The sequence below is a fragment of the Vibrio crassostreae 9ZC13 genome (genome assembly GCF_000272045.2).
In the GTDB taxonomy this organism is placed as follows: domain Bacteria; phylum Pseudomonadota; class Gammaproteobacteria; order Enterobacterales; family Vibrionaceae; genus Vibrio; species Vibrio crassostreae_C.
Genome location: NZ_AJYZ02000019.1, coordinates 1,482,117 through 1,539,787, shown reverse-complemented (window position 1 = coordinate 1,539,787; position 57,671 = coordinate 1,482,117). Strand labels below are relative to the sequence as shown.

Sequence of the window (57,671 nt, the reverse complement as noted above, 5' to 3'; positions counted from 1 at the left end):
TCTGACTCAGCCTTAGTCACCCAGTGTTCGCCAGAAGCCGGAGCAGAATCCAACGTGAAGATATAGAAGTCGATTCCTTTGTCTCCCATTACCTTTTTAAAGTAGGTCGCTTGCTTGCGATGGCTTTCGTTCGTGTATGGGAAGTCTTTGGCTGTTTTATCATCCTCAGCCCAACTGTGCACACCAACCTGCTTATTAAGCTCAATGGCTTTAGTGGTATCTGCTCGTTGCAAAACTCGTGGGTTACCCGCAGCGAAAAGATCCGTGCCGCCAGAGAACACCGACCCCGTAGGCGTTACGATCGTCGTCATGTTGTTACTGTGGATCATGCGCCCGGTGTACATATTGATATCATCGTCAGCGCTGCCACCAATATGGTTGGTAAACTTCAACGTCATCTCACTGCCTTGATACAATTTCACGATATCAAAAAGCTGAGAATAGGTTGATGCGCCTAGAGTGGAAGTAATGCGATCAACAGCGCCAGTCTCGTTGAGCACATCACGGTAAAAAGCGTTGAAAGCAAACGAGGTGGTTATCGTTACCTTGTTCCCACTTTTAGTGTTACTCAGAATGGTAGACCCAAGGCTAGTCACGTATTGAACCAGTTCATTGTGATACTCAAGCTCGACGGGCTTATGAGTATTCGTCGTCGTGTTAATTAACGTGGTGTCATTGCCGATTGAGCGTTGAGCCGCACCACAATCAAACACGTCCAAACCCTTGCTCTCTGTGTAGATACCGCAGCTATCAAATCCTGCATCAGGGAGGTACAGATCCACACTTTGACCTAAACTATCCGCAAGCCTAACCACTTTTTGCTTATCACTAATATCTTCCGCAAACAGAACGATTTCATACTGCACACCGTTGTAATCAAGTTTTATGGATTCTTGGACCTCTTGTCGCTCTTTATACAACTCACCCAGTTTCGCTGATGAAAATACGTAATCCGCTTGAGGTTTTGCTTGCACTTTGGTGGCAGCTTTACCTGAGTTAGAGCTTGAATTACAGCCCGCTAACAGAATCAAAGGTAACGCCAGTAATGCATTTCTATAGTCGTTCATACCGTTATTCCCAAAATGTTTGATGAGAAAATTCTATTGTTTAGCGATGAATTTATCTGTCGTGGAAATGTATGAGAATGTCGAGCCTATTTGAACGATGTTTTTTATTTTCCTATAAATGCCAATTCATCATTGAACTAACTTATAAAGTGTTTAATCATTCGCTTTAGGTATTTGGCGAAGCATCTGAACTTATATGCAATAGCGTATAATCGTAATGGTTCATCACGACGAAGACTCGCTCACCTAATCTCAATAAGTTAAACGCACGACAAGGCTGATAATGGAATGACAAAACCTAAAATGATCATCGTGGAAGACGATTTGAAACTTCAGAAAATGTTGCAGGACTACTTCGTCGCGCAAGATTTTGATGTCACGGTGTTGGACGATGGCAGTGATGCCGCACACACCATCCTCACGGAGCAACCTGACATCGTACTGCTGGATTTGATGCTTCCTGTAACTGATGGACTTACAATCTGCCGACAGACGCGTACGCACTATAAAGGTAAAATCTTGATGCTCACTGCTAGCGATGACGACTTTGACCACGTCGCTGGTTTAGAGACAGGGGCTGATGACTATGTCACCAAGCCAATCAAACCAAGAGTTCTGCTGGCCAGAGTTCGTTCGCTATTACGCCGCCAAGACACCAATACCGCTTCAGTCGATGACTCAGACACCCTTCAGTTCGATCAACTCGTTCTGAAAAACACTTATAAGAAGTGTGAACTTTATGGTGCGGTTTTATCACTCACTGACAGCGAGTTTGACCTACTTTGGTTATTGGCAAGCAACCCAGACACGCCGTTATCTCGTGACTACTTGACGCAAACATTGCGCGGGATTGAGTACGACGGAATAGACCGGACGATTGACAACAAGGTTGTACGTCTAAGGAAGATTTTGGGCGACGACCACACACCAGCAGAGAAAATTCAGACCATTCGCGGTAAAGGCTACTTATTTGTTTCGACCGCCTGGCGTTAACCTCGCTCAATACGAGCGTAATAGAGAGAGCGATTATGCGACGTATCTTTTTGGAGTCCCTATTAGGGCTGTTAGTTTGCTTCATGGCCGGCCTTGTCGCCTACGAGATTAGCGTCTATCAGCTCAATACCGACTACGAATATGTACTGGAAGATTACGAAGCGACTGCCCACCAGCAATTGATCGAAAATATCGCTAAAAATCAGGGTCTTGAAGCTGCTCATCAAGCGATAAACCAATTTGTAGAAACCACACGAAATAAACTGGTTACGTTCAGCCCAGACGATGAAATACCCAGCCCCGTTTCAGAGTTCTTCAGCACGAATCCGAATACCTTTGTTTTTCACGATGATGAACGGGACCTATGGTTTCGCTTAGCAAGCAGTGACAATACCTATCACTACCTCCCCAACAGTGAAGCGTTCGTTAGGCAAAAAATAGAGTTGGAGGATGACCTCATTTGGTTGTTCTTTTTAGCGAGCTTTATCTTATATGGGTTATGTCATCTATTTATTATCTTCCGCCGAGTTAAAAAGCTTGAGGCTGCCACTCTGCGTTTTGCGGAGGGCGATCTCTCGACACGAGCCGAGACTTCAAGTGGTATTGCGATTGGTTCACTGAACAAATCCTTCAACCTAATGGCCGACCGAATTCATCGCTTGGTAGAAAGTAATCGCTCACTCACTAATGCTGTCGCTCATGAACTGCGCACGCCAATATTCCGTATTCAGTGGCAAGCTGAAATGTTGAAAGACACCCAGCTAAACGCAGAGCAAGAAAGCACGATTGAGAGTATTGTCGAAGACACGGAAGAGATGGAAAAGATGGTCGATGAACTATTGTATTACGCCAAACTCGATAGCACTGACCTAGAAAACTTAAAAAAGCCATTAGAGATTCGAGACTTTCTCGACCACGCAATGGCGCGTTGGAACAAAGACACTCAGCTCAACATCGACCTATCGCTACCAGAGCAACCTAGCTCAATAATGGCGGATGAAACGCTATTTAACCGAGCACTAGATAACCTAGTGCGTAACGCAATGAAATTCGCACGCTCACAAGTGTCGATTGCAGCGACCGTGCATCAAGATCAGCTACAGATTGCGGTACACGATGACGGTGATGGTGTGGCTCAAGAACATCAAGCTCGCCTGTTCGATCCCTTTTATGTTGGCGACAAAGCACGTAATAAAGCTAAGAGCGGCCATGGGTTAGGGTTATCTATCGTCGAGAAGATCTGTGCTCAACATAACGCAACTGTGGAAGTGGGTCAGAGCCAAGCCTTAAAGGGTGCAGTATTCACCATAACCATTCAGCTATGTAATGATTCAGCTGACAAACCCATACAGTAACGACAAAACACCTCTGGAATAATGTTCAACATCGGTCGGGAGATGCTGTCTCCCATGAACTTATTAAATCTAGATAATCATGCCACTGCCTTTGTGCCTTGCCATCTAGGTTCCAATCATTCTTAAGGTATTTTTATGAAAAAGTTATTAGTTGTTTTAGGCATTGTTTCTCTAGCGGGTTGTTCTGGTATCAGCCACAACGAAGAAGTGTACACAGCGCACGCAGAGAGCTTCAACATTGTCGGTTTCCAAGTGCCAGGTAACACTCAAGACCGCGCAATGGAATTAGTACCTGAAGGTGCAACGGTTGATACGATTCGCTCAACAAACTCTGATACGAGCTCTGTTCTGGGTATCATCAACCGTATTATCGGTATCGACTACGTACAAGTTGGCGGTAAAAAGCAGTAATTCGCTATAGTGACGTTAGCCACGTACCATAATTAAGTGTCGCAGTTGCCTACCTATATTCAGTAGCCTGCACAAACTAAGTTAATCTAAGCCAGTGACCCGTCGCTGGCTTTTTTCATCCAGCAGATTTTGTGCTCTGTGCCAAACAAGTGCCCGATTCCCCTTCCCTCTTTTAACTAACAATTCGAAAAATAAGCCGAAAAGTCTTCGATTTCTTATCAAAATTGCCCCTAAATTCGCTAAATGGCCTTCTGTTTAAAGTGACACTTTCAAATCGTTGATCCTTCTATCAACCCAGAATCCGTTAATTGAGGCACAGATCAATTTACTCGAAAATCTTAATTTCCAAGAGAAATAAACACTTAATAAAAGTGTCATGATTTTATAAATAAACATATAGGTGCGTTCAAAAATAAACAGAAATGATAACTATCTGTAAATACGAGAAATATAAGTTTCATGAATAAAAGAGATCATTACCATGCTACTAATTAATCAGATCGAATGATGTAAATTCGCTGTGATTAATTTGTTACGTTTTCTTGGATTTTACATGGAAAGAGAAAACAACAATGAAAATAAGAAAACGTTTAGTTGCCGTTGCTATAGCCAGTGCTATGTCTTTGTCAGTGCATGCAAGTGAATCCGTTCAAATCGATCAACCGATCAACTTTACTAGCTTCTCTGGGTTAAACGCTCAGTTAGGAGTCAGTAACGCCTCTAGCTTCAAGATGGTGAAAGAAGTAAACCTGAAAAAGCGTGGTATCTATAAAGTTAAGATCCAGCAGAACATCTGGGGAACACCGGTATGGGGACATTACCTAAATGCCACCCAAAGTGTCCAAGGTGGCGCACTTAAGTCCGTTCAAGGTCGCTACCTTAAAACAACGACCTTAGAGCGATCTTTTGTTAAGCCATCAATCAACAGCGCTCAAGCGGTTGAACTCGCAAGTAAAGATCTAAAGACTCAAGGCTTAACCAGCAAATCTCTAGACAACGTTCAACATCAGCTATTTATCTATCAAGGCTCTGTGAAGCAAGGCATCGGACAGCAAAGCGTAGATAAAACACGACTAGTGTACGTTGTCTCTTACCTAGTAGAAGGCAGTGAACTGCCGACTCGACCGTTCACCATGCTAGACGCGCACACAGGCGAAGTCATCGACCGCTGGGAAGGTATTGCCCATGCTCAGATCGGCACTGGCCCTGGCGGCAACGAAAAAACCGGCATGTACGAATACGGCACCGACTACCACTACCTTGATGTTCAAGAAGTGGGCACAGAGTGTGTAATGGAGTCTGAAAATGTCGTTACCGTTGACCTTAATGGCGCGACCGACGGCGACACCACTTACAGCTATGAATGTCCTCGTAACGAATATAAAGCCGTGAACGGCGCATTCTCACCACTCAACGATGCCCATTACTTTGGCAACATCGTGTTCGATATGTATAAAAACTGGTTCGACACAGCGCCACTCTCCTTCAAGCTCATGATGCGTGTTCACTACGGTGAAAACTACGAGAATGCATTTTGGGACGGCAGAGCCATGACCTTTGGTGATGGGGAGAGCTTCTTTTACCCGCTTGTTAGCCTAGATGTATCAGCCCATGAAGTGAGCCACGGTTTCACTGAGCAAAACTCAGGTTTGATATACGCAAACCAATCCGGCGGTATGAACGAAGCCTTCTCTGACATGGCCGGTGAAGCCGCAGAATACTATATGAAAGGCACCAACGACTGGATGGTCGGACGCAATATCTTTAAAGGCGAAGGTGCGCTGCGTTACATGGACGATCCATCACGCGATGGCTCTTCAATCAACAACGCATCCGAGTACTACGATGGCTTAAACGTGCACTACAGCTCTGGCGTGTTCAACAAGGCGTTCTACCATCTTGCAACCACACAAGGTTGGGACACCAAAAAAGCGTTCGAACTGTTCGTGCTAGCCAACCAGATCTACTGGTCTGAAAACAGTGACTTTTGGCAGGGCGCCTGTGGCGTGAAAAACTCAGCAACCGACCTTGGCTACAGTGCCGATGATGTTGTTTCTGCGTTTAACTTAGTGGGTGTATCACCGTGTGGCGAACCACCACTTCCACCAGAACCGGAATATCAACGCCTTGAAAACGGTGTTGAAGCCGCAGTTGCTGGTGAAACAGGCTCAAAAACTTACTTCGATATCGAAGTACCAGAAGGCCAAGACAAGCTAACGATTGATCTTGCTGTGTCTACGGGTGACCCAGATATTTATGTCGGCCTAGATTATGCGCCAAGCTCTCAGGAGAATATCTGTAAGAGCGAAACCGTGACCGATGAAGTGTGTGTGATTGAAAACCCAACCGCAGGTCGTTACACGGTTAACGTTCTAGGTTACTCAGATTACGCAGGTGCAAATCTGAAAGCGTCGTACGAATCAGGCAGCGCTAACGTGCCGCCCGTCTCTTCTTTCGAACACACGATTGTCGGTAAAGAAGTAGAGCTGCGTAGCACAAGTTCGGACAGCGATGGCCAGATCGTCTCTTACCAATGGAACCTAGGCGATGGCAACACGCAAACCGGTGAAGTAACTCGTTATACCTACGCTGAAGCTGGCGACTACGTGGTAACTCTAACCGTGACTGACGATGCAGGCGTTGCAACATCAACCAGCAAGTCGATCACGATTGAAGGTGACTCAGCAGAAGGCTTCCCGCTAAAACTGAAGTTTGGTAACAAAAACCCGAACGGCAAAGCTCGCGTTAAGCTGGCATGGGATTACGACACCAACGACTACTTCGTGATTAAGCGCAATGGCAAGAATGTTGGTGCAACAGACTTCAACTCATACGTCGACAAGTTCCGTCATAACGGAACAGTAGATGTGGAGTACCAAGTGTGTACCTCAAGCGATATCTGTTCAGAAACCAAGCATTACCGTTTCATTAAAACACAATAATCGATAGTAAATTCAGGGCTCCGAAAGGGGCCCTTTTCGCGGTTAACTGTTCAGAAAATGAAACATCTACACAAAAACATCCACGTATTACACAAAAATCACCCCCATCAACATAACAATACTCACCATAAAAAGGACGATAAATGGCTATTCAAAAAAGCATGCTAGCTTTGGCTGTGCTCGGAGGCTCTTTAGCCTTAATCAACAGTACTTCGGCTTACGCATCCCTAGGTATCACACCACCAGCGAACGAAGAAGTTTGGATCACCACCGATGCTGACGCACAGCATATAATGACTCAGCATGGCGCAACGGTTTATCCAAGCGTGACCGGAAACAAGCATTCCATCGTCGCGAAAATCAACCAGAAAGAGCTGGCGAAACTATCTAGCCACATGCACGAAGAAACCCACCGTTGTGGTGGCTACATGGTGCACGAAGACAAAGCAAGCGCACTCAAAGCGGCAGCTATGCCACTGACCATGAGCAACTTCGAAAAGCCAGTTATCAGCCATCAAGATACGGTGAACGACCTACTCGCTCAGGTCGAGCCGAACAACATGGTCACGACCATCGAAAATCTAACCAACTTCACCAACCGTTTTTATACTACTTCTACTGGTGTCGCTGCTTCAGATTGGCTTTTAGAACGTTGGGAGACGGAAATTAAAGATGTGCCGTATGCGTCTGCACGCCAGATCACGCATGCCGAATACCCACAGAAATCCGTTGAAGTGACACTGCTTGGCGCTAAATATCCTGAAGAGATCGTCGTGGTTGGTGGACACCTTGATTCGACCGTTGGATCTTGGACAAGCGAAGGCACCATCTCACCGGGAGCCGATGATGATGCGTCTGGCATTGCAACGGTAACAGAGTCGCTTCGCCTGATGATCGCCAGTGGCATTCAACCAGACAAAACCATTAAGTTCTATGGTTATGCTGCTGAAGAAGTAGGGCTACGTGGCTCACAAGATGTCGCCAACGCTTTAAGAGATGAGCAAGCCAACGTTGTATCGGTATTGCAATTAGACATGACCAACTACAACGGTTCAGCGCACGATATCACCTTCATCACAGACTACACCGACAGCAACCTCACCGCCTATTTAAGCGAGCTGATCGACACTTACGCGAGCGACATCAGTTACGGTTTCGATGATTGTGGCTATGCCTGTTCTGACCACGCCTCTTGGCACAATGTTGGCTACCCAGCTGCCATGCCATTCGAAAGCATGTTCAATGATTACAACCCAAGTATGCACACTGAGCACGACACGCTTGAGAACTCCGATCCTACGGCGACACACGCGACCAAGTTCGCCAAACTAGCCATTGCTTACCTTGTCGAAACCAGCCTTGATTCACCCGTTGCAGGCCCTAAAGAGCTGCAAAATGGCGTGCCTGTTAAAGGACTTACTGCAGGATATGGTGAAGAGCAGTTCTTCACATTTACGACTCAAAGTGCAGGTCAGTTAACGGTAACATTAACCGGCCCTCGAAGTGGCGATGCCGACTTATATGTGAAACACAACGGCACCGTATCGAAAGCGAACTACGACTGCCGCCCATACCAGAACAGCAGCAACGAACAGTGTGTATTGAACAAGCCAGCGGGTGAATTCAGCATCATGGTGCGCGGTTACCGTAACTTTAGTGATGTCACCATCGTCGCTAACTTCGTTCCTGATTGGCTTTAAGGTTGGTTAATTGACTAACAATTAAACCTAGCAAACACGGCTAAAACTAAAAATCCGCAAGCCCACGATCATAAATAGATTGGAGCTTGCGGATTTTTTATTGTCTTCGGAGAGCATCTCAACTTAATAACCTTTAGTTATCATCAAGCCGTCTTTTTCATTACCTTGCCACAGATGTACTCACCAATCGGCATTGCCGAAGTCGCAGCCGGTGATGGCGCGTTACATACATGTAAGCTTCTTGGGCTTTCGGCAAACAGGAAATCATGGACCAAGGTGCCATCCTTCAGTACCGCTTGAGCACGAATCCCAGCAGGATAAGGCTTAAAATCATCAACCGTAATACTCGGGCAGTATTTGTTCACTAGCTTTAGATATCCCGGTTTCCACCACGAGTTCTTAAACTCGACCAAACCCGTTTTCAAGTGATTCGCAGTCACTTTCCAAAAACCCGCAAAGCTCAGCATCTGCCAAGTGTCCTTGAAGCTAAAGTTAAGCTTGCCATAACCTTCTCGCTTCCAGCCTTGAACTGCATTTGGCCCTACTGTTACGGAGCCATCAATCATGCGTGTTAAATGCACGCCCAAGAAAGGCAGTTCTGGGTCAGGGATCGGATAGATAAGATGATTCACCACTTGGTTGTGCTTAGCGTCTAACTGATAATACTCACCGCGATAAGGCACGATTTGGAAGTCGGTTTCGATGTCTAACATCTTGGTCATTCTATCGGCCATCAAGCCAGAACACGTGATCAAGAATCGACTGTTCAGTTGAAGAGTCTGACCATCTACTTTGCACGTTAACTGCACTTCATCTTCTTGCTCATCGGCCATGATCACTTCCGTACCAAGGCTAAGCTTACCACCCGCCTCAACAAACTCTTGAGCCATCACTTCGGTGACTTTTTTGTAGTCGACGATACTGGTGGTTTTGACATAAATCGCACCCAAACCCGTGATATTTGGCTCGGCAAGTTTGAGCTGAGCTTGATCCAACAAATCAACATCAATATCGTTATCGTGGCAACGCTGATAGAGCGCATTCATTCGCTCCACTTCTTGCTCATTGGTCGCGACCAACAACTTACCGCAGTTTTCGACGGGGATATCGTGTTGGCTACAAAAGGCGATGGTGCGCTCTACGCCGCGTTTACAAAAATCCGCCTTTAAACTGCCCGGAGCGTAGTAAACACCAGCATGAATCACCCCGCTATTATGGCCAGTTTGGTGCTGCGCGAAACCACGTTCCTTCTCGACTAAAAGGATACTTTTATCAGGGTGAGCTTGCTGTAATTGCCAAGCCGTCGACACGCCAACAATGCCGCCACCAACGATAATATAGTCGTATATTGAGTTCATAATATTCCTACATTCAATCCTTTTAATTATAGGGAAGACGCGACAGTGTTAGACCCGGTTTGAGGTAACTTTTTTTCCTCACTTTCTGATTCCATTTTCACTTGATTAGCATCGTATTTACGACCGCTGTAGATAAAGATGCCAACAAAAATGGCAACACATACCAAACGGATCACGACTGAAACATCAGGCCATACTAGAGCTATACCTACCGCAACCAACACTACTCTAGTAATAATATTAACTTCGCTCTCTAGATAACCTTCAATCGCCGCGATAAACGCGTAAGTACCAATAACAGCAAAGCCACCCGTGACTAACACGGAGATCACATCCCAACTTACCAAGTTAGTGTAGGCAATCAACAATGGTACTAAATACAAGCCTTTGGCTATCTTCCATGCCATTAATCCCGTTCTCATCGGGGGTGTTTTAGCAATGGTTGCAGCCGCAAATGCAGTTAAACAAACAGGCGGAGTCACGTTGCTGTCTTGCGATAGCCAGAAAATGATCAAGTGGGCAGAAAGCAGTGCAAGGCTGATCGCTTCTAAGCCAAGGCTCTGTTCAAGCAGAGTTTCCACAAAATCAGCAGGGACTAACGCAATCATCTCTTTGGCTGTTTCAAGTGCCATTGGCGCGTTCAGCAAATCAAGCTTATCTGGCGCAGCCAACATGAAGATAGCTTTCGCCTGTTCCGGTAACTGTCCCGAAACCAACAGGTCGAGCAACTGACTTTCAGCAATCAGTTTATACAAAGCTGGTGCAGACAGAGTACCCAACACGATATAAGCCGCGGTTACTGGTAAGCCCATGCCCAGAATCAAAGACGCCAGTGCAATTAAGGCGATCATCACCAGTAACTCGCCATTCGCCCAGCTGTTGATCATCAAAGAGAAGGTGTTACCAATTCCCGTAGTGCTAATGACATTAACAACTAGACCAATGCCCACTAGCAACACAGCCGTGGTCGCCATGTTTTTTGCGCCTTGAGAAAGCGCTTCGATGATCGCCTTTGGACCCATTTTGTGATTTTTAGAGAACCATGAAGCCACCACGACAGACAGAATCGAGATGCCCGCAGCGTAAGTCGGCGTAAAGCCCTTCACCAACAGAGTCACTAACACCGCTAATGGGATCAGGTTGTGCCAACCCGACAGCAATACTTTCAATAGAGGCTCACAGCCAGAGGTCACCTTTTGTACACCACTACGCTTCGCTTCAATACGCACGAAAAAGGCCACAGACAAAAAGTAGATAAGCGCAGGAACGAAGGAAACCGCAATAATATCGACATAAGGAATTTGCGTGTAAGAGGCCATGATGAACGCGCCCGCACCCATCACAGGTGGCATCAGCTGCCCGCCAGTAGATGCAGCCGCTTCAACACCTGCCGCGAAGCGCGAAGGGAAACCTGCCTTTTGCATCAAGGGAATACTGATCACGCCCGTCGATACTGTGTTTGCTACGCTCGACCCGGAGACTGAGCCCATCAAGCCGGAGCCAATAACGGCAATGAAACCAGGGCCACCAATCACTTTGCCCGCCGCGGCACGAGATACATCAATAATGTAGTCGCCGACACCAGATCGAACTAAAAATGCGCCAAATAAGATGAACATGAACACGAAGGTCCAACTGATTCTTGAGATCGAACCAAACATCCCTTCTGATGAATAAAAGCTTCGATAAAGTAACGTCTCAAGGCTTAAACCCGGAAAATGAAAAATACCGCTGGTCCATTGTCCCCAAAGCACTACATAACTTAAACACACTAAGATAAGCACTGGAATGAACCAGCCCATAGTGCGTCTAATCAGCTCGATGACGATGGCAATCGCCAAGATAGAGAAAAACCAATCACTGGCGATAAATTTTACGCCTCGGTCATAAAGGGCGTCTTCTGCGAAGGGGATATAGATAAGACAAGCCAGAGCCGCCAAGGCAATTCCGATGTCGACAGCCAGCGCTATCTTGCTATTTTTCAGCGAGATATGAGCGGGATACCAGAGTGCACAAATGATCGCAAAGCCAGCGAAGTGGGTCGCCGAGATCCAAAGCTCAGGCAAGGTAGATAAGGTGTTAAACCAAATGTGTAACAACGAGAGGAGCACTCCCATTGTCGTTATTGCTTTGCCCACCCACGGAAAATCCGTTCGGGTCGGCAGTTCAAATTTTTTCAGTTCCTGCTGCAGCGAATCGCTCATAGAAAACTCCTGCTCTCCGCAGCAAACACGAAGAGAAAATCCATAAAGTGAGGAGGTGCACGAACACATTCTTGAGCGAACGTGCACCAAGCAATTAAGTCACGAAGGGGTTAGTTGATGACAAACAGCTAGTTCGCGACAAATCATTAGCTCACGAACCAATAGTTACCTGACAAAAGATAAGCTAGTTAACGATCAACTCAGAAGGGATCTCGATGCCCATCTCTCGATAATAACGTGCAGCGCCTGGGTGAAGAGGAACAGGCAGACCTGCGATCCCTTTCTCAAGTGCCATTGCTTTGGTTGCTTTATGGATACCTTGTAGGAAAGGTAGGTTTTCATAGATAGCTTTGGTCAGTTGATACACATCGTCTTCAGAAATGTCTTCGCGAACTGCTAGGAAGTTAGGTTGGGCAATCGTAGTAATTGGTTTGTCGACACCTGGATAAGTGTTTGCTGGGATCTCGTACTTGGTCCAGATATTGTAATCGCCATTCGCTTGTTTGATCTGCGCATCGGTAAACGACAGGATTTGAATATCTTCACCCAAGGCAGCAAAGGCTTGTGTTACCGCACCAACAGGCACACCAGCAGGCGTATTCATGCCATCAATCGTGCCGTTTTGTAGTGCACTAGCACTGCCACCGTAACCCATAAAGGCGAGTTTAAATTGTTCTGGGTTAACCGATAGGCCCTGCATGATCTGGCGTCCTGAATTCTCAGTGCCTGAGTTCTTCTTACCGATAGAGAATTTCTTACCGTTTAGGTTCTCTAGATCGCTTACCGTACCTGTTTTTGCTAGATCTGAACGCACAATAAAGTGTTCTACATTTTGCCATAACATGGAAACTGAACGCAGTTGAGTTTGTCTGCCAGATTTCTCATATGGCCCCAAACCCTGCCAAGCCCAAGCACCATACAAACCTTGTAGAATTGCGAACTGAGCTTCGTTCTCGTTCAACAACTTTACGTTCTCACCCGAGCCCGCAGAGCTGATAGCCGCTAAAGAAAAATGCTGCTTAGGCGCAAGCTTAACTTTACTCAATGTCGCTAAGGCCACACCCACTGGATAATAGGTACCACCCGTTGAAGCCGTCGCTAAAATATAGCTGCGATCTTCTTCAGCTGACGCATTACTGATAAGGCCAAGAGAAGCCATTGCTAGCGCTAAAGTTTTAACCAGCTTGTTGTATTTCATTGTTACTCTCCATGTAGGGTTATTCACGTTATATTTTTGTTAACAACAATCACTAGATAGCAAGCACAATGCCAGTTTTTAACCATTTGTTTTAATTTACTTTTATTTTAAAACCTATTCAAAATAAGCCGTTTTTTGCTTATTCCCCTGTTATTAAGTAAGCCATTTTTTGCTTATCGGCTACCGGAATTAACACCTGTAGATCGGGAAGCAAGTCACACCATGTTGCAGTTGTGTGATCAATGTATGTAAATTGATAAATATGCAATGAGCCATTTATTGCTCATTAAAAATCAACAAGCACTGCGATGAAGCCGCTCTCTAAGGGTCAACATAGTCACTTCGATTTAACCCATAACGCACCATCTTTTGGTTCAATGTTCGACGAGGTAAATCCAAATCTTGCATCACGTCATTGATACGCCCTTTATAACGAACTAAGGCATCATGAATCACTTTCCTTTCAAAGCTCTGTACTTGAACCGCCAAAGGGATGCCTGCCGTTGTGGACTCTGTGACAGAATTGGGACGACACGCCAAAATATCCCCAACGGTCAAGCTTTCATCCAATGCAAAACGAATCGCAACATTACGCAGTTCACGCACATTGCCCGGCCACGCATACGAGAGCAGTGCATAGCGATCAGCCTCACTGGCTATACGTGTTTCGGAATTGGCTTCTTGGGTGAAGTGTTCAAACAAAAGTAAGGCATCTTCTTCACGCTCACTGAGTGGAGGCAAATGCAGCTGGGCAACATTCAAACGATAGAATAGATCTTGGCGAAAGTCGGGGTGATTCAGTAGATCGCTTTTCGAGGCAGAGACCACTCGTAGATCAACATGTTGTTGCTGATTCCCCCCCACGCGTTCGACGACATTATCTTGCAAGGTGCGCAGCACTTTTACCTGCATCGACAGCGGCATACTCTCTATTTCATCAAGGAACACTGTGCCTTTGTCGGCAAATTCCAGCTTACCAATGCGTCGTTTGGCCGCACCAGTAAACGCTCCGGCTTCGTGTCCAAACAGCTCGCTTTCAAAGAGATTTTCCGGGATTGCGCCACAGTTGAGCGGAACAAACGGATGGGTTTTACGTTGGCTGAATTCATGTAAGCAAGAGGCGACCAGCTCTTTGCCACAACCCGTTTCACCATAGATGATCACGTTGGTGTCTATGGAAGCGACTTTCTGGATTTGCTCGCGCAGTTCACACATCACTTTACTGCGACCGATCAGCACCTGTTCAATGCCCTTAAGGTTATCCAGATAGTTCTGACGACTGTTTCTGTCTTGGCCACTTTGATGTTTATCTACCGCTTCCGATACCGTTTGAGACAGACGCTCTGGGTCGAATGGCTTCTCAATGAAGTCATAGGCACCTTGCTGTAAGGCTTTCACCGCCATATCGACATCACCATGCCCAGTAATCAAAATAACAGGCACATCTGGCACAAGACCTTTGAAACGCCCTAGCAGATTAACACCATCAATATCAGGTAAACGAACATCGGTGATAATGGTTTGAAAATCACCCTGCTCTACGGCGTTTAACGCATCTTGTCCTACTTCAAATGCGGTGACATCGAAGCCCGCCAGCTGCAACCATTGGCTGGTTGCTTGACGCACAATCGCGTCATCTTCAATTAAAGCAATACGCTGCATAGTTTGGTTCCGCCACTCTACATCTGATTAATATCGTCCACGGTATGTAAAAAAACCTCAGACGAAAAGGAGCTAGCTCCCACTTTGAATAACACTCCTTTAACAGTTTAATAATGTTTGTTAGCTTCGATTTGTCTCACTCTCCATTCGCTTAAAAAGCAAACATAAAACCTTGTCAAACCACTAGCTCAAAGAGGCAAGCCACTAATTTTAAAGGGATTTGATCAGAAATGATGAATAACAATCGATATTGGTTATTCCTGTGTACCTGTTTATTGATTGGTTTGGTGCAGGTCACCACCAAGAATGGCATCAGCCAGTGGAAGCTTGAACAAGCCCAACGCTATGCCGAACAGCGCTTCCTTGGCTACATTGCCGAAGCAAGGCGAACCCTTAAGCGTTTCTATTATCTGCCCTACCTAGTAACCAATGATGAAACCAGTGTGCGCTTCATTGATGGTGAAGCCCGCCTAGAAAAACGCATTAAGAAGCAGCTGATTCAATTGGATAAAGCCGCCAACACCAAGGGCTGGTATCTGCTTTCTGGCGAAGGGGACTTGTTGGTATCGAGTGTTGAAAGAAGCAAACTGAGCAATAAGAACGCCAGTACAATTGTTTCGAAGATCCACCAACAAGGTGGTGCGATTTCAGTGGTGACAAAAAACAAAGGCGTGACACCCGATTACTTCATAGCGGCACCCGTATATCGAGCCTCTGATGTGGTTGGCATTGTCGCGGTGCAAATCGATTTGTCATTGTTAACCGATCAATGGTTTGCCGATGGTGAGGCGATACTGTTTCAGAACCCTCGCGATCAGTTCTTTCTCTCCAGTGACAACAGGTTGAGTGCCGATTGGTTCAATGACACCTTCAATTCTCAGCCCACAGCGACAAAACGTGAGCTGTATGACCAAACCCATATTCGCGTGTGGCGATTGCAAGATAAAGATTACCTAATTCAGTCCATCAAGTTAGACGATCTGAATTGGCGTTTAACCTACCTAACGCCATTAACCAGCCTCAACCAGACCACGAACTGGATCAGCTGGAGTGTGGCGGTTGGCTGTCTTTTCATTCTGTTACTGTTGGTTATTCTTTACCAAAGACGCCAGAAAAAGCTCAGCAATCTGAGAATCCAAAAGCTTATCGAAGAGTCTGAGAAACGACTGTCTGGGATGATCAATAAAACCCATGTTGGGTTAATACTGATCGATAAACACGGACGCATTCACGATATCAACCTGATGGCGAAGAACTACTTTTCACTATCTGATTCAATGATCAATAACATCAAGGCGTGGCAGTTATTTGAGGCAGGTAACCCGAATTCAACCACCTTGCAACTGCTCAAAAACTTAGAGCAGCATCAAGAGCTGGCCGAGATAACTAGCGTCGAAACCATGGCAAGACGCAGCGATGGCAGCTACTTCCCTGTTTTATTCTCTATTAGCGCCTTTCCTTGGCATGCGACGACTTACTACCTGTGTACCGTAATCGATATCAGCAAACGTAAGAAAGCCGAAATTGCGGTGCAAAACGCCAATAAAACGCTACAACTGCGGGTCGAAGAGCGAACTCAAGATCTAAAAGATGCGCAGCAAGAACTTGTCGAATCTAGCAAACTGGCTGCACTAGGGCGGATGTCGAGTGCGATTACTCATGAACTCAATCAGCCGCTTACTGGCCTAAAAACCCTACTTTCGAGTAACCAGTTGCTGATGGAAAGAGGCGAGACTAAGATGCTGAAAGCGAACATGGATCTGGTGATGAGCCTAATCGACCGAATGGCTAACATGACTAGCCAGCTGAAGTCATTCGCCTTTCAAAGGCTTGAGAAACCTTATCCTGTTTCCCTAACAGACGCACTGCAAGAAACCTTGCGAATTCATCAAGCCGAACTGGAAAACGTCGATATTCGCGTGCGTGTCGCTTCCAATATTTCGATGGTAATGGGAGAAGAGGCGCGACTTCGTCAAGTGCTTGGTAACCTGCTTAGAAACGCTGTCGATGCCACGCAGAATCAGAAACCAGCAACCATTGTGATCAGCGCTCATACCGAGCAACAACGCGTGATCATCAAGGTTCAAGATAACGGTTGTGGTGTGTCTGAAGATCAACTCGAAACCATTTTCGAACCATTTCATACCAACAAAAAGATGGGCGAAGGCTTGGGGCTCGGGTTGGCTATCACAGCGAACAACGTGCGCGATATGCAAGGCACATTAATAGCGAAGAACAATTCAGACCAAGGCATGACATTTACGTTAACACTAAACAATAGCGATAGTGAGTAGTTACTTACACAGACCTTGAACTCCACATTCTATTGAAGCGCTAGAACTAAAAAACCGCCCACAGAGGGCGATTTTGATTCACTTATTGGCGTGTGACTTATTCACTAATCCGTTAACGACTTACTCAGCTAACTGCTTCAACAAGAGCTCTGTCGGGCGAACAATCGCGATGATCGATTCGTCGTAGATCTTCGCTGATTCAGACAGTATCGCTTGATAGGCGTTCGCGTCTGATGCTCGAACTTTTTCACCCGCTTGTGCTTTAGCAATCAAGGTTAACGCCAAGTCTGCCACTTCAACGGTTTTCTCAGCGACAATCACAGTTTCTACTGAGGACACATTGCCAGCGAAGACAGTTTTAGCTGCGAGTGCAGACGCTTTCGCTTGCTGATAATGCTCTGCAAGTTGCTCAAGCGCTTGTTGATTACCCGTCGCGACTTCGTTGACCAAATCTTGCATCTCATACACAGCGTAGCTTTCCACTGGCAACGCATCAACGAAGCGGTTTAGACGCTCGTATTGGCTGTATAAAGTGCCCTTAGGTTCAGTGGAGTTCCACTTTTCCCAGTTGCGAGCGTAGTACTGTGCTGGCTCGGTGTATTTTGCAAGCACGCGTAGGTCGTGGATATCTTGGCCTTTCGCAATGCGTTTTAACAACATGTCAGCATCCGCATGATGACGAAGTCCAACCGACACTTCAGACCATGTATCCATCGCTTTCATACGTTTGTACATGCTGCGCTCGTCCGTCAATTCCGCATCAGACCAGAAGCGCTCTGCAATCGCGTAGCTGCGCGGCCATAGGTAGTTTTCAACCGTGTGGCTGTCTTTATTTTCTAGCCACATGGTGATCTCGCCGCCTAAAATCAGCTCTTTTTCTTTGTCGGTTAGCTCCGCGGGGTAGCCTCCGTTTGGCTCAGGGATCACGCTGCCTTCTACATCGCTGCTCGCAATCACTTCGCCTGTGGTTGGCCAGCGCACGTTACCAATTAACTGATAGCTGCCTTCCGCAAACCCATTTGGATTCAAGTTCAGGTTGAATTCGGTATACGACATGAAGTTATCGAAGTGGCCGACAAAGGTTTTACCCGGCACATAATCAAGGATGTAGATCTCTTCACGAGACTTACCGTTGTAATCACTGAACGCGCGGAAAGTACCGTCTTGCGCTTCAATGATAGTCAGTGTTCCCTTACGTGGGCTGCCTTTAGAGCGAGGCTTTTGCCATTGGTAAGTCACAAACTTCTCACCACTGTGCAGCTTATCGTCAACCGTGATGCCACTTGGCATTGGATCATTGCGATAGTGGTAACTGGTTGGCTGAGGTTGGTCTAGGTAGTAACCCGTAGACAGAATACCTGGGTAGCCCTCTTTCGCCGCACGACCGATACTGTCGTGTCCTTGCCAGCTTTGAATCACGATAGAAGTTGGCAGATCTTTATGCCAAATCTCATCCCAACCCGTCATCTTCTTGCCACGCTCTTCCAGCATCTTTTCAACTTTTACGTTGAGGTAAGACTGTAAGCCGCGCTCACCATCGATATTATTCTCTTCAATGAACTGTTGGTGCTTTTCGCTGTTTTTCCATTGCGCATAGTTCGGCTCATCGCCACCAATGTGGAAGTACTCGTCTGGGAACAGTTCTGTCACTTCATCAAACACGTCGCCCAGCATTTCATAGAGCTCTGGGTTAAGTGGGTCCATCAATGGCTCAAATACACCCCAGCCACGTTCTTGTTCGTAGCTTTGACCTTCACCACCCGACATCAAGCGTGGGTAAGCGTGCGCCACAGCAGAAGAGTGTCCCGGCAGTGAAACTTCTGGAATAACACGAATACCAAGATTACGAGCGTACTCAACTAAGTAACGAACTTGGTCTTTGGTGTAGTAATCACCATCAGTGGTTTCTGACCATAGACGCGGCCAAGATTCCGTTTGAATGCGGATACCTTGATCGTCCCAGAAGTGCCAATGGAACACGTTCATTTTCGCAGAAGCCATCGCATCTAGCTGACGAATCAACACATCAAATTCAATGAAGTGACGCGAGGTATCGTAAGAGACTCCACGCCAACGAAAGCGGGGCTCATCAACAATGGTTACGGCAGGAATATGGTAGCCAGTTGCTGTGGTTTCAACGAGCTGTAAAAGGGTTTCGATGCCGTGAATAGCGCCATATGGGCTTGGTGCGCTCAGCGTGATTTGCTCACCCTGAGTCGTAATTTTGTAAGACTCTACAGAGTCGATGTTCTGTACTTCAGGCTTTGGCGCCGCGTCGATATCAATGATCAGGTTCGCTTCGTCTGCGCTATCAACCTGCCAGTTTAGAATCGGCACGCCAGTTTGGCGCTCTAGGCGATCGATAAAGCGTTTCGCGGTGTATTCAACGCGATCAGAGTTAAAGCCTTTGATGTAAACCTTGAAGTTACCGTCGACCTTAACTTGCCCAGCTTGCAGCTCGACTGTTTGTGGATACGGCATTAAATTTAGATCGGTATTCGGAGCCATTGCTAACGCCATTGGGGATACTACTGAACTTGAAATCAATAGAGACAATATAGTTTTTTTCATTATTAGTTTTCCTATATAACGGACGTTCTGTTTTGTTTATCGGAGGCGATTCACAAAACAGAACCTTCAGCCACTGCTGTTGTTTATCGTGAGCTCAAAGCCTATCGTCTGTGAAAAACGAATGAGCTCACAAACTTATGATTAGCTAACCAACTCAACCGCTTCACGAACCAACACCGCGATCTCATCCCACTGTTCGTTCTCGATCATCTTCGGAGATACCATCCAAGTACCGCCACAGCACACCACGCGATCCACGGCTAGGTAGTCATTCACGTTGTGCTTGCCGATACCTCCCGTTGGCATTAAAGACACATCAACGTATGGCGCTAACAGAGATTTCACCATATTGATCCCACCAGACGCTTCTGCTGGGAAGAATTTCAAGAAGTTAAGACCAAGTTCAAGCGCTTGCTCTACTTGGCTTGGGTTGTTTACGCCAGGAACGATTGGCATACCGATCTCTTGGCAACGTTTTACTGTGTTTGGATTCAAACCCGGTGCCACGATGAATTCGCTGCCCGCCTCTTTCGCAAGGTCGATCTGCTCTGGTGTCAATACCGTACCAGCACCAATACACATCTCAGGGTAAGCATCACGCATCGCACGAATTGAATCTGCTGCCGCTTCAGTACGGAACGTCACTTCTGCTACTGGCAGGCCGTTTTCAACTAATACCTTTGCTAGTGGAATCGCATGTTCCACCTTGTTGATTTGGATAACAGGGATAACTTTGAATTGCTTAAGTGTGTTGATCATTTCTTGAGACATAATAAATTCGCTTTGTTTTTCTATTTTTTAATTAAGTGATTCATAGCGCTTACCGGGATGATCGCGCCTGAGTATTGAATAACGGTAGAAGCCAGTTGGTGACCCAGTTCAGCTGCATCATTGGTGCTCTCACCTGTAAGACGCGCCGCCAGATAACCCGCAGCGAAGGAGTCACCTGCTGCGCAGGTGTCGACCACGTTAGAAACACGAGTCGCGGATACATAACTCTCAACAACATCGCCTTGTTCAACTTGAACAATCTTGCATGGCTCACAGCCACGTTTGATGACGATCTCTTGGCAGCCTAAGCGAAGGCAGCGTTGTTGAACGCTCTCGCCATTGCCCCAAACCAGCAGGTCGTCGTCTTCGGTAATCAGTGCAATGTCGACCAATGGTAGTAACTTGGCGTACCAATGCTGAGCTTGTTCAGTCGTCCAAAGTTGCGGGCGATAGTTGTTATCAAAAATCAGCTTGCCGCCTTGATTTGAGAACACGCTAATAGCTTTGAATAAGCGCTCACGATAGGCGTCATCTAAAATCGCGATACTGATACCGCTGATGTAAACCGCATCGACTTGTTTCTCGGTCAGGGCGATTTCAAGCTTATTCAGATCACTAGCTTGAAAGTAAGATTTGACTGCCGCGTCGTTGCGCCAGTAATGAAAGTGTCGCTCGCCTGTCTCGTCGGTTTCAACCATGTAGAGTCCAGGAAGCTTGTTCGCAATGCGTTCGACGAAATTGGTTTGAATGCCTTCTAGTTGCCAGCTATCAATCATATTTTGAGACAGCTCATCACTGCCAAGCCCTGTCGCATAGTGCACAGAGAGGTTTTGATGTTGAGTTAAGCGAGAAAGGTAAAGTGCGGTATTAAGTGTGTCACCGCCAAACTTTTTGGTTAATGGAGAGCCGCTGATTTCGACCATACATTCGCCGAAGAAAGCAATATTGAACAGAGAAGATGCCGACATAGCCGCTCCTAAAAATAGAGATAATTGACTTTAGAAAAGGCCCTACCGTTAAGCAGGGCCTGAATTAAGCAAACCAGTTGTGGAGACTAGGTTTAGCTTGTTTGATTTGCAGGACGTTGAGGTGCCGCTTCTTCTTCAAGTACGCCAGTCTCAGACATTTCCATCTCCATCAGAGCACGCTCGTCATCAAGAATCGCTTTTGCCATTTCAGGTGTTACTTGGTTAGCCGGAGTCACTAGGCTCACAACCACACCTGCCGTTAGAGCAAACAGACATGATGGGATAACTGGGTTGCCCCAGAAGGCTGTGTAGTCAGCGTTTAACATTACTACGAATGAAGCTACAGAAGCACCCGCTAGTGTTGCAAGCGCACCTTGCCAGTTGTACCGTTTCCAGAATTTACCCAACATACCGCACACAAACATGCCCGACATAACCGTTGAAATCATCTTAGTGATGTAGCCAATGATGTCGTTTGACGTCAGTGCGAACAGTAGTGCGAAGCCAATCACCACAACCAAAGCTAGACGAGAGTAGTTCAACATTGATTCTTTGTTTGGTACGCGGCCTGTGAACATCACGTACACGTCACGCAGTAGGATAGATACACCGGCAATCGCATCTGAGCTTGCACTCGACATGGTTGCAGATAGACCTGCGATAAGAACAATCATGCCTACGCCAACTGGAAGAACCGTTGCAGCTACGTATGGGAACGAGTAGTTCGGGTTATCCAATGATGGGTCGATTGCGTGTGCAGCCATACCTATGATTGCTGGGATGATTGAGAAGAAAAGGTACAACACACCCGATGCCACAAATGAGCGACGAATGGTTTTAACGTCTTTGCCTGAGTAGATACGTTGACGGAATGAAGGCGTCGCCAGTACACCCACACCGATAACTACAGCCAAAGAAACAGCAGGCAGAATACCCAGTTTATCGATTGCTAAAAAGCTTGTAGCAGCAGGGTCCATCGCAGCGTAAAGGTTATCCATGCCACCGATGTGATCCACAGACATAACCGCCATCAAGATGAAGCCAGCAAAAAGGATGATAGCTTGGATAGTATCGGTCCAAACAACCGCTGTGTAGCCACCGATCACCACGTAGATAGTGAATGCCGCAGCAATAATAATCTTCGCAAGGTTAAGGTCGATGTCTGCAATCCACGCTAGGTACATGCCGCCACCTAGAATGTGCGCACCCAACCAGCCGATTGACGCGATAAAGATAAGCAAACCAACCACGTTTTTCACGATTCGGTTAGCGCCAACATAGTAAGCCAGCTCTTCACTCATGGTCATGAAGTTCAGTTTACGAACCGGAGCAAACCAAAGGGCTAGCAATAGGATGCCGATAGCACCGCCAATTCCGTACAGAGCACCAGCCCAACCATTCGCGTAGCCGAAGCCAACCGCACCCATACTTGAGCCCGTGCCGACCATAGTCGCGACGGTTGTACCCAGAACTAAGAATAATGGCAGGCCACGGCCGCCTAATAAGAAATCTTCGCCAGATTTTTGATTACGCGAGACAAACCAGCCTAACCAAATTAAAAAACATACGTACACGCCGAAGCCTGTAAGAAAAAGTGTGCTGTTCATTTGACACCTCTCAGTGAAATATTGAGTTCATTCTTGAACTTTATTTATGATTCATTCATTTTTATATTTCATATAATTACTTTATTGATTTTATCTATTTTAATTAAAGTAATTTTTATAAATGTAGGGTGAGAGTATTAAAGGATAATAACAGGGATGACTAACCCCTAATACTCTCTAAGTAGGTAATTGTGATTAGGTTATTACTAAACGCGATCCGCGCGGTAGCAAGTCACATCTACTTCAACCTTCACGTCTACCACTAGGTCACAGACCATGCAGATACGAGCCGGTGGGTTAGCACCGAAGAACTCTTTGAATACCTTATTAAAAGATTGGAAGTAACGAGAATCCGTTAGCACAACCTTTACGTGCATTACGTCTTCTAGGCCGTAGCCCGCTTCAGTCATGATATCGACACAGTTTTGGATCGCTAGGCGAGACTGGTCAACAATGCCACCCTCTACCACTTCACCATCTGTCATCGGTGTCTGGCCAGAAACGTATAGGAAACCACCCGCTTCAGTTGCGCGTGCAAATGGTAAATGTTGTCCGCCTGTACCTGTACCGCCTTCAACACCGTAACGTTTAATAGTCATTTTTTAACTCCACTTCTTTATAGATAATATTGGTTCTGTTCCAATATATTTAAATTAATTCGTCGTTTTCTTATTACTGTATATTTAATAAAATAATTAAATTCTAATTACGGTAAATAAAAACGCCTGAACGATTATTTTTTACTTTTCCTTTTTGGTAAGTTAACTCACCATTTACAAATACACTTTCGATTCCCTCAGCAACTGAAATAGGGTTTTCAAATGTTGCTGTGTCTTTAATATTCTTTGGATCAAATAAAACTAAATCGGCAAATGCGTCTTGGCGAATCTCACCTCTTCCCGCGAGGTTGTAGCGCTTCGCAGACATTCCGGTCATTTTGTGAATCGCTTCTGGCAGCGCAAACAGTTTTTCATCTCGGCAGTAGTGGCCTAAGACTTTCGGGAAAGTGCCCCACAATCTTGGATGTGGATGCGGGTCATTTGGTAAACCATCAGAACCAACCATGGTCAGCTTGTATTTCAATACGCGCTTTACGTCGTTCTCATCCATGCAGTGGTAAACCGCACCGGCTGGTTGAAGCGCTTTTGCTGCGTCCATCAGTGGTAGGTTCATCTCATCAGCAATCTGCTTAAGCGTTTTGCCTGCATGTTCAGGCTTTGCTTTAGACCAAGTGATGAAGATGTCGAAATCGTCTGTCACCTGTTTCAGATCTAATGTCGAAGAGCTCGCTGAGTATGGATAGCAGTCGCAAGACACATCTTGGTGCTCTGAAACCTTGTCCATCAAATCAAGCACTTCAACAGTTCTGCCCCAGTTGCCTGCACCTGCACATTTAAGGTGAGAGATAACAACCGGTACTTTCGCGTATTGGCCTGTCTCAAACGCCTCTTCCATCGCGCTTAAGATCTCTTCAAATTCGGTACGCATATGCGTGGTATAGATGCCGCCATGGCTAGACAGCACTTTGGCTAACTGCATCACCTCATTCGCGTTGGCTTGCTTCGCACTTGCGTAAGCCAAACCAGAACTCAAGCCTAATGCGCCCTGCTCCATTGCTAAATCAAGGTTGCTTTGCATTGCTGCAATTTCTTCTTCGCTTGCGGTGCGTTGTAGGTCGTCCATCACTTGGTTACGCAGTGTAGTGTGGCCAACTAATGCTGCTACGTTCACCGCTGGTTGCGCTTGCTCTACCGCTTGTGCATACGCCGCAAAAGTTGGGTATTTAAAATCAGCCTGCGCACCTAAAAGATTCATTGGGTCAGGTGGATCGCCAGCCAAAACCGTTGGCGATGCGCTGATGCCACAGTTGCCAACAATCACGGTTGTCACACCTTGGCTGATCTTAGGTAGGCAGTCTGGGTAACGAATTACGTTGGTATCGTCATGTGTATGTACATCGATAAATCCAGGAGCCAATGCTAAGCCTGCTCCCTCAACCAACTGGCCACAATCTTCGTGATCGATTTGACCAATTTCGGCGATTTTTCCATCAAGGATTGCTACATCGGCACAAAACGATTGTTCGCCGGTGCCGTCAAACACCTCTACATTTTTGATTATCGTATCGAACAACATTTTTCACTCTCTCAATCCACTGTGTTGATGGAGCTATATTAGAAATCCAGCCGATTATTTTCAGTGACAAAACACACATAATATTTTAATTTGTGTGATAGTTTCTATCACAAAACACATTATAGACATATTTAAACATTAAATAACAACCACTTAAATCATGTTAGGAATCAGCAATGAAACATAACCCTGCACAAAAAGATGTTATAAAGTATCAAAAAGATAGTTTCATCTTGACTGAAAAAGGCCAAAAAGGGAGAGCAGTATCACAATCTGAGAACGGTGTTTATCGACTGGTTGATGAAGACATTTCGCTTCCGGTAGCAATTATCAAACAATCAGCGTTGACCAATAACCTGAATTGGATGCAATCATTCGCCGATCATCATCAGGTTAAATTGTCGCCACATGGCAAAACATCGATGACGCCTGATTTCTTCCGTCAACAGCTAGAAAATGGCGCTTGGGGAATTACCGTTGCGACACCTGCACAAGCAGAAATTGCAGCAATGGCAGGCGCAAAAAGAATCATCATGGCTAACCAATTGGTAGGTAAAACCAACATGGCGATCATCGAACAGCTTATTAGTGAGTTCGACGTTGATTTCTATTGCTGTGTGGATTCATCGGTAAACGTGCAGCAACTCAACCAATACTTCGCCAACAAAAAGCAGACGCTAAAAGCTCTAATCGAGTTTGGTGTTCCGGGTGGCCGTTGTGGTTGTCGTTCACCTCAAGAAGTTTTAGAACTGGCTCAAACCATTCAAGATACGCCTGCACTTTCGCTAGCGGGTATTGAGGTGTATGAGGGCGTGATTCATGGCGACAATGCCGAGCAAGACATTCGTACCTTCTTAAACCAAGCGCTGACCTCGGTCGAAAGCCTCGCATCAGATGGCCTAATTGCAGGGCAACCTATCATCACTGGTGCAGGTTCGGCTTGGTATGACGTGGTTGCAGAATGTTTAGCGAACCTAACCGATTACTTGGCGATCATCCGCCCGGGCTGTTACGCGATTCACGACACAGGTATCTACCTAGACGCTCAAAGCAAGGTGTTGCAGCGTGCCCAAGTAAACCAAGGTTACGCGTGCGAATTGGGTGGAGATCTCGAATCGGCACTTGAGGTATGGGCGTATGTAATCTCTCGCCCAGAACCGACCAAACTAGTTGTTGGGCTAGGCAAGCGTGATGTGGCCTTTGATGCGGGGTTACCTATTGCCGAACGCGGCTATCGCAATGGCGAAGCTATCTCTGTGAAAGGGCTGACTGCGACCGCCGTGATGGATCAGCATACCTTTGTTGAAACGGACGGCTCTTCTGAAATTGAAGTGGGCGACATGATTGCATTCTCAACCTCACACCCGTGTTTAACCTTCGATAAGTGGCGCTACATTGCCATCAGCGATGACGACCATCAGGTAACAAACTGGGTGGAAACCTGCTTCTAGTTCGATTTTTCAATAAGCTAGAATCAGCGAAACAATAAGATATACTAACGGGGCTAACGCTTAGTTTTAAACGGCTAAATGGCTAAAAAGCTAAAAAGCTAAAGAGCTTACTTCTTACGAGCTAGGTTCTTAATAACTAGGTGATAACGATTAGCCCCATCAACAAAGGATCAGGATTCTTGAGTTTAGAAGTAGATATCATTTCACAGATAACGGAGCGTTTTCCCGCTCTTCGTGATGCAGAGAAAAAAGTCGCTAAGCTGATCATGGACGACATTGATTTTGCTGCCAATGCCAGCATCACAGAGCTTGCTGAAAGCGCTCAAGTGAGTGAAGCCACCATTACACGTTTTGCTAAGGCTATCGGCTGCAGCAACGTACGTGATATGAAGATCAAGCTTGCTCAAACACTGACAGTTGGCCAGCGTTTTATTCTCGAACCGGTTGACCAAACGGGTTATCAAGGTATCTACGAATCGATCAAGCAGAGCCTAGACATCAACCGCACCTTGTTCAAAGAGCAAGACGTTGAAACCGCAGTCAGCTGGCTGCATAACGCCAGACAAATCATTGCTATTGGCATGGGTGGTGGCTCGACCATCGCTTCTCAAGAACTGCAACACCGACTGTTTCGTTTGGGCTATCCCGTGGTGTCGTACAACGATGGCTTAATGTCACGTATGGTTGCCGCGACAGCAGACGCCAATGATGTGATGGTGATGATCTCCGCGACCGGTTTCACGCCTGTGATCACCGAAACTGCAGAGCTGGCGAAACAGTACGGGCTTAAGATCATAGCGATTACCCCAAAAGATACACCACTGGCAAAGATTGCCGATATCTTGTTACCCATCAAGCATATGGAAACTGACTTCATCTACAAACCGTCGGCTTCTCGCTACGCCATGTTGGCGTTAGTGGATGTGCTTTCTATGGGAATCGCAGTCAATCACAAGAACCGTTCGCGCGACAAACTGCGTCGCTTGAAAGTTGCGCTCGATTCTTACCGAGGCGGTGGCGATAGACAGCCTCTCGGTGATTAACGAATCAAGGATAGAATGAGCTTAAATTCACGCGCGCGGCAGTCTTTCACAAGCTCGTATAAGCTCATTTCTAATCCTGTGATTTGGATACCAGCATCCATTAGTCGACGGATTGCCAGATCTTTGTTGAGTGCCGTTCGTGAGCTAACACAGTCGCCAACTACCTGAACCTTGTACCCAAGTTCCAACAACCCCATTGCGGTTTGATAAACACAAATATGAGCCTCAATACCACACACTAACCAAGTCTCTACATCCTTGGCTTGAACCGCCTCAACAAACTTGGGCTCATCACACGCGTTGAAAGTGAATTTAGGTATCGGCTTTGCATCATTCAGCAAGTCATTAAGTTCGTCGACTGTAGCACCTAGCTTCTCTGGGTTCTGCTCCAAACGAATAATTGACAGCCCCAAAACCTGCGCTCCTTGAGCTAACTTCCCGCAATTAGCAATCAGCGTATCGCTCTCATCAACAAGGCGTGCGAGCTTGCCTTGTACGTCCACAACCACCAAACCTGTGTTTTGTTTCGTTAGCATGTTTATTCCTTGTTTTAAACAGCCTGACTCACTAAGCAACCTGATGTGTATTTTTTCTACTATGTAACGATTCAGCTTACAAAGCCATACAGTAATACATACAAGACTACGGAATAATACTCACCAACGGTCGAAAGGGCGCAAAATAAAAATTATTGATACTGGCATGACATTTAAGAGTGAGTAACAAAGATGAACAAGATAACGAAATCAGCATTAGCACTGGGTTTAATCAGCACAGTTTCTCTTCCAGCTTTGGCTGCAGGTACTGACGGCGGTGCGTACATTGGTGGCGGACTTAGTGTCTACCAAGATTCTGATACAGATGGTCAAGGTAGCTTAGATTCAGATGGCATGGGCTACAACCTATACGGTGGCTACCAGTTCAACCGTATCGTTGGTGTTGAACTTGGCTACAACGATTACGCAGACTACAAAAAGGGTGCTGCAAAACTGTCGCCAACTTCTATTTCGTTATCAGCAAACCTAGGTTATACGTTCGACAACACGATTCGTCCATTCGTGCTTGCAGGTTTAAGCTCTGTTGACCTAAACGCAAATAACGCAGCTCTATATGATGACGATAGCGGTACCGGTTTCCACTTTGGTGTTGGTGTTGAATACACGCCAATCGAACATCTAACACTACGCCTAATCTCACAAGCAGACGCAGTGAGTGTTGAGAACGACTACGGCTTTAAGAAAGAAGACAAAACACTTGCCTTCAACAGCATTAGCTTCGGTGGTTCTTACAACTTCTAATGTGATTGAACCACATAGAATAAGCTGAACATACTAATTCACTTTGCTGTTCCACCTTGTCATGAAGGTCACTCAGTAAAGTGAATTTTTTGTTTCTACACGCACTATCGCGTCATTTCACTTTAGCCGGTTTACCGCTCACCATTACTTACTGAGATTTATGCATTGATATTAGAGCTTTCTTGGTAGCGAGACTAAAATAAAGGGATAAGTGACACAGGAAGACAAGACCTATGAATCTACCACGCTTAAACATGTCGATAAACAAACTCCCTTTCGTTTTGGCAGTGTATTACCTGCTTGTCATTAACTTGCCTATCTCACGCGAACTGTTCAATATTCTTAGTGCCTCACAAGCCGAAAGCATTGGGTTTATCATCTCGATCCCATTTTTCTTTCTCGCCGCATTCAACTTTATCTTTCAAGTATTCAACTGGCCGATATTCGCCAAAGCTTTTTTTATCTTGTTACTACTTACTTCCTCTTTAGTCAGCTACAGCATGTTCAACTACGGCATTTTTGTAGACTATGGAATGATAGAAAACGTCTTCGAAACCAACAGCGGAGAGGCTGCTAGCTACCTAAGCAGCTATTCTATTTTATGGTTTGTTCTGATGGGAGGAGTCCCGTCACTGCTGCTTTTATTTACGGATCTTGAAAGAGAATCTTGGAAAGATTTTGCTATTGGGAAGGCGATTGGATTGCTCTCTTCGTTGATCGTCATTGCCATCATTGCCGGGTTGTTTTACAAAGATTATGTGTCGATTGGTCGTAATAACTCTCATCTTAAAAAGATGATCATTCCGACCGAATACGTAGCATCAACAGTCAAATACATCAATAACACCTACATCAAACAGCCCATCCCCTATCAAGAATTGGGATTAGATGCTCAACTCAAGCCACAAGCAAAAGCGGCAACCAAACCGACCTTATTGGTGTTTGTTCTTGGTGAAACAGCACGTGTATATAACTACCAATATTATGGCTATGAGAAAGAAACCAATGCTCATACCAAACCCTATAATCCGATCTTTTTCTCTGATGTTCAGTCATGCGGAACAGCCACTGCGGTTTCTGTGCCGTGTATGTTTTCTAACATGAACCGAAGCAACTACGATCGCGACAAAGCCTACAACCAAGATAACGTAGTCGACATTATGAACCGCGCGGGCATTCACTCTATCTGGCGAGAGCACGATGGTGGAGACAAGGCGGTCGCACATCGAATCAAAGAGATGACTCTCGTCGCCAAAGACAGCGACCCGCTGTGTAATAAAGATGTGTGCTATGACACAGCCATGCTAGAGAACTTCGAACAAGATACTCAAGTTCTTAAACAAGATAGCATCATTTTCTATCATATCTCCGGATCTCACGGCCCAACTTACTTTGAGCGTTATCCAGAAGAACATAAGAAATTTACGCCTGATTGCCCTCGTGCAGATATTGAAAACTGCACCAAAGAGCAAGTGGTCAACACCTACGACAACACCATCTTGTACACAGATTTCTTTCTCTCACAGGCTATTCAGAAGCTAGAGAAACTCACCGATAAGTACAATGTCGCGCTGATGTACATTTCCGATCACGGAGAATCATTGGGAGAAAATGGCGTCTACTTACACGGCATGCCTTATTCATTTGCTCCGAAAGAGCAAACCCATGTGCCTATGATCATGTGGATGTCTGATGGCTTCGCCGAGCAGAAAGGGATAAACCAAACCTGCTTAAGAAAGGCGGGGAAAGAGCAGAGCTTTTCTCACGATAACCTGTTCGACTCCTTGCTTGGCCTAATGGACGTGCAAACCAAAGAATACCGAGAGAACCAAGACATTTTTGCTTCTTGTCGCTAGTGCTTTTGCTTATGTAAACCATCGGAAAACTCGAGTTGCCTGAGCAAGCTCTCCGCAACCTCCCCTAAAAAGAAAAGACCTCGGTCTTTTCTTTTTTTTGTCGCTAACATGGAGCCAGAGTGCTAATTTATAACGACGAAACAATGAGCTACATTTAATAGAGATAATAATGGAAGAGTCCGTCGTACTCCAAAGACCAACATGTCTTATTAGACTTCATCTCACTCACATCGCTCATTGAACTTACCACGATTAAGCTCAGTTCAATACCGCGCCTGAATGGCGCCTAATATCAATGTTTACGTCATATCATTAAGGACAAATGAATGGACGCTTTCATAATTTCAAGCTGGCAATTTTCTGAGGGGGTGGCACATGAACACACCACCAGCCCAGCCTCATTCGAGCAATCAACTTGGTATCACTGCCAAAGAGATGCTGACGGTTTGAGAGAATGGCTCCACAGTAATACGGTTCCAAATGCCATCATCGATTCATTACTCACCGATGACACCCGCCCTCGGTTCGAACAATTTGGCCACGACTGTTTTTTGATGATTCTGCGAGGCATTAATCTAAACGAAGGTGCTAACCCTGACGACATGCTTAGCCTACGCATCTTATGGTACAAAGGCACTTTAATATCGACACGTAAAGTTCCTTCAAAAGCGGTCAGTAATCTGATATCTGATCTCAAACAAAACCAAGGCCCTACATCATTACCTGATGTGTTGTTGGGCATGATCCGTGGAATCAACCACAGCATTTCAACCTTCCTAGCACCCGTCGAACTATTAATTGACGAGTTAGAATCTACATCCAATATCGACATAAGATCCATTAACGCTCTACATTCAAGGCTACTCAGACTAAGGCGTTATTTGAAGCCACAGAAATACGTTTTTGAAGATTTAATGAGTGACCTACCTGCGCCATTGAGTAAGCACAACAGTCATATAAAGAACAGCCTTGATACCATCCTGAGAATTAACGAGTCTGTTGAGTTTTACATCGAACAAATTAATGTATTTTTAGCGAGCCTAAGTCAGCAACAAGCTGAAAAAATGAATAGAAATACGTACCTATTTTCTATCATTGCAGGTATTTTCCTCCCTGCTGGGTTTTTCACCGGTTTACTGGGTGTCAATATCGCTGGGATACCCGGAACAGATAACCCGATAGCATTTCCACTATTTTGCGTTGGGCTGCTCGTGGTCATAGCGGCAGAGGTCGTTATTTTGAAAAAATTGAGGTTTATTTAATGGTTGAGTTTTTGCAATCCAATATGTGGCTTAGACAAGTAGTTTTAGGTTTACTTCTTATCACTGTGTATTGGGTGATCAAACGCTTAGGTAAGAACTGGATAGAAACATTAGCGGAAAATAAACGTGTCGAATTGAAGCGAAAGCAGTTCGTGATTAAGTGTTTCAATATTGTTCTGTTTCTACTCTTCATCGCTGTGTTTACGATTGTTCTTAACTTGGGTTTTGGTGATATTTCTCTGTTCTTGTCTTCGATATTTGCGGTGCTGGGTGTCGCTTTATTCGCGCAATGGTCGATTCTAAGTAACCTCACAGCCAGCGTACTAATATTTTTCGTCTTCCCTTATCGCATTGGCGACAGAGTAAGAGTCGCGGAGAAAGACGAAGACATCAGCGGTGTGATCATCGATATCACCATGTTCCATGTTATTCTTCGACACAGTTCGGGCAACATTATCACCTACCCTAATAACCTGATCCTACAAAAAGGCGTGATAAAGGTATTAGTTGATCCTGAGTTAAAGAGTGAAACTGTCGATACAAAACTCATCAAAGCTGAAGACTCAGATAAGTAATGCGCCCTCTGTTGAACTTCCACATCAATAAGTTCAACAGAGGGTAAGATATCTTGCCCTCTTTCAATTAACATAAGCTCTCCTGTTAATACTTACACGCCTTTCAAAACTGTCGTTTTTATTCAATATCAATCTAGAGTACTCACCTACAATTGCTGCTATTGAAACGTGGCTTGACTAATCAATTTATCTCATCGTCCGTTGACGCACCTGAGAACAAGATGACAACCACGCACTCTACCGAATCGAAACAACAGGAATTAACGCGATGTTAGACATCAAAAAAATCTCAGTACTTAGCGACTTAAGCGAACTTAAAACGGCTTACTTTGCTGAATCTACAGCTCCACTCGATGGCATGTGGCATTTTGGCTTTGTACCTATGTCTGACCATTACGGCTTTTACGAAGATGACAAACTTGTGGGGTATTGCGTATTGAACGGAGAAGGTTACTTACTTCAATTCTACCTAGCACCAACAGCCAACACCAATATAGAAGACTTGTTTACCTTAATCGTAGAAAACAACAGCTCTGTGATTGGTGAAGTGAAAGGCGCATTCGTAAGCACGGCAGAACCACAATACTTGTCACTATGCATGGATAACACCCATTCATTTAAGGTGAACTCCTTGATGTATTGCCAAGACCAAGAAGCTAACTCTAGTCGTAATTCAGGTCGTATTGAAGACATCGAGATGACTCTCGCGACGCAAGAACAACTCGATCAATTAGTCGAATTTGCTTCATCAACGATTGGTGCGCCAAAAGAGTGGTTAACCGGCTACTACGGCAATTTGATTGCCCGCCAAGAGTTATGGGGCTACTGGGAAAATGGCAGCGTTCTCGCAGCCGGTGAGTGCCGTAAGTTCGATGAGCATCAAACACAGTTTGCCGACCTGGGTATGATTGTCGCTCAACAAGAGCGCGGTAAAGGCTTAGCGACGCGTGTTATTCACTTTCTAAAGCAACACGCTAATAGCCAAGGGTTAGAAGCTATGTGCTCTACGGAAAGCAGTAATATTGGCGCACAAAAGGCCATCACACGCGCTGGGTTATCATCAAAGCATCGTATCTTGCAGTTTGATTTTAGCGAATTAAAGGAAACTGATTAGCCTTGATTCGGATTAACAAACATCAAGACTAAGTTCTAACAATTGATACTGATAAAAACTGTCACCTCCAACGATATCCACATATAGTTGGAGGTGACAATCATCTGAAATAGAAGGTTTAATGATCAATTGGTTACAGTCTCCAAAGCCCCCTGTAGTTGCTCAGTTCATTGATTGCTACTGGCTGATTGAAAAGACGCCCGACGCTCAAACTCATCAATTTCCGATACTCAATCCCGATCCATCGGCACACCTGATCTTATCGCCAAGCGAGCAGGTATATCACTACACGATTGAGCAACAGGTCGATCAAGGCGTTGGCAGCCATCTGCTGTTACCACACCATAAAGCCATCGAATTGGATCACTCGAAGCCCTTTGTTCACTTGGGCATTAAATTCCATGTCGGTGCCTTGTATTCACTGGTTATCCCAGATTGCCCTCACCCTAGCTTGGACAGGGTGAGTCCAGTCAATCTCGCAGGTTTGTTAAACAAGCCAAACGCTGATGCAACGTCACTGATCAAGCTCGCTCAAACCGATGTTGAGGCCTGCTGTCAGCAGTTAGATGATTTGCTGCTTCCTTGGTTATCGACAGCTAAAACGGATAGGCACAGCGAACTCACACGTAAGGTGTTGGCTGTGCTTGGTTCGACACCGATTGCAGAGCTTGGCGACAAGCTGTTTTGCTCGCAAAGAACATTAGAGAGAAGCTTCAACAAGGTAACAGGGCTGACATTAAAACAGTGCCAATCGATGAACAAACTCGAAGCTATGTTGGAATACTTGTATAAGAGAAATTTGGATGACATCGACTGGATGGACGTCGCCTTTCAATTTGGGTTTAGTGACCAACCGCACCTAATTCGTTACCTCAAGAAAACCATTGGCCTAACACCCAATACTTATGCCAAACAAGGGGGATTAACTATAGACGTTTATGGCGGGGTCAGGTCAGAATAACGAACTGCCACTACGACACTCTCTGTCTATTGTGTCCCATTCACAGCAAGTTTTATTGAGTTTAGATTTGCGACTAAATATACTGGGGACATCATCAGACGGAGGACAAAAATGAATAATAAAAACAAACATATAGTTTTAATTCATGGTCTATATATGCCTGCGTTGATCATGCTATATCTGGATAGAAACTTCAAAAAACGCGGCTTTACAACGCACAAGTTTGCCTACAACTCGCTGCGTTTCCCTTCTGCAGCCAAACGCCTCAATCGCTTCGTAAATGCTCGCTTTAATGAGTACGATGAGGTCTATTTCTTTGGTCACTCACTCGGTGGCTTACTCATTCGTCACTACTTTAAGTTTTATCAGCCCAATTTTGCCGACACCTGCATTATTACCGCAGGGACGCCGCACAATGGGGCAACTATCGCCAAAACACTGTCGAATCATGGGCTTGGTTTTATATTTGGTTCGAGCAAAATGATCTTAAGCGATGGCCTGGGTGACTACGATATTGATGTGCCGATTGGCGTGATTACAGGTACCTACGACGCCGGAGTTGGACGTATTGTACTGGGGAAAAACCCGGGCGATGGCACAGTCACACTCGAAGACGCCAACCTGAGAGGAGCAACGGATACTTACGCCCTCAAACTCAACCACACGGCGCTTGTCTACTCCAAAGAAGTCGTAACACTGTCGGCTCAGTTCATCGAACACAGAGCTTTTAAGGACGCTTCATAGCTTATTTCCATTAGCTTTTGCGCGTTGACTCCTGTATCGAGCTCTGTTCTCTTATATGTGAAAGACAAAAACAAAAATACCACTCTGCGATAAGAGTGGTATTCAAAGATTCATTACTGAAAGTGAGTGCTTGTTACAGACGATTTACTCGCGTTGGTAAAAACACCTCACCCAACATGCATCGCACCGAACCACCGCCAATGTCTTCAATCGTTTTCACGTTAAATGGCAGCAGCTTTCCATGCGTCGAAAGCTGAGCTAACTGGGCTGGAGAAAACGCATCGTAAGCCGATTGAGACATCGCGATCACCTTGTCGCCATTCACGGTTTCAAGCTGCAGGATGTTGCCACAGAAACGGTTCATCTGATCAATTGAGATAGAGATAACCTGCTTATCTTTAGCAAGCGACTTCACCACAAAGCGGCGTTCAAACTCAGGAATCACTTCATCACAGATCACGCAGAAGTTATCGCCAATCGCCATCATCACATTGGTATGGTAAATCGGTTGGCCAGACGGTAATGCCGTTTGGAACGAGACCACGCGAGAATAACCAATGCGCTTCGCATAATCTTCTAACACTTCGCGGTCACAACGCTGAGAAAGCGCAGCGTAGATGGTCTTGTTGATATGGTCGATAACCATCACGCCCGTGCTCTCTAGATAAGAACCTTGCGCGATGTAAGACTCTAGAGACTCGCTATGGTTAACAATGCGACCCGACGCTTCTAACGCTTCAATAAGAGCATTTGGCTTAACTTCATTCTGACGGTTTTCACACGCCATAGGGAACGTGAATAAGCTTCCATCACTACAGGTACTGAACCAGTTGTTTGGGAAAACAGCATCCGGAGTTTCAACGCCCAATTCTGGGTAATCAAACTCTACAACTTGCACACCTTCTTTACGCAACGAAGCGACCATAGCTTTAAATTCGGCCATCGTTTCTACTTTCACCTCAGCTTCGGTCAGATTAACTCTGTGCTGAAATTCGTTATCACGTGCTGTTTCTTCGTTAAATTTAAACTCTTTTGGTGGCACCATAACAACGCAATTGGCGTTTTGAACATTAGTGATATGAAGTGATTTTTTGTGTAGGTTTAACATTTCAACCGTCCCTATCTTTTATTTACTTCAGAATTGTAAACAACTTGTTACGACAAGATTCACTGAAAAGAATATTTATTTGAATATTTATCCCAAACAATTACTGCAGATCTTAGATTAATCGGTAATTTTTACTGCAAGATAACAGCACATCAGAAAGAACCAACTGTATGCATATTCGTTAAGTCACTTTATGGATAAATATTCTGATTCCATTTTCTCGCCCATCACGAGTTTTGATTACAATTCAATCCATTTAACGTTAGGATTATCACCGTTGCATAACAATCAATTACGTTTGAAATAAGCTTAACTTTTCCTGTCTAATTCAATCTAAAATAAGCGTCATGAAAGACACTCTTTGGACCTTTCCTGTATCGCTTAGACAAAGTTTTAGTGTTTTAAAGCCAAGTGCCTAAATAGGCGCTAGAACAAAATCCATCGAATGACTTAATACTGATAAGAACCCATGGGCGCTTATATAATTTCAAACTAAGACAGTTAAATTTCGAATCAAGACCATAAAAACAAAGCTGCACCAACGATGCAGTCGCTTATAGATGCACTAGTTTATAAAGGGAAATCTATGTACAAGAAATTTGAAGGCTTTACTGAAGCCTTTCCAAAGGGAGAGCCGATACAACCTCCTACTGGCATACTGGCATTCTGCCGCCATTACACTCGAGGTTTCGAAAAACCATTGATTTTGCTCGGGTTGATGAGCATGACCATCGCGATCATCGAAGTCGCGCTGTTCGGTTACATGGGGCAATTGGTCGACTGGCTATCAACAAGCAACCCAGACACTTTCTTAGCAGACAACGAATCGACATTGATGGGGCTCGGTATTCTGCTGTTGGTTGTGATGCCAATCTTGATCAGTGTTTACTCGCTATTGCTTCACCAAACTTTGCTGGGCAACTACCCAATGTCGATTCGTTGGTTAGCACACCGCTACCTTTTGAAGCAAAGCCTGTCCTTCTATCAAGATGACTTCGCCGGACGTGTCGCGACCAAAGTGATGCAAACCTCGCTTGCAGTGCGCGAAACTGTGACCAAGATGGTCGATGTGTTTGTCTACGTGACGGTTTATTTCACGGCGATGCTGTTCATGCTTGCTGAATCAGATTGGCGCTTGATGGCTCCGATGCTGATTTGGCTATTCGTTTACATCGGTATTCAACTGCACTTCGTGCCAAAGCTAAAAGACGTGTCTTCAGAGCAAGCGGATGCTCGTTCACTGATGACAGGTCGTATTGTTGATAGCTACACCAACATCGCGACGGTGAAATTGTTCTCACACAGTAAAAGAGAAACCGAATACGCCGAAGAAGGCATGGAAGGCTTCCTAGATACTGTGCACCGCCAAATGCGCTTGGTAACCGGCTTCAACATCTGCGTGGAATTCGCTAACTATCTATTGGTGTTCAGCATTGCGGGTATCTCTATCTACCTATGGCTAGATAGCGCAATCACCGTGGGTGCAATCGCGATTGCGGTCAGCTTGGCTCTGCGTATTAACGGCATGTCGAAATGGATCATGTGGGAAATTGGTGGTCTGTTTGAGAACCTTGGTACCGTGATTGACGGCATTAAAACTCTGTCTAAGCCTATTGCTATTGAAGACAAGAAAGACGCGAAGCCTCTGGAGGTTCCACAAGGCGGTATCAACTTCGACAATGTAAGCTTTAACTACGGTGAGAATAAGGGGGTGATCAACAACCTAAACCTCAACATCAAACCGGGTGAAAAAGTGGGTTTGGTTGGCCGTTCAGGTGCAGGTAAATCGACCCTAGTTAACTTACTACTGCGTTTCCACGATGTAGAAAGTGGTCGCATCCTGATTGATGACCAAGAGATCTCGAGCGTTACTCAAGATTCTCTGCGTAGCAACATAGGTATGGTGACCCAAGATACCTCACTGCTGCACCGTTCGATCAAAGACAACATTCTTTACGGTCGACCAGAGGCATCAGACGAAGAAGTATACGCGGCAACTAAACAAGCACACGCGCATGAGTTTATCGAAACGCTAACCGACCCGTTTGGCAACATTGGTTACGATGCTCAAGTAGGTGAACGTGGCGTTAAGCTTTCTGGTGGTCAGCGTCAACGTGTGGCTATCTCACGTGTTCTTCTAAAGAATGCTCCATTACTTGTTCTCGATGAAGCAACTTCTGCACTCGATTCTGAGGTAGAGGCAGCGATTCAAGAGAGCTTGATTGAGCTAATGGAAGGCAAAACGGTTATTGCGATTGCACACCGCCTGTCGACCATCGCAGCGATGGATCGCCTGATCGTACTCGACCAAGGCAATATCGTTGAAGAAGGCACTCACCAAGAGCTGATTACACAAAATGGCATCTATGCTCAATTGTGGAATCACCAGACCGGTGGCTTTATTGCCGATGATCTTGAGCAAGCTACGAACGCTTAATTTTTGTGCTATTTTAAAAGTGCGATGTGATTCACACCAATTTGTTTATTAGCGGTAAATTACACATGGCAGAATGTTATGTCGTAATTATATAATGACATTAACACCAAAGACGCCTCGCTTGCGCGTTCTGGAATAAGGCTAGACTTCGGGGGGAGGCTAGCCTTTTTTATGCCTGCTATTTGGCGCTCTTTGCTACCTGTCCAATAAACTTCATCGATCCTTTTGTTTTTTTCTTGGCGTTTTTTTCTTAAAATGCGCGCAATATTCTTTCTAGAGATCAACCATGAACAAAAGTGTCTTAACTAACGTTATCGCGTTAGCGCTGCTTGCTGGCGGCTATGCGACAGCAAACCAATACTTGCTTTATGCAGGCCTATTCGCCTTTTCTGGTGCCATCACCAACTGGCTTGCGATTCACATGTTGTTCGAGAAAGTACCCGGCCTATACGGTTCTGGAGTGATTCCAGCGCGCTTTGAAGAGTTCAAGGCAGCCATCAAGCAACTGATGATGGAGCAATTCTTTACAGAAAGTAACATCGACCGCTTCCTAAGCAGCGAGATGACAGGAAAGTCGCTCAATCTAGAGCCTGTGATTCAGAAGATCGACTTTAACCCTGCATTCGACTCACTGGTGCATGTTATCGAGAACTCTCAGTTTGGCGGTATGTTGGCAATGTTTGGTGGCACAGAAGCACTAGAGCCAATGAAAGCGCCGTTTGTTGAGAAGATGCAAGAATCTGTGATTGAAATCAGCAAGAGTGATTCTGTAAAAAATGCCATCAAAGACGAGCTAGAATCGCCTGCGATGATGGATGAAATCAAAGAAAACATTGAGGCGATCATCGATCAGCGCTTGAATGAACTAACACCTAAGCTGGTTAAAGAGATGGTTCAGACCATGATCAAGAAACACCTTGGCTGGCTTGTGGTTTGGGGCGGTGTATTCGGTGGTGTGATTGGCTTAATCTCTGCGGCCATTACGCTTTAAGGCGAACAAGTTTATCGGATTGCTCTTTATCTGACGCTCAACAAAAAATGGAAGCTTATTGCTTCCATTTTTTATATCTAAATCACGTTGGTAAGCGAAATTAGGCCACTATTTTAGAGTTGCCAACAACTCAGGGTTCACGCCGAAGCCCTTTTTATGCTCTTCAATCACCACTTCACTACGTGTCTGAATCACACCAGGCAAGGTGCCCAACTTCGTTGCCATAAACGCTTGGTACGCCTTCATGTCTTTCACTCGAACCTTGATCATGGTGTCAAAGTCACCCGACAGTGAGTAGCACTCTTCCACCTCAGGCATCATTTCCACGGCTTGGGCAAATTTGTCGAAGATCGAAAAGCTAGTCTGATCGAGACGGATATGGATAAAGACTTGAACATCGAGTCCCAGCTTTTCTGAACAAAGCTCAGCATGATAGCCCGTGATGTAGCCCTCTTTCTCCAATCGCTTGAGTCTATCAGAGCAAGGTGACGTCGTAAGGTTGACCTGTTTTGCCAGTTCAACAACAGGTAAACGCCCTTTCATATGCAGAATTCTTAGTATCTCTTTATCGATACGATCGAGCTGATGCTGAGACATAACATTCCTTAAACATTCTAAATTCCGCTCAGTATATTCCATACCAAGTGCAATCGAAGAAAACCTCGCTCACACATTTAAAAACTAAATGCACGGATGATATTCACGCCAGATATAAACACATACAAATAGATAAGAACCCTTATAAATCAAACTCTGGTTATTAACAAATTATTATAGAAATGACCCGATTAACAAATAAGTTGAGCCGGAAACGAAAGAAAGGATATAGGCCAAAGTGAATAATATAATTATCAAAGAGAAAGGATGACTCTATTATGAAAACGCAAGAACTCGCATATAAACCTTACGGTATTGGTTCATGGACACACGTAACGGTATCAAAAGATGTTGCTCAGGCACTAGCAAATGAATACTCAAACTATGGATGGGAAGTGAAGATTGATGGCAATGCCATTGAAGCTAAGCTTGCACTCAAGGCTGCTTAGAAACACAAAAACCTCCTAGCACGGAGGTTTTTTGAATCAAGTTAGTAAGCACTTACTATGAGTTAGGCTAGGCCAACTTGGGGAACAGCACTTCCAGTTTCGCAACGACAATTGCACGTGCGGCAGAAGTGCTGAGTTTCCATATCGTAGTACAGGTTTCCACTAAATAGTTTTGACGTCCATTGCATCATACGGCCAGAAGCTGTCTCGGGCTCTGATTCACAACGTTTCATTATAGACTTATGTAGTGTTGTTTTTTTACATCCTTTGCAATAGAGATCAGGCATACCTTTGTCCTATAGGTCTTTAGTGGTTACTGACAATTGACACATCATGTCCAATTCGGTTCCACAATTCACCGAGCTAATGACAAAAGTGAGCGCCAAGTTCAAAAAATAGCCATTTTTCTATTTTATTTTTTGACATCAAACGCCACCAACAAGACAGACCTTTCATTTCTCGCTCAAGATCCTTCGCTTTCGATTTACATTGTAAACCCCCATTTCAATATCAGAAAACCTCGAATAAACTTAATTTGAAATAAGACAAAGGTCGTACTCACATAAAAAAATAGAGCCACCGAAGTGACTCTATTGTTCATGTCTTTTGCTAATTCATTGGTATTTTTACAATGTAAATTAGTCTAGCTCAACTAGGTTCTTCTCGAACTCAGCGTGTTGCTTCTTAACTTCGTCTTCAGGCTCGCCCGTAATTAGACTCACGATAACGATAGAAAGAGTCGATAGGATGATTCCCGGTACGATTTCGTACACATCGAACCAACCGCCCGTGAACTGTTTCCAAAGTACGATAGTCACACCACCAACCACGATACCCGCGAGAGCGCCGTTACGGTTCATACGAGACCAGTACAGGCTCAATACAATAGCTGGGCCGAATGCAGCACCAAAACCAGCCCATGCGTAAGACACAAGGCCAAGTACTGAACTGTCTGGCGTCATCGCTAGCACAAGTGCAATCAAAGAGATTAGGATAACCGCGAAGCGGCCTACACGAACAATCTCTTCAGACGTCGCATCTTTCTTAAGTACTTGCTTATACAGATCTTCTGCTAGTGCAGATGAAGATACAAGTAGCTGTGAATCCGCAGTACTCATGATTGCCGCTAGGATTGCAGCAAGTAAGATACCTGCGATTACTGGGTGGAACATCGCGTTCACAAGAAGCATGAAGATCTTCTCGCCATCGTCTAGCTTAGGCGCGCCAGAGTTAGTCACGTAGATTAGACCAACCAGACCTACTAGCATTGCACCAACCATAGACAGAGCAGACCATACCACCGCGATACGACGCGCTGTTGTTAGGTCTTTGTTGCTACGTGTTGCTTTGAAACGAGCCAAGATGTGTGGCTGACCGAAGTAACCTAGACCCCATGCCGCTAGCGAGATGATCGCGATAGCAGAAAGTGGCTCACCTTTCACATCATTCCATAGCGTGAGAAGCTGTGGGTTGATGTTGTGAAGATCAGTCGATAGCTGACCAAGACCACCGTTCATCGCTGCGATTGGTACAATCAATAGCGCAGCAGACATCAGCAGACCTTGAACCAAATCCGTCCAAGATACCGCAAGGAAACCACCAAATAGCGTGTAAGAAACCACACATACTGTACCGATGATTACCGCTGTTGTGTAATCTAGGCCGAATACTGTTTCAAACAATTTACCACCTGCTACCAAGCCAGAACTTGTGTAGAAAAGGAAGAATAAAAGGATAAAGAAAGCAGAAATTGTTTGGATCAGCTTAGAATTATCATTGAAACGACGAGATAGGAACTCAGGTAGCGTCAGTGACTCTGTTGTAATGCTGTAAGTACGCAGACGCTTAGCACTGATTAACCAGTTCGCCCAAGTACCAACTAGCAGGCCACCAGCAAGCCAGAATGCTTCAAAACCAGCAGCATAAGCGTAACCCGGTAGACCAAGTAGTAGCCAACCACTCATGTCTGATGCACCAGCAGAAAGTGCAGCAGGCCATGGGCCTAGCGAACGACCACCTAGGAAGTAGTCTGTCGAGCTAGAAGTACGTTTGTAAGCAATAACACCGATTGCCAGCATCATAATTAGATACGCAATGAACGTCGTCGTTATTGCAAAACTGTTTTCTATCATTTGATAGTCCTCATTTGTAAAAAGCCTTCCATACCTAATTCAATGCAAGACACTCACCGTAAAGGCAAGCGAGTGCATTGAGTTAGGTATTGAGGCTCCAAGGCACTATGAGTTAAATCCAAAGATGGTGAAACCAACAATGGAGAAAACAAAAGTGCTTAGAGCCAATGTTACTGAAGGTTAGTGAGCTTCGCTTCCAAGTTCGAGCAAGGTCGCGTTACCGCCCACGGCTGTTATATTTATAGTTCGCGTACGCTCGGTAATGAAACGCAGCGATAAGTGTGGATCGTGAGCAACATGCATTGCTGTCAGATCCGTTTCAGCTACTAAACTGACGATGGCACCGTCACGCTTAGCAAGTTGTAAATTGATAGCTTGAGCCGTTTGTGAGTTACCTACGTAACCTGCGCTACGTACATCGCAAGACAGCAGCTGTTGAGCCGCGTCGTACGAAGCAACCTGCACCAAGTTCGTCGGTAAATTCGCTTGTTTCGCTGCATCAGCGATCAAGGTGTTGAATTGCACGTCATCACTGCACAATTGCACGCTGTTACCCGCTAATAGTGCTGCGGTAATCATCGCGGTTGCTGTTTGCAGTGCTGGCTCTTTGTCTTGGCAATCATCAACAATCACCAAAGCCACACCACGTCCTGCAGCATACAGCTCGTTTGTTTCACCAGTCGGGCCAGCCATTAGGTGCTGCTCAGAAAGCAGCGCAGAGGCCTGCTCTAGGTGATAAGTTGCCACTGCCGCCAAAGACGTAGATTGGCTTTCGATCTCTGATTTGAATGCAAGTACCTGAGCACTCTTATGATCAAAGTCGGTAAGATTCCATTGTTCCCACGCTAACAAAGCATCAGAAAAACCTGTCACTTGATGAACCATGATACTGCTCCTTATGCCTTGTCTTGTGATTGAGAAAAATGAACATCAGTAAAGCGGTATAGGTAGTGAGGACCACCCGCTTTAGGGCCAGTACCCGACAAACCTTGACCGCCGAATGGTTGAACACCAACAACAGCGCCCACTTGGTCACGGTTGATGTAGCAGTTACCCACACGAATGTGTTTCTCGATCCAACGGTAAGTTGTTTCGTTACGGCTGTGGATACCCATAGTTAGACCAAAACCGGTTTGGTTAATTTGGTCTACTACTTGTGTCAACTCACTCGCTTTGAAGCGAACGATATGCAGTACAGGACCAAACTGCTCTTCTTTCAAACAGCTGATGTCATCGATTTCAAATGCACTTGGTGGAACAAAGTCACCATGTTCACAATCCGCTCCTAGAGAAAGTTGAGCCACTTTCTTCTGGGTCTTAGTCATATTTTCTAGGTGCGTCATCAACTTCTGCTTCGCGTTTTGGTCGATAACTGGGCCCACATCCGTTTTATGAAGATGTGGAATACCAACGCTTAGCTCATCCATCGCACCGTGAATTAGTCCAATCACGCGATCTGCAATGTCTTCTTGAATGTAAAGCACACGTAGCGCAGAACAACGTTGACCTGCAGAAGCGAATGCCGAACGAATAACATCACGGACTACCTGTTCAGGCAGTGCGGTACTGTCGACGATCATCGCATTCTGACCACCGGTTTCCGCGATAAACGGAACAGGCTTAGCGTTACGACTCGCCAATGACACGTTGATACGTTGTGCTGTTGGTGTTGACCCCGTAAAGGCAACGCCCGCAATCGCATCATGACTGGTTAGCGCACTGCCGATCTCAGCGCCACGACCCGGTAGTAACTGAATCGTGCCAGCAGGGAAACCCGCTTCATTCATCAATTCCACTGCGCGAGCTGCAATTAAGCTTGTTTGCTCTGCAGGTTTCGCCACAACCGTGTTACCCGCCACTAGTGCAGCTGTAATTTGGCCAAGGAAGATCGCCAATGGGAAGTTCCAAGGGCTGATACAAACGAATACACCACGACCTTGTCGCGAAGCGATTCGAGTTAGACCATCAAAGCCTTTTAGCTCAAAACCTTGTAGGTTGTTCGCTTGTTTTGCGTAGTAACGACAGAAGTCGACCGCTTCACGCACTTCATCAATGCTGTCGTGAATTGTCTTACCCGCTTCTTGATGACAAATTGCCACCAGCTCAGCCAGGTTTTCTTCCATCAGATCCGCCAACTTCTCAAGCGCAGCGGCTTTGGTTTCAACCGATGTCGCATTCCAATCAGCAAATGCGGCGTCTGCACCAGTGATCGCTGCGGAAACATGATCAAGGTTTGCAAAAGCCACCTGACCCACGCTAATACGACGATCGTAAGGTGCTGTTACTTGTTCAACATTCTGATCAGCCTTGATCATGCTTTCGGCAAGAGATTCGCCGTTGATCACAGGTCCAGCAGTCCATTGATTGTTCAAAAAGCCTTTTACTTGCTCTTCAAACTGATGCGCTTCGCTCTCGATATCAATGTTCACACCGTATGAGTTCTTACGCTCAGGGAATACCGCTGGCGGCAGAGGAATCTTAGTGTTGTTCAACGTATCGAATGCCAAAAGCATGTCGACTGGATGCTGTGTTAGCTCTGCTACAGGGCAACGAGCATCAACCAAACGGTGTACAAACGAGCTGTTTGCACCATTCTCTAACAGACGACGTACTAGGTATGGCAGTAGATCTTTATGGCTACCAACTGGCGCGTAAATACGTACCGACTGTTGGTAAGCTTCCATTGCATGGTTGTAAAGTGAATCACCCATGCCGTGTAAGCGTTGGAATTCAAAGTCTTTATGGTCTGTCATCACTGCAATAGCGGAAACCGTATGAGCATTGTGGCTAGCAAACTGCGGGAAGATATTGCCACGAACGCTTGGGCTCAATAGATAACGCGCACACGCTAGGTAGGCTACATCAGTCGCTTCTTTGCGAGTGTAAACAGGGTAGTTATCGAAACCAGCTTGTTGTGACCATTTGATCTCACTATCCCAGTAAGCACCTTTAACTAGGCGAAGTGGGATTAAGTCACCCTGCTCTTTTGCTAGGCGGTTTAGCCAAACTAGAACCGGTAACGCACGCTTTGAATACGCTTGAATAACCAGACCAAACTTGCCCCAGCCTTTCACTAGCTCGCTGCGATACAGTTTTTCGAATAACTTAAGCGAAAGCTCTAGGCGATCCGCTTCTTCTGCATCAATCGTGATCGCAACATCAAGCTCAATCGCACGGCGCAGTAACTGCTCTAGCGTGTCGCATAGCTCAGTCAGTACGCGGTCTTCATTCGCCACTTCATAACGTGGGTGAAGCGCAGAAAGCTTGATAGAAACAGACGGTGCTGGGCTAGATTTTGAAGAGACGTATGTGTCTCGACCTACGGCTTCAATCGCCATTAGGTAATCTTTGAAGTATTTGTTTGCGTCAGCAGTGGTCAGTGCCGCTTCACCTAGCATGTCGTATGAGTAGGTAAAACCTTTGTCACGCATAGACTTACCGTTCTTCTGCGCTTCAGCAATGCTGCGACCAAGAACGAATTGGTGACCCATCACCTTCATCGCTTGGTGCATCGCTTTACGAATCACCGGCTCAGAAAGCTTGTTCACTAAACGGTTAACCGCTTGACCTGCACTCTGCTCTTTAGATGAAAGTCCAACCACCTTGCCTGTTAGCATTAGGCCCCAAGTTGATGCGTTAACAAAAACCGAGTCAGAATTCTTCAGGTGAGATTTCCAATCCGCAACGCTAAGTTTGTCGCGAATCAACGCATCAGCGGTTGCCGAATCAGGAATACGCATCAAGGCTTCCGCCAGACACATTAGCAAGATGCCCTCTTGAGTATCTAAGCTGTATTCAAGCAACAAGGCGTCGATCATCTGAATAGATGTTTTATCCGCACGGATAGACTCAATCAACGACGTCGTTTTGTCTGTAATTTGCTGCTTTTCAGACTCAGAAGGGGTAGCTAGCGGCAGAAGTTGCTCTAGCCATTGGGTTTCATCCACCATATATAATGGTGAGATAAGCGTCCAAAGATCAGCAAGCGACTGCTCATTGAATTCTGGCTTTAACACATCAGTAGCTGTAAACATGCGTTTTCCTTAATCTCACACCCGAAAAGAGTTCGGGATCTCTACAATGGCTGCAGTGTATTTAGAGTATATAAGGATTACTTGTCAAAAACTCCGAGTTTTTTGCTAAAAACTCGCTTTATTAACAAAACAAACACAAGGTCACATATGAAACTTTAAAATAATATGCCGTTTTGTTTCACTATTTAACAGAAATTTTCTTTTTGTATTGGGATGGTGACATGCCTTGAAGGCGTGAAAAGGTGTGAGTAAAGGAAGATTGACCGGAGAAACCAGCCAGTTCAGCGACCTGACCAAGGCTTAGATTACCTTGTTCAATTAAACGACGAGAACGGTCGATGCGCTTGCCAAGAACGTACTGGTGAGGGGTAATGCCCATTTGCTCTTTGAATAACATATGGAACTGGCTTTCACCCAAGAACACACTACCCGCAAGCTGCGCGACGGAGATCTTGTTTGCTAAATGCTGTTCTATGTAGCGATCCAACGCTTCAAGATCAAAGCGTGAATCTTTGATTGAGGTTTCAAATGCCGAGATGTGCCTTTGCATCAATGCAATCACCGTGTCATTGCACGCACGGCTTAATAACAGATCATCAGGACTGGCCTGCATCTCTTGCACCAACATATGGATAAGCTTTTGAATTTGCGCATCTAATTGGAAGTAGACGTTCGATGATTCTAACTGGTTAATCTTCTCTAGCATCAGAGGGTCATCATCGGTTGGCATAGGCATGTTGAGCACGAGAATATCCGACTGACCAACCACTCCGCCGAAAGCATGATCAGAGCTCGCTGTCACCACACAACCTTGTCCTGGGCCAACAAGATTCCCCTTACCACTCACTTCAAATTCCGCCTGACCTTTTAAACCAATCACCACCTGAGAATAATGGTGATCGTGGCAATCCATATGCGATGGCAAAGTGATGATCTCAGCAGGACGAGGGCCAGTAAGGCCTAGCGGAGAAAGGTCTAGGTTAGGAAAGGGTAAAGGTTTAGACATGACAGAAAAATACTCGGGTCAACATAGTAAGAATAATACTCTTAAATGCGCATAAGATGAATTTGTAAATGATCATGAGAGTCATTTCCTCACCTTTAGCAAAAGATCATTATCGCGATCGTCTTGATCATGCCTCCGGAAAGATGATCAAGAGTGTACAAACTACGGGCATTGTAAAACCAATCGTTCCGGCGAGTTTAGGGACTTCACAAGCAATCACACAAGCACGAAAAACCATGTGGTCAATAAATGCTTTTTCACGCCAACATAATGAATAAATTTTCTTATATAGCTCAAATAATTGGCTATAAGCCTGTAAAAAGTGTATCCGAAGTACCGAAACTTGGCTTTTGAGTAGATTGGATAGCAATAAAACGGTATAAAGACGGGTACTGTGTTAATTGCTAATAACTAGTGACTCACAACTAGGAAGTAGACACTTTATTAACGAGCCAATTTTCAATCTACAAGTTGCAGGGACCTATGACTAACTTTCGAATTTCAGCGCTTTTACTTGCGCTATCCCCACTTTGGGTATCTGCATCGGTATCCGCTGAAGAACTGAATCAAGTCGATCCCGTTTCAGCTATCGATGCAAAGCTAACAGAGAAAAACTCAGATATTGAGCGTATTTCAGCAACCAAAGTATCGGCGACTGAAAACCTAAAACAACTTCAAAACAAGAACAGCAAGTTGTTGCGCGAAGGTGAAGAACTTAAGGCAAAACGTAACAGAGCCAAGTCTGTACTCGACAAACAGTACAGTCGCTTGCTTGAAGATCCAGAAACAGATTTAGTCTCTTTCCAGAAAAGTTACCAAGACGCTTGGGCTGCGGTTAAAGAGAATCAATCGTCTCAGCTAGATAACGAACAAGCGATCAACGAGAGCGAAATTCACCTTTCTCAAATCAAGCAAAAGCAAGCTCGCCTGAATAATGAGCTGGCAAACTTGAGAGAGTCAAAAGTTGAAGCTCGCGTAAAACGTATCGCAACAGAACTGCGTGAAAGTGCGGTGCTTGAAACCAGCTATACCACCACATGTTCATCAACAATGACACTTGGTGAGTGTACTGCACAGGGTAAACACCTGACCAATCAAAAAGCCGTGCAAACGTTCAAGAGCCAATTACTTGAGCAGCTCACAGAAAGCACACTTGCGAAGCAAAACTTACAAGGTGTTCAGCTGAATATCCATGTTCAAGACAGCCAAGCGATCAAGAGCGGCTTCTCTGGTAACAACTCTTACTTCATGCAGATGCAAGCTCAACTTCAAGCAAAACCTGAAGCAGTTGCAGCATGTAACCTATTGAATGTTTCGACTCGCTACTGTTTAACAGGCAGTGACGCAGCAGTCGTTAAGAAGAGTGACAAACAGTGGGCTAACGTGACGGTACGTTCTGATCAGTACAACGACTCAGTAACCATCAACGGCATTAAGTATGGCAGCACCCCTCTTGAGGTTGCGCTACCAAGTGGTCGTCACCAAGTAACCATTTCAAAACAAGGTTACGAGTCTTACAACCGCACAGTTACCATCAACGGCAGCGACACGATTTGGGTTAAGCTTCTTCCTAGCAAAGAAAGCTAAGTCCAGTATGAATAGCTCAGCGCTCTAATTAAGATAGCCGTGCCTATTTCACAAAGCTGAATGAATACTCGCCATTTTGTTGGTAGTTATAATCTGTATGATCGTTATAGACAGTATGATCGTTATAAACTGTACGGTCGTTATAACCTTGTTTGATCGTTATAAACAGTAGCTGCAGACGAAATGGCGTTCTCGTTTAGAATATTCGATTAACCTAAATTACGATTGAAGTAGCCCATCATGCGCCAAGGTCTTCCTACTCTATTATTTGCACTTGCTCCATGCTTAATGACGCCAGCTGTTTTTGCTGAGGCAACACCACCAGCGATCGCGTCATCTGTCACCGACATTGAAAGCTCACTTTTTGAAAAGCATGCCGACTTAACGGCTGTTGAAAAGAAATTAGCCGACAAACAAAACGAAGTCGACAATCAGGCGCAGCAAACGGCACGTCTAGCTGAGTTATCAGCTCAAGCAGAGCAAACACTCGCAAAGGCAAAAGCCAGCCTAGAGCAAGATTACACGCGCATGATTGATGATCCCGATTTCGATATCTCGCTTGCTCAAAAACGCTTCCAAGACGCTTGGAAAACCGTAAAAGAAGGCAAACTTGCGATTTCAGACTCAGAGCAAAAGCAGCAAGGCTTGGTGATGGAGCTTGAGGCTATCCAAGCCGAGAAAGCCGCGGCAGAAGCTTCAATCGCAAACCTAAACCAAGACAAGCTAAGAGCAAGAGCAGAGCGACTAAGATACGAGATCACTCAGACGGAAGAGCAAACTGTTAGCTTTACCAACCGTTGCAGCAGCGATATGACACTGGCGCAGTGTTCAGACCAAACGGTGACTTTGGCACTTCAAAAAGCGGTAAAACAATTCCAACACAGCCTAATCGATAACGCGACTGAATCGAAAACAGTGAAAGAGCACCTTGCGTCTGCTTCGCTGAACATTCACGTTCTGCAACACAAAGTGAAATCCTCTGGCTTCTCTGAAGATAACCGTTACCGAGCGGTGATTGCGGCGAACCTAGAAACTCGTCCAGATAAGAACACACCTTGTCGCCTGCTTGGTATTCAGTCATCAAACTGTTTCACACAAAGCGAGCAACAAGCCAACGACCAGCAAAAAGAAGTTGCTTGGGTTAACTTGGTGGTGCGTTCAAATCAATACAACGACAATGTTTCTATCAACGGCGTGAACTATGGCAGTACACCGGTTGAAGTGATGTTACCGACGGGCCAACACATGGTCACGATCGAAAAAGAAGGCTACCTTTCTTTCCATCAAGAGCTGAAGATAGCCCGCGATCACAACCTACGAGCCGTATTGCAAGCGAAACAGAATTCATTAAATGTCGGCACCAAGTTTGCCGATCCGATGGGTAACGACATTCAGAGCCCTGAAATGATTGTTGTCGGCTCGGGTCGCTACCTACTGGGTGAAAATAACGCACAACAAGTGACGATCAAACAGCCGTTTGCATTAGCCGCGACCCCGACACGTGTGCAAGATTTTAGAGCGTTCGTTAAGAGTACTGGCTATCAGACAGATGCTGAGCTAATGAACACCTGCGACACCTTCACCAATGCCGAGATTACTTCAGTCTCCGACAATGACTGGCAAAAACCGGGCTTCAAACAAGCTGACAACTCTCCGGTGGTTTGTGTAAGCCAAAACGATGCTCAAGCCTACACTCGCTGGTTATCTGAGAGCACTGGCTTCACGTATCGCCTTCCTACACCACAAGAGTGGGAGGCCGCAGCAAGAGCAGGCCAAGACACCAACTTCTGGTGGGGTAACGAATTCCGCACAGGTAAAGCGAATACAGGCTGGGCTGGTACACCTTGGTCAAACGTCAGTACGTCTCCTGTTAAATCATTCATGCCAACACCAACGGGCTTCTACGACATGGTCGGCAATGTATGGGAGTGGACAACCGTTCAAAAGGGCCTAGCCAAAGGTGGCGCGTGGAGCTTCTCTCCTGAAGAAGCAAAAGTGTTTAACGAACTGTACGTACCGCCTTCAACGGCAGCGAACTATCTAGGATTCCGAGTAGTACGAGAGCTGTAGGCTCCCAGTCATAGGCTCAGAACCCCAAATATTTACTCTAGGTTCTCAATTATCACATTGAGCAACATTTATAGGGGAATTCCCCCCTTATGCATAAGCACTCCTAGGAGTAGATTCGTCGATAGAGTAGTAAGTCACTCTGGGTATCAAATTGATGCCTCAGTTTAATTTACCTGACCCTCGTAAATTAGACTGAAAATCTTCTACATGTCGACAAGGCATATCTTGTCTTTAGCCAGCCCCTCTTCAGGCTGGCTTTTTTTTGCCTGATTATCACCCTTTATGCCCATCGATTCTCCGTGATTGACACAGTTAATCAACAGTCCGTTTAACTGTCAGTCACCCCTTATTTTTCGTACTCTAATTGCCATTGCAGCGCTATAAGAAACTGATATCATTGCCATACCTCAGCTTACGAGATAAAACCTTGCCAGATCCACTCAACTCCATACATCGTTCTTTATTCGAACAACTTCCAGGCTGCTGGGGCTGCAAAGATACTGACTCGGTCTTCGTGTATGCCAACCTTGCTTACAACCAATTGATTGGCTTAAAACCCAATGAGACTTGTACTGGCTTGACCGACTTCGACATGCCCAGTCAAACCACTGAGTGCGCACAAGATTTCAGGGCTCAAGACAAACATGTAATGGATACACGCAGTACCCTTAAGATTCTCGATATTCACCCCTATCCAGACGGACGCTGGCACGCCCATATCTTTACCAAAACCCCTTGGCTTGATGATGACGACAACGTCCAAGGCACCATCTTCTATGGCCAAGAGCTTACCGATACCGCGATCTTAGAGGTTGGTCATTGGGTTTGTCAGGCCACAGGGACAAAAGGCGATCATGCATCGCTTGCGGGGTCAGAGCCGCGCGTGTCTAAGCTGCAAAAGCGGCTGACTTCGAGAGAATCAGAGGTGCTGTTCTTACTGCTTTTCGGCAAGAAACCACAGTACATCGCGTCGACGTTAAACATTTCAATCAAAACGGTCGAAGGTCATGTCGCTAGATTGAAACAGAAGTTTGATGCACGCAGTAAAAGCCAATTGATTGAGTATGCGTTGGATTCAGGATTGGGCTCAGTGATCCCAGAAACTCTGCTCAAAAAACAGATCTCCGTTGTTCTGCACAGTGACTGATTGACTGTTCAGCTGAAAATCCAGACAAAAAAATGCCGTTGATTTGATCAGTCTAATCAACGGCACTTTTGGATCTGTTAAGCAGCTAAGCGATCAAGCAGCCTAAGGCGCTAGACGATCAATATCCCAACTGTTGTCTTGGCGAGAGAACAAGAAACGGTCGTGCAAGCGGTGTTCACCACCCTGCCAGAACTCAATGCTATCAACACGAACTCGGAAGCCACCCCAGAAAGAAGGCACGGGAATCTCGCCTTTGGCAAACTTCTGTTTAAGCTCTAGATACTTACCTTCTAAGATCCCACGCGCTGAGATGCGGCTACTCTGCTTACTTGCAATCGCGGCCAATTGGCTCTCTTTTGGACGTGACGAGAAGTACTTCATATTTTCCATAGCCGTCAGCTTTTCAGCCGTGCCCGTAATATGAACTTGTCGCTCAAGTGGATGCCAAGGAAAGTGCAAACTGATTTTGCTGTTGTGCTCAAGCTGGTGCGCTTTACGGCTACCTAGGTTGGTGTAAAAAACGAAACCGTCTTTATCCACATTCTTCAGCAGAACAATGCGTTGGAATGGCTGACCATTTTCATCAACCGTAGCAACTGTCATGGCAGTAGGGTCCGTCAACTTCGCTTCAATGGCTTGCTCTAGCCATAAATTGAATTGCTCAATCGGGTCTGCGGCCAAGTCTTTACGTCTCAATCCACCCTTAGCGTATTCGCGACGAATATCTGTCAGTTCCATTTGCTTGCTCCTTTAAATTTTTTTGTGATTTTGCGCCGTAATCCTTTGAAACACAAGTCTAAGCCATGGTTTTGTCTCACAGAAGGTGCTCTGTGTTAACAAGATCTCGGTACTCTCTCCATCATATTGATAATCTTTATACAAACCGATGACAAGCTGAGATCCGAGTGACCAAAATACTGCCTAACCTAATGACACCCTTTGTTTTATTCTCATTGTTATTGGGAGCTGCAGGGCTGACCGCAACCCACTTTATGGCAGTGCAATTCCAAGAAAAAATCGTCACTCAGCAACTCGATGAAGCAGCAAGTAAAGCCAATCTACAAATCGACTCTGAATTGGATAAATTCAAACAGATCCCGGATTTGCTCAGCCATGACCCGCGCTTGCTCTCTTATTTTGACTCATCACCACAAGCAGACAAGATTTCCGCTGCGCAGCTCAATCAATTGCTATTTGAATGGTCGAATCAAAGCCAAGCCGACACCATCTATATTCACGATCCGAACGGTACTGTGGTCGCTTCCAGTAATTACCAAAAGCCTCGCACTTTTGTGGGTGAGAACTTCTCGTTTCGTCCCTACTTTGCTTCTGCCATTCAAGGTAACAACACACAATATGTCGCGCTAGGCGCTCGTTCGAACGTACGCGGTTATTTTCTGTCTTCACCTCTGTATATCGACAAGGAAATTGTTGGCGTTATCACCGTAAAAGTGAGCTTAGAAAATCTCGAAAACATCCTAACCAGCGACGATTTTGAGATCGTAGTACTCGACTCTAACCAAGTGGTCTTTCTATCAAGCCAAGCTCCATGGCTTTACCATTCATTGTTGCCACTAACTCAGCAACAACAAACGGATATCGCACTTCAACGCCAATACGGTCAAAGCGAAATTTCGATCATCGAAGCCTTTCGTTCTTCAAGCTCTCAGTCAGAAGCGAGCAACGCCAATCAATCTAGCAACCTTCAATCCAATGAAATCCGAAAAGAGCTCACCGCCAACCAGTTATTCAAGCTTGGTGCATTTAATCTTTACCCCGCTACCATCAGCAACAATCAGTACCAAGTTGTTGCCCTAAAAGAGACCAGAGCTGAACTTATTAAAATCTTGCAGATCGATGTCATCTTCGTGGTGATTTACAGCTTGGTGATGCTCATCGCTTGGTCGTGGCGCCAGACTTATCTCGCGAAAGTGGCGTTGACCCGACTCAACCAAAACCTAGAGCAAACCGTTGATAAACGCACTCACTACTTGAAGCAATCCAATCAACAGCTGCAACAAACCCTTTTTCAATACCAAGAGTCGCAATCCAAGTTGAAACAGACAGAACAAGAGCTGACACAAACCGCGAAATTAGCGGTACTCGGCGAGCTGTCAGCTAGCATTAACCACGAAATCAACCAACCGCTTGCAGCGTTGCGAACCTACAGTGAGAACAGCTTAAAACTGCTTGAAATGGAACGAACCGATTTGGTGAAAAGCAATCTTGAGAAAATGATTGGCCTCAACAACACCATTACCGACATCATCGCGCGACTCAAAGTCTTTACTCGCAAGGTCACTAAACAAGAGCATCATATGGCGAACCTGCACCAAGCGGTCAACAACGCCACCAGTATTCTCAGTGCGCTGATGATCAAGCAAGGAATTACGCTAAGGCTAAGCACGGTGCCAGATGACATCAATATTGCGATTCATCCAACCGAACTCGAGCAAGTACTAGTGAACCTGATTCACAACGCGACTCAAGCGCTGCAACATCAAGTTCTTGAACAGAAAATCTTGCAGGAGCAACAAAACCTGGAAAGCGTTGACCAACAGGCTAGCCCACAGATAGGCATCGAATGGCAACTGCATCATGACTCTTGTCAGCTGATCATTTGGGATAACGGAATTGGCATGCCGAACGATAAGCTAGAACAGCTGTTCGACCCGTTTTTTACCACCAAACCGGAAGGTTTAGGGCTAGGGCTTTCAATATCGAAACGGATTATTGAAGCGTATCACGGCACGATCAGCGCGAACCGGTTAGAGCCTTCAGGCATGGTATTCTCGCTAAACATCCCGTTATATAACGATAAGCACTAACACGCCGTTGTTATTGTTAACGGAAAACGAATTTCACATTACTGCTAATCTCACCTACAGCTAAGGAATCAGCTTTTGCACTCTATGCCTAAACTCTATTTTGTCGACGATGAACCCGCCATTCGAGACTCGGTAGAACAAGCCATGCTCATTGAAGGTATCGATATCGTCGGCTTTCCCAATGCTATTGAGGCATTAAAGAAAATAGATACCACGCAAGCCGGAATTGTCATCACCGATATTCACATGCCGGTAATGGATGGCATTCAATTAACGCAAAAGTTGCTGAGCCAAAATCCTCATTTTCAGGTCATCGTACTTACCGGACATGGTGACGTGCAAACCGCGGTATCAGCGATGAAAGCCGGTGCTTACGATTTTCTGGAAAAGCCATTTGTAGTCGATGCCCTACTCACTGCCGTTAAAAAAGCCGCAGATAAGCTCGCACTGGTTGAAGAGAACAACCTATTGCGTAAAGAGTTGGCAATGCAAAATCAGGTTGGCCCGAAACTGATTGGTCAATCACCATCAATGCAGGCATTACGCCGAGAATTGATCACCCTAGATACCAAAACCAACCCACTTCTATTGTTTGTTGGTGATTTAGGGACGGGGAAAAGGGTCACTGCACAATACACCCATGATTTACACAGTCATCAAACCGCAGAGCTTTGCCCTGTCGCGGCGTTTAATTTGCCACGCAGTGACGAAGCGACATTCCATCAGTTTATTTTGCAACTGTTCTTGAAGCATCAAGGTGGAACACTCTATATCCATGAAACAGAAGCGTTAACTTCGCAGCAATGGCTATGGTTAGCCGCTCTAAAACCCACTCTACTTCGTGAAAACTCATGCAAGACCAATGCAACTTGTATCATTATCGCAACTACAGTAGTTCCTACTACAATTACAGGTGAACTGCGCCGATTTAATTTACTACCCTTGGCGCAAAGAACGGAAGATATTGGCTCTTTGTTCAAACACTTTGCTCGTGGTGCAGCCAGTCGCTATCAACTGCCGCCACCCGTGATTACAGAAAAAGAGATCCAGAGACTCATTGCAACGCATTGGACGGAGAACATTCGTCAGCTTCGCCAACATGCTGAACTCAGAGTGCTGACTCAAATTAAGCAGCCGTCGCTCGACAACGATACTAATGAGCAAAATGAACTCGATATGAGCATTGAAGAGCAACAACAGTCGTTAAACCAACGCACCGATAGCTTTGAACAAATTATCTTGATTGAGGCACTACATCGCCATCAAGGTCGTTTAAAAGAAGTACAACAAGAGCTGCAGGTATCGCGAAAAACACTGTATGACAAACTAAGAAAGCACCAACTCGATAAAACAGATTTCAAGAACCGATAAGTCTTAAAAAATATATAAATTCAAAGATTTAAATGAGCAAAATCTTAACATTTATCAAAAGTAAGAATACACTCAATAGGCTTGCACTTTTATTTAGCGAACAAGGACTGTTATGAGTCAGAAAAATTTCAGCAAATTGAACGAGACCGAGCTTGAGTATGTCGATGATAAAACAGCGGCACTACTCCTCAATACGCCCACCAGTGCGCGAATTATGTTGTGGGTGATCGTTCTGTTTTTTATTGCTGCTATTGGGTGGTCTGCATGGGCAGAGATCGACAAAGTTACCGTTGGCCAAGGCAAAGTGATCCCCTCCTCTCAGATCCAAGTGGTACAAAACCTTGAAGGTGGCTTGGTTAAAGAAATCTTAGTT

General features: G+C 45.4%; 43 protein-coding genes (2 of these 43 cut by a window edge). 24 read left to right on the top strand and 19 right to left on the bottom strand.

Features of this window, described 5'->3' with window-relative positions:
- Nucleotides 1–1,067: the 5' portion of a hypothetical protein gene (locus tag A136_RS07990; RefSeq protein ID WP_017065180.1), read on the bottom strand. It extends 31 nt beyond the left edge of the window; the window shows 1,067 of its 1,098 coding nt (coding positions 1–1,067); its start codon is at nt 1,065–1,067; its stop codon lies off the left edge, out of view.
- A gap of 288 nt (nt 1,068–1,355) precedes the next feature.
- Between A136_RS07990 and A136_RS07985 the strand changes: the two genes are divergently transcribed.
- The 5 genes from A136_RS07985 to A136_RS07965 all read left to right on the top strand — a co-directional run bounded on the left by A136_RS07985 (nt 1,356) and on the right by A136_RS07965 (nt 8,468).
- Nucleotides 1,356–2,060, top strand: a complete 705-nt coding sequence (locus A136_RS07985) for a response regulator (protein ID WP_017065179.1) — start codon at nt 1,356–1,358, stop codon at nt 2,058–2,060.
- Between the two features lie 35 nt (nt 2,061–2,095).
- Complete coding sequence (locus A136_RS07980) at nt 2,096–3,415, top strand: sensor histidine kinase (RefSeq protein WP_029235288.1); 1,320 nt, start codon at nt 2,096–2,098, stop codon at nt 3,413–3,415.
- A 135-nt stretch (nt 3,416–3,550) separates the two neighbouring features.
- Nucleotides 3,551–3,826, top strand: coding sequence for a hypothetical protein (locus A136_RS07975; RefSeq protein WP_017065177.1), 276 nt, complete (start codon nt 3,551–3,553; stop codon nt 3,824–3,826).
- 572 nt (nt 3,827–4,398) lie between these two features.
- Nucleotides 4,399–6,768 (top strand): M4 family metallopeptidase, encoded by a 2,370-nt coding sequence (locus tag A136_RS07970; protein WP_017065176.1) that lies wholly within the window; start codon nt 4,399–4,401, stop codon nt 6,766–6,768.
- Between the two features lie 143 nt (nt 6,769–6,911).
- Nucleotides 6,912–8,468, top strand: a complete 1,557-nt coding sequence (locus A136_RS07965) for a M28 family metallopeptidase (RefSeq protein WP_017065175.1) — start codon at nt 6,912–6,914, stop codon at nt 8,466–8,468.
- A gap of 143 nt (nt 8,469–8,611) precedes the next feature.
- Here the strand turns inward: A136_RS07965 and lhgO are convergent, their stop codons facing one another.
- From lhgO to A136_RS07945, 4 genes are all read right to left on the bottom strand, one after another.
- On the bottom strand, nt 8,612–9,826 hold the full coding sequence (lhgO, locus tag A136_RS07960; RefSeq protein WP_017065174.1) for an L-2-hydroxyglutarate oxidase: 1,215 nt from the start codon (nt 9,824–9,826) through the stop codon (nt 8,612–8,614).
- Nucleotides 9,827–9,852: 26 nt separating this feature from the next.
- Nucleotides 9,853–12,030, bottom strand: coding sequence for a TRAP transporter permease (locus tag A136_RS07955; RefSeq protein ID WP_017065173.1), 2,178 nt, complete (start codon nt 12,028–12,030; stop codon nt 9,853–9,855).
- Nucleotides 12,031–12,214: 184 nt separating this feature from the next.
- Complete coding sequence (locus tag A136_RS07950; protein WP_017061064.1) at nt 12,215–13,228, bottom strand: TAXI family TRAP transporter solute-binding subunit; 1,014 nt, start codon at nt 13,226–13,228, stop codon at nt 12,215–12,217.
- A gap of 321 nt (nt 13,229–13,549) precedes the next feature.
- On the bottom strand, nt 13,550–14,890 hold the full coding sequence (locus A136_RS07945; RefSeq protein ID WP_017065172.1) for a sigma-54-dependent transcriptional regulator: 1,341 nt from the start codon (nt 14,888–14,890) through the stop codon (nt 13,550–13,552).
- A gap of 230 nt (nt 14,891–15,120) precedes the next feature.
- Here A136_RS07945 and A136_RS07940 point away from each other — a divergent pair, with 230 nt between their 5' ends.
- Nucleotides 15,121–17,184: a sensor histidine kinase gene (locus A136_RS07940; protein ID WP_017065171.1), complete on the top strand. Its 2,064-nt coding sequence runs from the start codon at nt 15,121–15,123 to the stop codon at nt 17,182–17,184.
- 120 nt (nt 17,185–17,304) lie between these two features.
- On the opposite strand, the gene A136_RS07935 is transcribed toward A136_RS07940, so the two are convergent.
- The 6 genes from A136_RS07935 to A136_RS07910 all read right to left on the bottom strand — a co-directional run bounded on the left by A136_RS07935 (nt 17,305) and on the right by A136_RS07910 (nt 25,237).
- Complete coding sequence (locus A136_RS07935) at nt 17,305–19,755, bottom strand: family 20 glycosylhydrolase (protein ID WP_017065170.1); 2,451 nt, start codon at nt 19,753–19,755, stop codon at nt 17,305–17,307.
- Nucleotides 19,756–19,896: 141 nt separating this feature from the next.
- Nucleotides 19,897–20,526 carry a bifunctional 4-hydroxy-2-oxoglutarate aldolase/2-dehydro-3-deoxy-phosphogluconate aldolase gene (locus A136_RS07930; RefSeq protein ID WP_017065169.1) on the bottom strand — a complete coding sequence of 210 codons (630 nt, stop codon included), beginning with the start codon at nt 20,524–20,526 and terminating at the stop codon, nt 19,897–19,899.
- A gap of 20 nt (nt 20,527–20,546) precedes the next feature.
- Nucleotides 20,547–21,494, bottom strand: coding sequence for a sugar kinase (locus tag A136_RS07925; RefSeq protein ID WP_017065168.1), 948 nt, complete (start codon nt 21,492–21,494; stop codon nt 20,547–20,549).
- Nucleotides 21,495–21,586: 92 nt separating this feature from the next.
- Nucleotides 21,587–23,101, bottom strand: a complete 1,515-nt coding sequence (locus A136_RS07920) for a sodium:solute symporter family protein (protein WP_017065167.1) — start codon at nt 23,099–23,101, stop codon at nt 21,587–21,589.
- 206 nt (nt 23,102–23,307) lie between these two features.
- Nucleotides 23,308–23,700: a RidA family protein gene (locus A136_RS07915; protein WP_017065166.1), complete on the bottom strand. Its 393-nt coding sequence runs from the start codon at nt 23,698–23,700 to the stop codon at nt 23,308–23,310.
- A 103-nt stretch (nt 23,701–23,803) separates the two neighbouring features.
- Entirely contained in the window at nt 23,804–25,237 is a 1,434-nt protein-coding gene (locus tag A136_RS07910; protein WP_017065165.1) for an N-acyl-D-amino-acid deacylase family protein, read from the bottom strand.
- Nucleotides 25,238–25,413: 176 nt separating this feature from the next.
- Between A136_RS07910 and A136_RS07905 the strand changes: the two genes are divergently transcribed.
- The gene (locus tag A136_RS07905) at nt 25,414–26,688 is read left to right on the top strand and encodes an amino acid deaminase (RefSeq protein ID WP_017065164.1); all 1,275 of its coding nucleotides are present in this window, start codon (nt 25,414–25,416) and stop codon (nt 26,686–26,688) included.
- Between the two features lie 179 nt (nt 26,689–26,867).
- On the top strand, nt 26,868–27,731 hold the full coding sequence (locus A136_RS07900; protein WP_017065163.1) for a MurR/RpiR family transcriptional regulator: 864 nt from the start codon (nt 26,868–26,870) through the stop codon (nt 27,729–27,731).
- Here the strand turns inward: A136_RS07900 and A136_RS07895 are convergent.
- Nucleotides 27,728–28,267 carry a hydrolase gene (locus A136_RS07895; protein WP_017065162.1) on the bottom strand — a complete coding sequence of 180 codons (540 nt, stop codon included), beginning with the start codon at nt 28,265–28,267 and terminating at the stop codon, nt 27,728–27,730. The genes A136_RS07900 and A136_RS07895 overlap by 4 nt on opposite strands.
- Nucleotides 28,268–28,459: 192 nt before the next feature.
- On the opposite strand from A136_RS07895, the gene A136_RS07890 reads away from it, so the two are divergent.
- From A136_RS07890 to A136_RS07860, 7 genes are all read left to right on the top strand, one after another.
- Nucleotides 28,460–29,029 (top strand): porin family protein, encoded by a 570-nt coding sequence (locus tag A136_RS07890; protein ID WP_017065161.1) that lies wholly within the window; start codon nt 28,460–28,462, stop codon nt 29,027–29,029.
- Between the two features lie 233 nt (nt 29,030–29,262).
- A complete protein-coding gene (locus tag A136_RS07885; protein ID WP_017065160.1) occupies nt 29,263–30,885 on the top strand; it encodes a phosphoethanolamine transferase in 1,623 nt (540 codons plus the stop codon).
- Between the two features lie 326 nt (nt 30,886–31,211).
- The gene (locus A136_RS07880; protein WP_017062015.1) at nt 31,212–32,147 is read left to right on the top strand and encodes a CorA family divalent cation transporter; all 936 of its coding nucleotides are present in this window, start codon (nt 31,212–31,214) and stop codon (nt 32,145–32,147) included.
- Nucleotides 32,147–32,722, top strand: coding sequence for a mechanosensitive ion channel family protein (locus A136_RS07875; RefSeq protein ID WP_017062014.1), 576 nt, complete (start codon nt 32,147–32,149; stop codon nt 32,720–32,722). Before A136_RS07880 ends, A136_RS07875 begins: the two co-directional genes overlap by 1 nt.
- Nucleotides 32,723–32,990: 268 nt before the next feature.
- Complete coding sequence (locus A136_RS07870; RefSeq protein ID WP_017065159.1) at nt 32,991–33,836, top strand: GNAT family N-acetyltransferase; 846 nt, start codon at nt 32,991–32,993, stop codon at nt 33,834–33,836.
- Between the two features lie 121 nt (nt 33,837–33,957).
- Complete coding sequence (locus A136_RS07865) at nt 33,958–34,797, top strand: helix-turn-helix domain-containing protein (protein WP_017065158.1); 840 nt, start codon at nt 33,958–33,960, stop codon at nt 34,795–34,797.
- 111 nt (nt 34,798–34,908) lie between these two features.
- The gene (locus A136_RS07860; RefSeq protein ID WP_017065157.1) at nt 34,909–35,541 is read left to right on the top strand and encodes an esterase/lipase family protein; all 633 of its coding nucleotides are present in this window, start codon (nt 34,909–34,911) and stop codon (nt 35,539–35,541) included.
- A 133-nt stretch (nt 35,542–35,674) separates the two neighbouring features.
- On the opposite strand, the gene A136_RS07855 is transcribed toward A136_RS07860, so the two are convergent.
- Nucleotides 35,675–36,649 (bottom strand): arginine deiminase-related protein, encoded by a 975-nt coding sequence (locus A136_RS07855; RefSeq protein WP_017061193.1) that lies wholly within the window; start codon nt 36,647–36,649, stop codon nt 35,675–35,677.
- 586 nt (nt 36,650–37,235) lie between these two features.
- Here A136_RS07855 and A136_RS07850 point away from each other — a divergent pair.
- Both A136_RS07850 and A136_RS07845 read left to right on the top strand, forming a co-directional pair.
- Nucleotides 37,236–39,086 (top strand): ABC transporter ATP-binding protein, encoded by a 1,851-nt coding sequence (locus A136_RS07850; protein ID WP_017065156.1) that lies wholly within the window; start codon nt 37,236–37,238, stop codon nt 39,084–39,086.
- 286 nt (nt 39,087–39,372) lie between these two features.
- A complete protein-coding gene (locus A136_RS07845) occupies nt 39,373–40,077 on the top strand; it encodes a hypothetical protein (RefSeq protein WP_017065155.1) in 705 nt (234 codons plus the stop codon).
- Between the two features lie 108 nt (nt 40,078–40,185).
- On the opposite strand, the gene A136_RS07840 is transcribed toward A136_RS07845, so the two are convergent.
- Nucleotides 40,186–40,674: an Lrp/AsnC family transcriptional regulator gene (locus A136_RS07840; protein WP_004732526.1), complete on the bottom strand. Its 489-nt coding sequence runs from the start codon at nt 40,672–40,674 to the stop codon at nt 40,186–40,188.
- Nucleotides 40,675–40,952: 278 nt separating this feature from the next.
- Between A136_RS07840 and A136_RS22830 the strand changes: the two genes are divergently transcribed.
- Nucleotides 40,953–41,123 (top strand): hypothetical protein, encoded by a 171-nt coding sequence (locus tag A136_RS22830; RefSeq protein ID WP_017065154.1) that lies wholly within the window; start codon nt 40,953–40,955, stop codon nt 41,121–41,123.
- Nucleotides 41,124–41,761: 638 nt separating this feature from the next.
- Here the strand turns inward: A136_RS22830 and putP are convergent.
- The 4 genes from putP to A136_RS07820 form a co-directional block, all read right to left on the bottom strand.
- A complete protein-coding gene (gene putP, locus A136_RS07835) occupies nt 41,762–43,252 on the bottom strand; it encodes a sodium/proline symporter PutP (RefSeq protein ID WP_029235287.1) in 1,491 nt (496 codons plus the stop codon).
- 183 nt (nt 43,253–43,435) lie between these two features.
- Entirely contained in the window at nt 43,436–44,140 is a 705-nt protein-coding gene (locus A136_RS07830) for a 1-pyrroline-5-carboxylate dehydrogenase (RefSeq protein WP_017065152.1), read from the bottom strand.
- Between the two features lie 11 nt (nt 44,141–44,151).
- Nucleotides 44,152–47,289: a bifunctional proline dehydrogenase/L-glutamate gamma-semialdehyde dehydrogenase PutA gene (gene putA / locus A136_RS07825; protein WP_017065151.1), complete on the bottom strand. Its 3,138-nt coding sequence runs from the start codon at nt 47,287–47,289 to the stop codon at nt 44,152–44,154.
- Nucleotides 47,290–47,470: 181 nt separating this feature from the next.
- A complete protein-coding gene (locus A136_RS07820) occupies nt 47,471–48,295 on the bottom strand; it encodes an AraC family transcriptional regulator (protein WP_017065150.1) in 825 nt (274 codons plus the stop codon).
- Nucleotides 48,296–48,778: 483 nt separating this feature from the next.
- On the opposite strand from A136_RS07820, the gene A136_RS07815 reads away from it, so the two are divergent.
- The 3 genes from A136_RS07815 to A136_RS07805 all read left to right on the top strand — a co-directional run bounded on the left by A136_RS07815 (nt 48,779) and on the right by A136_RS07805 (nt 53,099).
- A complete protein-coding gene (locus A136_RS07815) occupies nt 48,779–49,882 on the top strand; it encodes a PEGA domain-containing protein (protein WP_017065149.1) in 1,104 nt (367 codons plus the stop codon).
- 240 nt (nt 49,883–50,122) lie between these two features.
- A complete protein-coding gene (locus tag A136_RS07810) occupies nt 50,123–51,952 on the top strand; it encodes an SUMF1/EgtB/PvdO family nonheme iron enzyme (RefSeq protein WP_017065148.1) in 1,830 nt (609 codons plus the stop codon).
- A gap of 364 nt (nt 51,953–52,316) precedes the next feature.
- A complete protein-coding gene (locus tag A136_RS07805) occupies nt 52,317–53,099 on the top strand; it encodes a helix-turn-helix transcriptional regulator (protein ID WP_032546896.1) in 783 nt (260 codons plus the stop codon).
- A gap of 102 nt (nt 53,100–53,201) precedes the next feature.
- Here A136_RS07805 and pdxH read toward each other — a convergent pair whose 3' ends face one another.
- Nucleotides 53,202–53,837, bottom strand: coding sequence for a pyridoxamine 5'-phosphate oxidase (pdxH, locus tag A136_RS07800; RefSeq protein ID WP_017061203.1), 636 nt, complete (start codon nt 53,835–53,837; stop codon nt 53,202–53,204).
- A gap of 167 nt (nt 53,838–54,004) precedes the next feature.
- On the opposite strand from pdxH, the gene A136_RS07795 reads away from it, so the two are divergent.
- The 3 genes from A136_RS07795 to A136_RS07785 all read left to right on the top strand — a co-directional run.
- Nucleotides 54,005–55,927, top strand: a complete 1,923-nt coding sequence (locus A136_RS07795) for a sensor histidine kinase (RefSeq protein ID WP_029235285.1) — start codon at nt 54,005–54,007, stop codon at nt 55,925–55,927.
- 84 nt (nt 55,928–56,011) lie between these two features.
- Nucleotides 56,012–57,298, top strand: a complete 1,287-nt coding sequence (locus A136_RS07790; RefSeq protein ID WP_017065145.1) for a sigma-54-dependent transcriptional regulator — start codon at nt 56,012–56,014, stop codon at nt 57,296–57,298.
- 112 nt (nt 57,299–57,410) lie between these two features.
- A protein-coding gene (locus A136_RS07785) for an HlyD family type I secretion periplasmic adaptor subunit (RefSeq protein ID WP_017061206.1) crosses the window boundary here: on the top strand, nt 57,411–57,671 show its beginning. The gene runs 1,131 nt beyond the window's last position; only the first 261 of its 1,392 coding nucleotides appear in the window; the start codon lies at nt 57,411–57,413; its stop codon lies beyond the right edge, outside the window.

What these genes read in the sequence shown, in the direction of transcription:
- A136_RS07985 (WP_017065179.1), top strand. Translation starts at nt 1,356, where the DNA reads ATGACAAAACCTAAAATGATCATCGTGGAAGACGATTTGAAACTTCAG.
- A136_RS07980 (WP_029235288.1), top strand. Translation starts at nt 2,096, where the DNA reads ATGCGACGTATCTTTTTGGAGTCCCTATTAGGGCTGTTAGTTTGCTTC.
- A136_RS07975 (WP_017065177.1), top strand. Translation starts at nt 3,551, where the DNA reads ATGAAAAAGTTATTAGTTGTTTTAGGCATTGTTTCTCTAGCGGGTTGT.
- A136_RS07970 (WP_017065176.1), top strand. Translation starts at nt 4,399, where the DNA reads ATGAAAATAAGAAAACGTTTAGTTGCCGTTGCTATAGCCAGTGCTATG.
- A136_RS07965 (WP_017065175.1), top strand. Translation starts at nt 6,912, where the DNA reads ATGGCTATTCAAAAAAGCATGCTAGCTTTGGCTGTGCTCGGAGGCTCT.
- lhgO (WP_017065174.1), bottom strand. Translation starts at nt 9,826, where the DNA reads ATGAACTCAATATACGACTATATTATCGTTGGTGGCGGCATTGTTGGC.
- A136_RS07955 (WP_017065173.1), bottom strand. Translation starts at nt 12,030, where the DNA reads ATGAGCGATTCGCTGCAGCAGGAACTGAAAAAATTTGAACTGCCGACC.
- A136_RS07950 (WP_017061064.1), bottom strand. Translation starts at nt 13,228, where the DNA reads ATGAAATACAACAAGCTGGTTAAAACTTTAGCGCTAGCAATGGCTTCT.
- A136_RS07945 (WP_017065172.1), bottom strand. Translation starts at nt 14,890, where the DNA reads ATGCAGCGTATTGCTTTAATTGAAGATGACGCGATTGTGCGTCAAGCA.
- A136_RS07940 (WP_017065171.1), top strand. Translation starts at nt 15,121, where the DNA reads ATGATGAATAACAATCGATATTGGTTATTCCTGTGTACCTGTTTATTG.
- A136_RS07935 (WP_017065170.1), bottom strand. Translation starts at nt 19,755, where the DNA reads ATGAAAAAAACTATATTGTCTCTATTGATTTCAAGTTCAGTAGTATCC.
- A136_RS07930 (WP_017065169.1), bottom strand. Translation starts at nt 20,526, where the DNA reads ATGTCTCAAGAAATGATCAACACACTTAAGCAATTCAAAGTTATCCCT.
- A136_RS07925 (WP_017065168.1), bottom strand. Translation starts at nt 21,494, where the DNA reads ATGTCGGCATCTTCTCTGTTCAATATTGCTTTCTTCGGCGAATGTATG.
- A136_RS07920 (WP_017065167.1), bottom strand. Translation starts at nt 23,101, where the DNA reads ATGAACAGCACACTTTTTCTTACAGGCTTCGGCGTGTACGTATGTTTT.
- A136_RS07915 (WP_017065166.1), bottom strand. Translation starts at nt 23,700, where the DNA reads ATGACTATTAAACGTTACGGTGTTGAAGGCGGTACAGGTACAGGCGGA.
- A136_RS07910 (WP_017065165.1), bottom strand. Translation starts at nt 25,237, where the DNA reads ATGTTGTTCGATACGATAATCAAAAATGTAGAGGTGTTTGACGGCACC.
- A136_RS07905 (WP_017065164.1), top strand. Translation starts at nt 25,414, where the DNA reads ATGAAACATAACCCTGCACAAAAAGATGTTATAAAGTATCAAAAAGAT.
- A136_RS07895 (WP_017065162.1), bottom strand. Translation starts at nt 28,267, where the DNA reads ATGCTAACGAAACAAAACACAGGTTTGGTGGTTGTGGACGTACAAGGC.
- A136_RS07890 (WP_017065161.1), top strand. Translation starts at nt 28,460, where the DNA reads ATGAACAAGATAACGAAATCAGCATTAGCACTGGGTTTAATCAGCACA.
- A136_RS07885 (WP_017065160.1), top strand. Translation starts at nt 29,263, where the DNA reads ATGAATCTACCACGCTTAAACATGTCGATAAACAAACTCCCTTTCGTT.
- A136_RS07880 (WP_017062015.1), top strand. Translation starts at nt 31,212, where the DNA reads ATGGACGCTTTCATAATTTCAAGCTGGCAATTTTCTGAGGGGGTGGCA.
- A136_RS07875 (WP_017062014.1), top strand. Translation starts at nt 32,147, where the DNA reads ATGGTTGAGTTTTTGCAATCCAATATGTGGCTTAGACAAGTAGTTTTA.
- A136_RS07870 (WP_017065159.1), top strand. Translation starts at nt 32,991, where the DNA reads ATGTTAGACATCAAAAAAATCTCAGTACTTAGCGACTTAAGCGAACTT.
- A136_RS07865 (WP_017065158.1), top strand. Translation starts at nt 33,958, where the DNA reads ATGATCAATTGGTTACAGTCTCCAAAGCCCCCTGTAGTTGCTCAGTTC.
- A136_RS07860 (WP_017065157.1), top strand. Translation starts at nt 34,909, where the DNA reads ATGAATAATAAAAACAAACATATAGTTTTAATTCATGGTCTATATATG.
- A136_RS07855 (WP_017061193.1), bottom strand. Translation starts at nt 36,649, where the DNA reads ATGTTAAACCTACACAAAAAATCACTTCATATCACTAATGTTCAAAAC.
- A136_RS07850 (WP_017065156.1), top strand. Translation starts at nt 37,236, where the DNA reads ATGTACAAGAAATTTGAAGGCTTTACTGAAGCCTTTCCAAAGGGAGAG.
- A136_RS07845 (WP_017065155.1), top strand. Translation starts at nt 39,373, where the DNA reads ATGAACAAAAGTGTCTTAACTAACGTTATCGCGTTAGCGCTGCTTGCT.
- A136_RS07840 (WP_004732526.1), bottom strand. Translation starts at nt 40,674, where the DNA reads ATGTCTCAGCATCAGCTCGATCGTATCGATAAAGAGATACTAAGAATT.
- A136_RS22830 (WP_017065154.1), top strand. Translation starts at nt 40,953, where the DNA reads ATGAAAACGCAAGAACTCGCATATAAACCTTACGGTATTGGTTCATGG.
- A136_RS07830 (WP_017065152.1), bottom strand. Translation starts at nt 44,140, where the DNA reads ATGGTTCATCAAGTGACAGGTTTTTCTGATGCTTTGTTAGCGTGGGAA.
- putA (WP_017065151.1), bottom strand. Translation starts at nt 47,289, where the DNA reads ATGTTTACAGCTACTGATGTGTTAAAGCCAGAATTCAATGAGCAGTCG.
- A136_RS07820 (WP_017065150.1), bottom strand. Translation starts at nt 48,295, where the DNA reads ATGTCTAAACCTTTACCCTTTCCTAACCTAGACCTTTCTCCGCTAGGC.
- A136_RS07815 (WP_017065149.1), top strand. Translation starts at nt 48,779, where the DNA reads ATGACTAACTTTCGAATTTCAGCGCTTTTACTTGCGCTATCCCCACTT.
- A136_RS07810 (WP_017065148.1), top strand. Translation starts at nt 50,123, where the DNA reads ATGCGCCAAGGTCTTCCTACTCTATTATTTGCACTTGCTCCATGCTTA.
- pdxH (WP_017061203.1), bottom strand. Translation starts at nt 53,837, where the DNA reads ATGGAACTGACAGATATTCGTCGCGAATACGCTAAGGGTGGATTGAGA.
- A136_RS07790 (WP_017065145.1), top strand. Translation starts at nt 56,012, where the DNA reads ATGCCTAAACTCTATTTTGTCGACGATGAACCCGCCATTCGAGACTCG.